Source organism: Parapedobacter soli (assembly GCF_025460835.1).
Taxonomy (GTDB): domain Bacteria; phylum Bacteroidota; class Bacteroidia; order Sphingobacteriales; family Sphingobacteriaceae; genus Parapedobacter; species Parapedobacter soli.
On the sequence record NZ_JAMXAY010000022.1, the window covers coordinates 1 to 57,671 of the forward strand.

A 57,671-nucleotide genomic window follows, 5' to 3' on the forward strand; every position below is an offset into this window, starting at 1 on the left:
GGTAAGCTAAAATTCGATTACCCACACTATCCGTCATAGAGCCAAGTAAATACTTATTCGAAGCAAATTTCAGGTACGACGGTTCGTCTAGGTTTGCTGAAGGAAATCAATGGGGCTTCTTCCCTTCATTGTCGGTAGGATGGCGATTGGATCAGGAAGATTTTCTAGCATCTCAAGATTGGGTCTCTGCGTTGAAATTACGGGGATCATATGGTGTATTGGGTAATCAAGATATTCCAAATTTCAGTTATGTCAATCTCATTCAAACGGGTCATGAATATTTGTTCGGCGGAAATGTAGGGTCAGGGGTTGCCGTTACATCATTCCGGGATCCGAATATTACATGGGAAACAACAAAAATCAGCAACCTTGGAATCGATGCTTCATTGCTTAACAACCGTTTTGACATCACAATAGATTTATACGACAAGCGAACGGATGATATCTTAAGACCGGTGAACTTGCCTGCACAAGTAGGTAACCTTGGCGGGCCGATAAAAAATATTGGATCGGTCAAGAATGTGGGGTTAGATTTGGGAATCACCCATCGTAATAGGGTTGGAAGCCTAGACTATGGAATCAATTTAGGATTGAATTACAATATAAATGAAGTAACGAATTTGAATGGTGAAATTATCTATGGTGGAAACAAATTTATCACATTAGAGGGTTATCCCATAGATTCATATTTTGTTTTGGAAAGCGACGGACTTTTCCAATCTGAAGCAGAAATCGAAGCCAATCCATTCCAGAACATTACAACTAAACCCGGTTACATTAAGTACGTAGACCAAAATAATGATAATGTCATTAATTCTGATGACCGGAAGGTCACCGGAAGTGTGTTGCCAGATTATACGTACAGCTTCGGATTTGATTTGTCGTATAGGCGTTTTAGTCTGAATGCGTTTTTTCAAGGAGTCAAAGGTGTGAATACCTATCCGGAAGCCATTATCGCGATGCCATTCTGGTTTGCAACATCGGTAACCGAGAGATGGGCGAATGAATCCTGGACACCGGAGCGACCTAATGCGCCGTTGCCTATCCTGACGTCTTATGAAGACTCCCAAAATGATAACTTCCTCACCTCCGATTTTTGGTTGCTGGATGCATCTTACCTGCGGTTGAAGAACATCCAATTGGGTTATACCGTTCCAGAACGTTTCCTAAGCAAAATCGGGGTTAGCCGATGCATGTTCTTCGTTAACGGGCAAAACGTGTTGACTTTCTCGAAGATGAATGACTTCGATCCAGAAAGGAATGTAAAACAGGCCAACTACTATGAATATCCATCGGTAAAAATGTATACTGCCGGAATCAATCTGACTTTTTAATACGACAACTATGAAATACTTACTCGCCTCTATATTGATTATACTCTCGATTGTGTCGTGCAATGACGCATTGTTGGTGGATCCAAGCGACCAGTATAGTGCTAATACATTTTGGACGGAACCCGAGCACTTTGAAGCGGGGCTTGCGGGAGTTTATAATTCCCTATACGGCATGTATAACCTTTTTAACGGAGAAACAGATATGATTACTCCCAATGCCAAAGCGTATAATGAAGCAAACGGGACGGATGCCATTGCTAACGGATCAGCTTTGGCGACAACCGGGCTTTTTTCTTCCCTTTGGAATAACGCTTATCAGGGAATTGGCAGATGTAATACGCTGCTTGACCGCCTTGAAAACAGTCCCATGCAACTGGAAGAATCGCAATTGATTGCAGGACAAGCGTTGTTTATCAGAAGCTTGCTTTATCACTATCTCGTAGATCATTTTGGCGGAGTGCCCCTTATTTTGGAGACACCGGATCCAGAACTTCATGGACGCCTGCCAAGGACAGAAAAAAATATAATTATAGACCGGATTATTTCAGACCTAGATCGCGCGGCAACAGTATTGCCAATTCGCTATGATCAAGCCGGGTTGGGAAAAGCGACTAAAGGAGCGGCGTTAGCACTGAAGTCGAGAGTTTTGCTCTTCGAAGAGCGTTGGAGCGAAGCCGCTCAGGCAGCCAAAGCAGTAATCGACTTGAATCGATATGAATTATTTGGTGATTATCGGGGAATCTGGTACCTTGAAAATGAAAACAATGTTGAGGTCATTTTCGATATCCAATACCAAGTGCCATTTTTTACACATGGCTTTGATCATGTCTCGAAATTACTGAACCGACCTGCGCCACTGAAAGACTTGGTAGATGCTTATTTGATGATTGACGGGACATCGATTGACGAATCCGAACTATATAATTCGGAAAAACCATATGAGAATCGGGATCCGAGGCTCCACCAATCCATAGTTGTCGCAGGGTATCCATATAATGGTCAAATAGCTACCAGTCAAGATGTGGTGACTACCGGATTCGGAAACAAGAAGCATACGGTGTACAAGGACGATGTTGCGATAGCCAACGTTGTTGCTAATAATTCGGAATTGAATATCATCATCATGCGCTATGCCGAGGTTCTCCTAAATTATGCTGAAGCGCTGAATGAATCTACGGGCCCGACTGATAACGTGTACTGGGCATTGAACGAAATCAGGAAAAGGCCTTCTGTCGGAATGCCTTTGGTGAAACAAGGGTTAACGAAGGATGAGATGAGGGAGGTAATACGCTTGGAGAGGCGGGTCGAATTGGCGCTTGAAGGGCGCTATTATTCAGATATAAGACGGTGGAAAATCGCTGAACAAACCAATAATAGTCCGATTTATAACGCAGCAGGTGGTGTGATCGAAAGAAGGACATTTAATAGTCAGCGGGACTATCTTTGGGCTATCCCACCTAGCCAAATTGATTTGAACCCCGAACTAGAACAAAATCCGAATTGGTAAATAAATTCATCAGAAATATGGGAAAATTAAGAAGAATCGCATTCATTGGATTGGTGGCGTTAGGAAGTGTTGTGACTGAAACGGTTTTGGCACAGACCAAACCCAATGTCATCGTTATTTTGGCCGACGACTTGGGAACCATCGATTTGAACTGCTACGGATCGGACGACTTGGCAACGCCGAATCTCGACCGTTTGGCAAGCATTGGTGTTCGGTTTACCCAATTCTATGCTGTTGCACCGGTATGCTCTCCCTCACGTGCTGGACTTTTAACAGGTAAATCTAATTTGGGAGCAGGATTGCCGGGAAACGTACCTATTCCGGAAAAGGATACAGGGATGGCCGGTGGACTGCCATCGACGGAGATAACCATGGCGGAGTTGTTGAAAAGCAGTGGCTACTATACCGCACTGGTTGGTAAGTGGCACCTAGGCCATGCACCTGACAAACTTCCCAATGCACAGGGGTTCGACTATTTTTTTGGTCACCAGCGCGGGTGTATAGATAACTATTCTCATTTCTTTTTTTGGAGTGGCCCGAACAAACATGATTTATTCCAGAATGAAAAGGAAGTATACCGACCGGGGGAATATTTCCCGGATTTAATGGTAGCGGAAATAAATGCGATTATAGACCAGGAGCGAAGCCAACCGTTCTTTATCTATTGGGCAGCCAATATACCGCACTATCCTTATCAAGGCACACAGAGGTGGTTAGATTATTACGAAAATGTTGCCTCACCTCGCAGGGAATATGCTGCGTTTGTATCGACATTGGATGAACGCATTGGACAGGTAATTAGAAAATTAGAAGAAACTGGACAGTTGGAGAATACGGTAATTGTCTTTCAATCAGATCATGGCCATTCTTACGAAGAGCGTGCATTTTGGGGAGGAGGGAATTCCGGTCCCTATCGTGGAGGCAAATTTAGTATGTTTGAGGGAGGAATCAGAGTGCCAGCCATTATTAGCTATCCGGGGATTGTTCCACAAGGAGTGAAGTACGATGCCGTCGCATCTGGAATGGATTGGTTTCCAACAATAGCCGCCATTACCGGTGCTAAGTACGAGCATCAGGGTGTTGAAGGAGTCAATTTACTTCCCTTCCTGCAGGAGAACCATCGGGATATACCGTCGCGTGAGCTTCACTGGCAAACAGGTTCCTACGATGACAGCGTCAGTAGCTGGGCTGTGCGGAAAGGCGATTGGAAGTTGTTAGGTAACCCTGTCGATTCAAATCCTCATCAAGATGCGGATCTCAAAGTAAATGAAAACCGACTGTTTTTGGTACATTTACCATCAGATGTAGGCGAAGAGGTGAATCTGGCCGGGGAATACCCGGAAAAAGTAGCAGAATTGTTAGTACTGCACAAGTCATGGCTCGATAGCGTACAGCGATAATGGAACCGAAATGTAAATAGCCCTGACAAACACGGCAATAATTATTTACATTGAGCTCATCAGTCATTGAAAAAATTATGAAAGCTATTATTAGTGTTTGGAGTTTCATAGGAATTGCCGTCGTCGGATTTGGAATGTCTTGTACACAACGGAAAAGCAATGAACATGTTCGCCCCAACATCGTTTACATCATGAGCGACGACCACGGCTACCAGGCGGTGGGTGCCTATGGATACGGAATGAACAAGACACCGAATATTGACCGGATTGCAGCCGAGGGAGTATTATTCACACGGGCAACGGTTACCAACTCGCTGTGCGCACCGAGCCGGGCGGTGCTACTTACTGGCAAGCATAGTTTTATAAATGGTAAGGTGGACAATGTAGCGAAATTCGATTGGGAGCAGGACAATTTTCCCAAGCTGCTGCGACAAGCCGGCTACCAGACGGCAATGGTTGGCAAGATCCACATGGACGGTCTGCCTCAGGGTTTCGACTATTCGGCGGTTGTGCCCGGACAGGGGCACTATTACAACCCGGATTTCATCGTGAACGGCGAGAAGGAGCGGATGCATGGATACGTGACGGACATCACCACGGACTTGGCATTGGAGTGGCTGGAAGGGCGTGATAAAGATAAACCTTTCTGCCTGCTGTTCCACCAGAAGGCACCGCACCGCGAATGGCTGGCTGCCGAGCGGCACTACAAGGAATACGCAAAGATGAGATTCCCTGAGCCCGAGACATTGTTTGACGATTATGAGGGGCGCGGTACGGCAGCTAAATCAGCGGAGATGAATATCCTCAAGGATATGAACTGGGCAGGCGATTCCAAGGTCAAGCCGGAGCTGATGGATGAACTCGGTATACCGAGTACCCTGGATTGGGACAAGGACGCCTACAATAACAATTTGGGACGGATGGACTCAGCGCAACGTGCAGCTTGGGATGCCGTGTACGACCCCATAAACGAAGATTTCAAAAAGCGTTATCCTTCGATGTCGCAGGAAGACCTGATGCGCTGGCGCTATCAGCGGTATATGCAGGATTACCTGGCCACCATCGCCGCGGTGGACGATGGTGTGGGGCGGGTGCTTGATTACCTGAAAGAGCACGGACTGGAGGAAAACACGATCGTGGTTTATACGTCGGACCAAGGTTTCTATATGGGTGAACATGGATGGTTTGACAAGCGGTTTATGTACGAGGAATCGCTGAAGACTCCGCTTATGATTCGCTATCCGAAAGAGATTAAGGCAGGCACGGAGAGCGATGCCTTGGTGCAGAACCTGGATTTCGCACCGACATTCCTGGACTATGCCGGCGTAGAGGTTCCCACCGATATGCAAGGCGAATCGTTCAGGCAATTGGTGTCAGGAAAAACGGACGATTGGCGGGATGCCATTTATTACACCTACTACGAATACCCATCCATCCACATGGTGAAACGGCACTACGGTATCCGAACGGACCGCTACAAGTTAATTCATTTCTATTACGATATTGACGAGTGGGAACTGTATGATCTGGAGAAGGATCCGAAGGAAATGCACAATGTGTATGGGGACCCATCGTACGCCGATATCCGGGAGGAACTGCATAAAAAGCTGGATGAGACCCGAAAAAAGTACAAGGACTCGGATGAAAATGACCAAAAGTACCTCGATAACTACCTGTCGGCAACTCCAGCGAATTAATATACTACATTCACTGCACCACCTTGTTCGCACAAGCCGAGCTTGCAAATGCCTCTGGCTTCGCTTTGAATACAAAACCCATGCTGAGGATATAACCCATGGCATCATGCAATGCCAGGTTTGATTTGAACATCGGATTGGTGTTGATGTCAGCATGCACTTCGAGGTCTACGTGGTACCGGTCCAAGAGATCGCAGAGTGCGTAAGCAATTTCAATGGAGCGCTGCACCTCGGCAAGCATGCGCTCCTTGATGCTCATTTTTTGGGTGGTGCGGTCTTGATGGATGTACATGAAACCGCCCTTGCCCTCGCGCACGAAAACAATAACGGTCGCGAATTCGGTGGTGCCGGCTTTCACCTGCGAGTCGGTGCCGATGCAGACTTTGAGTTTGTTGCCCAGGGCATATTCGCGGGCAATCGCGGTGGATACTTCGTCAATAATGGGTTGGCGGATGGGTTCGCCACTGAATTTTTTCCAAGTCATAAAATTGGTTTTTAATGAACGATACGGAAAAGAACGCTATAGTAAGCGAGTTAAAGGTAAAGATAAAAGGGCCTTAATACCAATAACTTAATGTGAAGTTTTTATTAACACTTGACCGGTTTTTAACATCAAAGACGGGTAATCTGATATGTTGCCAGGTGGGTTATTGTGCCTTACGATATTATTTGGTCTCCTACTGCCCGAAGGACTTACTTTTCGATTCTTGGCTATTTAAATGACAGCTGGACACGTCGAGAACTTACTAACTTGTGAAAAAGACATTAAAAACGCTTGATTTGATAGCCGATAGCCCGTCCGAAAGGCTCCTGGCTCATTGAAGCTGTAGTCTTATTTAGTTGGCGACAGCTAATCTTTCACCCCATAAGCCAAATCACCTGCATCGCCCAAGCCCGGCACAATGTACGCCTTGCTGGTGAGCTCGCTATCCACATCACCCACCCATAGCTGGGCCTGTGGCAAGAATGCCTGTACGTGCGCGATGCCTTCTTCGCTCGCGATGGCGGTAACAATGATGAGCGATTTGATATCGAAATCGTCAAGCAGCTCCTTGCACGTAAGTACCATGGTCCGGCCGGTAGCGAGCATCGGGTCCACAAGGATGACGGTGCGACCATTGAGGTCAACACTGCTCACGTATTCTTTGCGCACTTCGAATGCACCGCTTTTCTTGGTTTTTCGGTAGGCACCGATGAACGTGCTCTCGGCTTGGTCGAATATGTTCAGCATCCCTTGGTGCATGGCTACACCAGCCCGTAAGATGGTGGCCAACACCGGCTGCTCAGCAAGGAGCGTGGTTTCAGCAATGCCTAGCGGAGTTTCTATCTCGGCAGGGTCATAAGCGAACGTCTTGCTGATTTCGTAGGCAAAAATCTCTCCCAACCGTTCCAGGTTACGCCTGAAACGCATGCGATCTTGCTGTACTTCGATATTACGCAGTTCAGCGAGGAAATGGTTGGCGATACTGTTCCGTTGGGTTAAGACGTGGACCATGCTCAAACTTAGATAAAGTTAGTTGGATATCCAAACGATGCCGGCCTAACTTAACGGCTTTTTTTCAGTAATGCTGTTAGTTTTTCTGTTGATCGGCATAGCCGAACACCTTCTGCAGCAGCGGTGTGGTACGGGAACCGCCCAGGTTGTCGCGTATTTTAAGTTCTTCTTGAGCTACCTTAAGGAATAGCCCATCAATCGCTTTACCCGTAACGTACTTCGTCAAATCGGTTTCTATTTTCTCGTTCACCAGCGGAATCTGGTTGTAACGCGTTACCACAGCATTCCAATACTGGGCTACATTGTGCTTGCCGAGGGCGCCCTCTACGATGGGGCTGAACCGCGAGGCTAGTTCATCGGTAGTGGTACGTTTGAAAAACTGGGTGGCAGCGTCTTGCTGGCCGCTGAGTAGAATATTGGTCGCATCGCGGATGGTCAACTTCGAGAGTGCCGAAACGAAAACTGGTGCGGCCTCACTCACGGCACTCTCTGCGGCGCGGTTGAGGCTTTGGATAAGGTTGTCGCAAAGTGAGCCCAGCCCGATGCCGCGGAGCGCGCTCTCCACTTTCTGTGCTTCGGGCGGCATGAGTATCTTCACAGCCGCGTTGCCCAAAAAACCGTCGGTAACCGATAAGGATTTAATACTGCGATCCAGGCCTTGGCTCAAGGCCTGTTTGATGCCTGATGCTGCCTCGCTGGAACTCACGGATGATGAGCTCGAACTGCTGCTGGAAGAAGTGGCCGATCCCGAGGTGCCGCTACCAGGTAATTGGCTAAGCGTATCGCATTGGGTGAAAAACAGTAAACAGGACGCCAGGGAGAATAGTTTTAACGTGTTCATGGGGTAAAGTTGTGTCGTATCATTAATCTTATCAGTAGCGCACCGTGGCCATTACCGGAAAATGGTCGGATGGTGTCTTCCCTTCATAGCTGTCTGTGAGGATTCCGTAGCGGGTCACATCAAACGGCTTTGACAGGAAGATATGGTCAATGCGGCTGTCGCCTTTGCGCTTCACGTCGAAGCCGGTAAAAGTAGGGCTTGGTGCATACCGCACCGCCGCCAGTTCGTACGCGTCGGTTACTTCGCCACCTTCGTTGAGTACGCGATAGCTTTCGTTGTGTTGATCGACATTGAAATCGCCCATGATGATCATCGGTATACCGGCACCCAGTTCATGCGCTTTTTTGACAATCAATTTGGCACTTTCCTTACGGGCCTCTACGCCTCGGTGGTCGAAGTGCGCATTGAAAAGAAAAAACTCGAAACCTGTTTGCTTATCTTTGAAAAGACCCCAAGTGCAGATGCGTGGAAGGACGGCATCCCATCCTTTATTAGGTATCTCTGTGTTTTCGGCAAGCCAGAAGTCGCCTTTTTTCACCACTTCAAATCGGTCGGTACGGAAAAATATCGCAGAATGTTCGCCCCCGTCCTTGCCATCGTTACGGCCTACGCCGATATAGGCATAACCCGGTAGCATACCGGAAAGGTCTTCGAGCTGGTGCTTGAGGCCCTCTTGCGTACCGAAGATATCGAATCCGTGGAATTTGATAAGCTGTGCCAGATGCGGCGAGCGGTCTTTCCAGAGGTTACCGGTATCACTGGCCGCATCATACCGGATGTTGTAGGTAGCCACGTTGAACTCCCTGGTATGTTGCTCGGCATTGAAGCGGTCGATTACATCAAACAACAACGCGGGCTCATCGGTGGTGATAAATTCAACGTGCTGGTTCAGTAGATTGCGCATCTCGTCTTCGGTATTAACCGTCCACGCATTCACGGCAAGTCCTAAATCATGGGCTTCTTTTATCCAGGTCGGGTTTTGCTTGAATGCATTGAAATGGTAATCCGGGCCGGCAAGGCCATCTTGTTTGAGTTGCGCCGGAGGCAAGTCGCTGTTGAGGTAATACACCTTTGCATTCGGGTCAAGTTCAACGATACGCTTGCATGCATCGTAATCAAAAGCGATATACTCTACCATGTCCTCCGCGCCCAAGCGCTTAACGAGCGCAACGGATAGGTCGGCTGAGTGCAGCGTACGTTCCTTACCCAGTTTGGAAGTTTTGAGCTCGTAGATCAGTTTGGTCTTTTGCTGCTTCATCCCTTCGCGGAGATAAGCCTCCGCAGTAGGGATGGCTTCACCGTTAGGGAGTTTTTTAGCCAACAATTCCGCATAGGTGGCCGTACCGATATCGATTCCATAAAAATCGTTGTCGTGGTTTACTACCAGCACGTCATCTTTGGTGAGGTGGACATCAAACTCGGTGCCTGCACATCCCAATTCGATCGCGCGATGCAGCGATGCGATGGAGTTTTGCGGAAGACCCTCTACTTTCCATGCCCCGCGGTGGGCGATGACCTGGCTGACGGATTGAGCGGAAGTTACCTGCCACATGGTGCATACGATTAACATGATGAAAATACGGATCAAGGGCTTCATATTTTATTTTTTTACAAAATCGAACGGTACTAATCCACCGGATTAGACGGGTTAAAGGTAAACATTTTATCAAAGGGGTGAAATCGGGATAACGATAATTTAGAAATCTATTGTAACTTTATGATTTAATAAGTGTCCTAGTGGAAATGTACGGTAGCTATGCGCTTTCTAAGTTGCCCATCGAATGGATGTGCTGGATAGCGGCGTTGGGATTGCTTTACTTCTCCGATCCGCATGTGCACCACTTCTCGTTGTGCCCGCTGGATAATTTGGGCATAGCCTGGTGTCCCGGGTGTGGGGTGGGGCGCTCAATTGCCCTGCTGATGCACGGGAACATCGAAGCCTCGTTAGGCATGCATTGGCTCGGCATACCGGCTTTTCTGGTCATCGTTTACCGGATCTTCGTATTATCAAAAAGAGAATATTATCTATTGACAAAATATAACCAACATGAGCAACCGTAATATACTGATGACCATCCGGGGTATTTCTCCCGAAGAGTTGGTATACTTGGAGCATGCCACCAAGACATTTACCGAGGAGCAAACGAAACATTTCGTGTTTATTTATGATAGTAAAAGGAAAAATGCCCAAGATATCCTGCTATTTACATTGCTTGGCTTCCTCGGGTTTGCAGGTGTCCAGCGTTTCGTGCTCAATCAGGTGGCGATGGGGATCATCTATTTTCTGACGCTTGGTTTCTGCTGGATAGGGACCATCGTAGACCTCATCAATCACAAAAGCATGACCGATGAGTATAACCAGCAGGCGGCCCGGGATGCAGCGATGATGGTGATGGGAAGTTAAGGGTGGGCCCTGCGGCTGCCTTCGTAGATTTCGTATTCCAAAAGGCGGCAATCGAGCTTCCCGTTGTAAAATTCAACCCTACGCGATGTGTGGAGGCCGATTTTCTTGGCCAGATCCGGATTGCCTGTAAACACATAACCATGCTTGCCGGCACACCGTTGTTTGAGGAAATCGCCAATACGGGCATAAGTGGCTTCTAGCTTGGTATGGACGCCCATCCGCTCACCATACTCGGGGTTGAATACCACCACCCCCGGCCCCTCCGGGAAGGGGGTATCTGCAAAGTCGCATACCTGGAAATCGATTAGCTGATCCACCCCGGCGGTTTTTGCGTTAGCCCGTGCGATCTCTACCGCCTCTCTCGATAAGTCGGTAGCGATGATCGTAGCCGCAGCTTTTTTATTTACCTGTTCTTTCAGTCGCCGCCGTTCGGCAAAAAATACCTGCTCGTCATAGCCGAGGATGTGCATGAACGCGTAGTTCATCCGGAACAGGCCCGGCTTGCGGTTGGTGGCAATGAGTGCTGCCTCGATGGCCAGCGTACCCGAGCCACACATGGGGTTCACAAAGGGCGATTGGCCATCCCACTTCGTGGCATATACCACACCCGCGGCCAGCGCTTCCAGCATCGGTGCTTTGCCCGGATGCTTGCGGTAGCCGTGCTTGGCCAATGTTTCACCCGAAGTATCGAGGAATACCTCCGCCTGGTCGTCTTGCCAATAAAGATGCACCACGGCTTTATGTTGGTCGGGACCGCTGTCCGGCCGGAGCCCTTTCTTGGCTTTAATACGGTCGGCAATGGCGTCCTTCACCTTTAAGTTGGCAAATAATGGTGTGGTAATCGTCGGGTTGTTGACGTTGGACGTAACGGAAACATAGCCGTCAAAAGCAATGAGCTCTTCCCATGCAATACGCGATAACGCTTCGTAAAGCTCTTCCGGGTTACGCGCGCGGAAGGTTGCCAAGGAGTAAAGCACCTGGCTCGCACAATGCAGGTTGAGGTTCAGCCGGATGCAGTCGCTTACGGTAGCAAATAGCTCTACGCCGGTGGCAAAACCACGCTTGATGTCGAATCCCAGCTGCCGCACTTCCGCCTGCAGGTAGGACGAGAGTCGTCTGTTGCAGGTAATGATGATTTTACTCGGGGTGTTGAAAACTTCCATAAGATTTTGGCAAAGGTAGGTATTATCGTAAGCAAAAAATGCCTAATTTTACCATTTCATTAAAGATAAGTAATTGTAATAACCGGAATGGCGGAACTGGGCTGGTAGCGATTATCCGGCCGGATTTGCCAAAAAGAAAGAAGTAATGGAAATACGAGGAAAAGTACACGAGATTGGCGATGTGCAGCAAGTGACAGACACATTCAAGAAGCGGGATCTAATCGTACAGTATGCGGAAAATCCGCAATTTGTTGAATACATCCGGTTTGAAGCAACCCAGGATCGGACAGCGTTGTTCGACAGCTTGAATGTCGGCGATGAAGTAGAAGTGTCGTTTAATCTGCGTGGACGTCCGTGGACAAATAAAGACGGCGTAACCAGCTATTTCAATTCGCTGGTGGCGTGGCGCGTAGCTAAGGTAACCGCCGAGCCGGTGACGGCAGGACAACCAGGAGCCACGCAGCAGGCAGTTGCGCCACCAACCGTGGATATTTCTGCCGATGATGGGAAAGATGATGACTTGCCATTTTAGAAGAATAATATAGTTTGAGTTGATTGTAAATCAAAAAAGTGTCCCGCCATCGGCGGGACGCTTTTTTTGTGTTTGCATGTTTTTCATACATTCATTAGTGTGCAGCCACCTACGCTCAAAACTTAAACGTTACCCCCACCGCCAATACCGATACACCGTATCCCAATTCGGCATAGGCCCCCACGTTTTCCGTAAAAAGCCACCGTCCGCCCACAAACCCTGAGAGGCCGAGGCCACTGCCATAGCTGTTGGCCAGATCGGCGCCAGCCCCATCGGCGGTGTACTTGACGATGTTATATCCCAGCATCACCCCACCATAGACGTCCAGGTTGGACAGCTCCGTAAAACCGTTGTAGTGGTAAGCACCCCGGGCGCCGACAACGATGTAATTCCATTTCGCCGTGTAGCCGGCGTCGGTGTATTTGTACCCGGTATTGCCGACGTAACCACCCAGGCTGATTACACCAGGCCCCCCAATGTCCCAAAAGCCATGGTCTACCGAAACACCGATGGCAGGGCGAGCCTTCCCGAGCCCGCCCAGGGCAGTCCCCAGGCCGATGCCGACGTTGGCGGCAGTTGTCCCTTTCTGGAATGGTTGTGCGTTTACTGATACGGCTATAAAGGCAGCCAAGAGAATAAAAATTGCTTTTTTCATGCTTATCACTAGTTAAATTGTTGCGTATGTCACGATGTTTATAAAATAGTGGGAGCAAAGGTATAGCTGCCAACATTGCCACGTTACCCCCCAAAGGGGGTTTTTACTGCGTATAAATACGTTACTTTTGTTTGTAAGTTTACTGGCAGAATGATAGGCAACCACTTATTGATAACTTTATGATAGGCTATAAAGGCAGACAGGCATCCTTGTGGCAGCTGCTCGTTGTAGTGACCGCAATTGGCTTCCCACCGGCACTGTCGGCACAACCATCGGATTCATTGGACTCATTGGAACGGGTGTTGGCAAAGGAAGGGCTGACTGACGCCGAAAAAATCGATGCCTTTAAAGGCCTGGCCCAGGGGTATATCAATGACGACCCTGGGCGGTCCCGGTATTTCAGTGCAAAAGGGCTGGATTTAGCGGAGACGACTGGCGACCAAAAGTCTGAGGCAGCATTTTTGTATTACGTAGGGTCTTCTTATTATATGGATGCGGTATTAGACTCCGCAGTTTTCTTTTTCGACAAGGCGCTAACGTCAACACGGCAAGCCAATGATCGCTATGGCGAAGTATCCGTTCTCAAAATGTACGGACAGCTCTACCGAAGGCAAGGGCAGTATGACGAGGCATTGGAGAAGTATCTGGAAGCAGTGACGATAGGCGAACAGTTCGAAGATGACCGGAAATTGTGTGACGTTTATATGGGCATAGGCGGAACCTATCACCTGATGCAGAATAATGAACAGGCATTGGTCTATTACGAGAAGGCAGAAGAAATTGCCCTGAAAAATGGAGATATGCAAAACCTGGGTGATATCTATTTCTCTTTGAGTAGTGTCTATAAATACGAAGATGACGGCAAAGAGAAAGCAATCCATTATGCCCAGGAGTCACTTAGGATCCACCGGGAATCAGGGAGCCGCTTTAACGAGATCAACTCGTTGCAAACACTTGCCGGTGCGTATTTTCACTATGACGACTATACCAGCGCGCTGAAATACGCCGAAGAGGCACTTCGTCTCGCAAAAGGGATTGCCAATACGGATCTCATCGCCCACTCATACTCGGATATCTCCAGTATCCTCTATTGTAAGCAGCAATATGAAAAATCAGCCGAGGCGGCGTTGGCCGCGTTGGAAGTTGACTCAACGAACCATCACATAAGGCTAACGGTATATTCCAACCTGCCTGTCATATATGCCCGCTTGGGGAATTTCGATTTAATGGAGGATTATTTTGATCGGTACCGCGAAGCTGTAAATAGTTACAGCAATGAATCATTCCAGCAATCGCTCTCCGGGATGGAGGCAAAATATGAAACCGAGAAGAAAGAACTCAAAATAGCCGCCCTGGAAAAGCAACATCAACTATATGTCTGGCTGGGGGTGGCCGGAGCTATCATCCTTCTCATTGCCCTGGCTTTCGCGTTTATACGTTACCGGTTAGCTGTGAGCCGCCGTAAATTGGCCGAAGAAGAAACCCAACGGCTGGAGAAAGAGCGGCAGTTGGTGGCGGTACAGGCAACATTGGATGGCGAAGCCGCCGAACGGTCGCGACTAGCGAAAGACTTGCACGACGGGTTGGGAAGTATGCTGTCGCTCGTGAAATTCAATCTCCCACAGGTGAAGGGTGACGCGGTACTGGAAGCCATCGACGTGTCCCGGTTCCAGACGGCGTTGGGCATGCTCGATGATTCCATACAGGAGCTTCGCCGCGTAGCACACCACATGATGCCCGAGTCACTCCTACGGTTTGGCCTCAAAGCTTCACTGGCAGATTTCTGTGCAGCACTCCCAATAGCCGATTTCCATTACTTCGGCGATGAAAGCCGGCTGCCCGAAAAGCTGGAGATCATGATTTACCGCTGTATCCACGAACTCGTGAGCAACGCCCTTAAGCATGCCCAGGCCGAACACATCAACGTGCAGCTGGTGCAAGAAGTAGACCGCATATCATTTACCGTGCAAGACGATGGTATAGGGTTCGACCAGCAACAAGTACAGGAGGGCATGGGCCTCAAAAATGTACGGCAGCGCGTGGCAGCCTTCCAAGGGCAGGTGCACATCTATTCTTCCGGTCAGGGAACCGAAATCCATGTGGAACTGGACTTGGCTACTCCCAGCGCTTCTTAGGAACGCAGGTGATATCGGCCGTTTTACGCAGTAACAACGGTCGAGGATCGTAGCGGTTTTCGAGCATCAGCGAGTCGGCTGTATATCGCACGATTTTGAACCGTGGAAGGTATTGCCCCGAGCGGTAACAGCCTGATATTTTTTGCCGCCAATCCGGTTTGGTATATAGTCCATCAACAATTAAACTGTCGCCCCGCACCACATAAACCCCTTTGGCATATTCAATCCACTGGCCATCGTTATAACAGGAGTCGGCGATATTCCTCACCTTTGAGGTGACCCACATGGTGGCATAGATGGAATCGCATGTAAACTTCAGCTCGTGCCGCGTATATTGGAGCAAGGCATGTTGCATGGGGATGCTGTCTTGGATCCAAACCCCCTGCAGGTAATCCGCTCCTTGATGCTGGATGTCGGGATTAAAACGGCAACTGCTCGCAAGCAAAAAAAGTACGCCGGCCAGGAAGGCTAGGAGAGGCTGCTTCACTTATTTCAACCCCCCGATCATGTCCTCTGGCCGTACCCACTCGTCGAATTGTTCATTGGTGAGCAGCCCGAGCGCTAAGGCCGCTTCGCGTAGTGAAGTGTTTTCCTTATGCGCCTTCTTAGCGATTTTCGCTGCATTCTCATAGCCGATATGCGGGTTGAGTGCTGTTACCAGCATCAGCGAGTTCTCGAGGTGTTTTTTGATGCCGTCGTAGTTGGGCTCGATGCCTGCCGCACAATGATCGTTGAACGAAACGCAGGCATCCCCGATAAGCTGGGCAGATTGGAGGAAATTTGCTGCCATAACGGGTTTGAACACATTGAGCTCATATTGTCCGTTGGCCCCGCCAAAAGCGATGGTTACGTCGTTGCCGATGACTTGCGCGGCCACCATGGTGAGTGCTTCGCACTGGGTGGGGTTTACCTTACCCGGCATAATGGAAGAGCCCGGCTCGTTTTCCGGGATGGTGATCTCACCAATGCCGGACCGCGGGCCCGATGCGAGCATACGGATATCGTTGGCTATCTTGTGCAGTGATACGGCTAATTGTTTCAATGCCCCGTGGCTTTCCACGATAGCGTCGTGCGCGGCAAGGGCTTCGAATTTGTTGGGTGCTGTGCGGAAGGGCAGCCCTGTAAAATCAGCGATGTACCGGGCGACGTTTTCGGCATACCCTTTCGGCGTATTGATGCCGGTGCCCACGGCCGTTCCACCCAAGGCCAGTTCGGAGAGGTGGGCCAAGGTGTTGCGGAGTGCCTTGAGGCCATAATCGAGCTGCGCCACATACCCAGAGAATTCCTGCCCCAGCGTAAGGGGAGTGGCGTCCATCAGGTGGGTGCGCCCGATCTTGACCACATTGGCAAACGCTTCAGACTTGGCCTTCAGTGTGTCGCGCAGCTTCTCCACCCCCGGAATCGTCGTTTCCACCAATCGCTTATAAGCAGCGATATGCATGGCGGTCGGATAGGTGTCGTTAGATGATTGCGATTTGTTTACATCGTCGTTAGGGTGGATAAACGGCTTCCCTTCGCCCAGCTTGTGGCCCTGAAGTACATGGGCACGGTTGGACACGACTTCGTTGACGTTCATGTTGGATTGCGTGCCCGACCCGGTTTGCCAGATTACCAGTGGAAACTGATCTGCCAATTGGCCAGCCAGTATCTCGTCGCATACCTGAGCGATAAGATCCCGTTTTTCGGCCGGCAACACACCCGCATCCGCATTCGTGTAAGCAGCCGCTTTTTTAAGGTAAGCAAATGCTTCGATGATTTCTTTGGGCATGGAAGCCGAAGGGCCTATCTTGAAGTTGTTTCGGGAACGCTCTGTCTGCGCGCCCCAGTACTTGTCGGCAGGTACTTCCACCTCGCCCATCGTATCGTGTTCTATTCGGTATGACATGGAATCGTTATTTTTGATATACTGCAAAGTTAAGAAGATACAGGAGATGTGAAAATGAAAAGCATTGGCCAATAGTAGAGAATCAATTTCGCAGTATCCAAGATTGAAAGGTGCCACGGGAGATCAATTGAGAAATTACCAACTCATCGGAAAGGGGACCGGTGTCCATTGGCCGTATGTGGATGAAGATTTAAGCCTAAAGGGATTTCTTAAAAACAGCCTGAGAAACATTGTCTATAATAAACATAAAGTCGCTTAAATACTCCCACTTAGAAATGTCTCTTCCTTTGACTCAAAAATATCCCCATAATACCGAGAAGGAGTATGCCGGCTGCGGCCGCGAGCAACAGCGGGATGTGGTTTATAGGGGTACGCGCCAATCCTGAAATTCCCTGTGTCATCAGGAGCAATTCATTCAATATAACGCCGATTACTAAGACGGTGGTCGACCAGCGGGCCAGCCGGTTGATCCGTAGGCATCCGTGCATATAGCCGTATGCGATAACGAATAGGCTGATGACGGCTAGTAAAACAAGGTGTAAATAGCCGATAACGATGGGACGGAAGCTATAGCTCAATTGGCTCAACGACGGAATAACCGATAGTCCCTGGAGGATAAACTTGATTGTGGCAGCGATGGCAACACCGAGGAGCAACCACTTTGCCACGGCAACGAGTAAATGTTTCAACTGCAGCAGGTTCGCCGTGCAGCTACGCAGCCACAGCCCCCATGCTATACTCTGTGCAATCACCGCGGCTACCAAGCCGATGTAAAGCCAGATCGGCATGTCCCACCAAAGCACCGAAAGCAGGTAATTGACCAGGCATGTTATCGCGAATAACCAAAAGATGGTTTTGGAATGGTTGATAATGATGTCTTTCTGATGGAGCCAGTGGTATAGCAGTGCCATGCATGCGAAGAAGAACCAGCCATTGTACTGGAAATGCAGGTAGAAATATACGGCCGCGAGCTGCAACCGGGAGTCCATGTTGTTGGACGTCATGAGGTGGGCCAGGTAAAACGTACCTATAGACGACAATACGAGAAAGACCAGTGCCGCTCGCAGCCAGCGGCGGGCAAGCGGACTGCTGTTGCTTTTCGATAGGTCCCGCCAACACATGGCTGCAAAAATATAGGAAATGACCACCCCCGCCGATGATGCAATGATGGAATAAAGCCCATAACCTTGCAGGAAAAAACCAATGAGCATACCATAACTAGCCAGTAGATTGCCAATAATCGTAAGCTGGTATTTCCAAGGTAAACTGTCGTGTTGCTTCCGGTTGAAGACCATTGCCACGACCAATACCATCAATGCATGCGATACCCAGCCGGAGAATGCAAAGTGGGAGTGGGCATGGAGAAGGAATTTTTGGTTGATGGAAGGCAGGGGAAGCAAGACCTTCAGGCGCATCAATAGACCGAGGGCAGCAACCAATAGCAGATTGAACAAGGCCAAAACCACCCATTGGCGTACGGAAATATGTTTAAGAACCGTCACTATATCCCGTCTGCTGGAATGAATACTTTCCCTTTCACGATGCATAATTTGTCTTCCTGTTGCAGTTGCTTGATAGCACGGATGACCGTTTCGACCCGTAAGCCGGCCATGTTGGCCAACTGCTGCCGGGTAACCATCAGGCGGTTGCAGTCTTTGCATATCAGTTTGCCATGTTGGTTAAAATAGTCTATAAGTTCGACAAGAACAGTTTGGGGATTGTTTTTGGATAGTGCATTCAGTAAGAAAAATTTGAAACGGAGATGCGAAACCAATGATTTGCTGAATGCAAGGTGGATGTCGGGCCGCTCGGCAAGCAGTTCGTGAAACGATGCGGCGCTCAGCCGCAGAATGGTACAGGGCGAATCCGCTATGGCACTCGCCGCGTAGGGTTCGCCATCAAACAGCGGAAACTCGCCGAAGGCTTCACCATCTTCAACGATTTTATGGAGCACTTCTTTGCCGTTGTCCTCAAAATGAGACCACCTCACCCTGCCCGACACCAGTTGATAATAGAATGCAGCCGGTGCACCTTCGTTGAAGATGACCTCACCCGCTTCGGTATACCGATACGTTGCGCCTTTTTCTAACAGCAAATTGGTGTCGATCATGGTATGTTGAGATTAAAGTGGTACGGCCATCCCATTGACCACCGCTATAGGCAAAGATAACAATTACTATATAGACACCCGCATGACTGTGGTCAACTGTAGAAGTGACAACAATCATAAATCAATAAATTGCGTTTGTAAGGTGTTGATTTGTAGTGATGTCTTTCGTTCCTGCTGTTAGATAGTGTGATAAAGCAAACCTTTTTGTGACTGTACGCATAAAATCAACGCGCGGTACTGGGTAGTTTTGCTTCCAATGAAACGAACACGTATACGGCAAATGAGAAAACAATTTGTACCTTTATGGGTTACCATATTAATTAACCCTAAAAACAATTAAAATGAAAAAGTTACTGGTTCTACTGACACTGGGAATCGCACTTTACGCGTGCTCCCAAGGAGGAAAACAAAACAACGACAACAACACAGCTGTCCGATCGGCAGCTAATCCCGAAGACTACGATCCTACGCGAGGCGAGGGAAAATTCGACAATGTCGACGTAGGTGAACAATTGGATGTGGCCATGGCGCAGGAAGGGAAAGTGATTGCCGACCTGAAATGTGCAAGCTGCCATAAGTATACCGACGAGCGACTGGTTGGTCCGGGATGGGCTGGTGTTTCGGAAAAACACCGTCCCGAGTGGATTATGAATTTTATCACAAACCCCGATCCGATGATAGACAAGGATCCCGAATTGCAGGCCCAGCTGGAAATCTGTTTGGTACGCATGCCCAATCAGAACCTCTCGGATGAGGATGCACGGCAAATCCTTGAATTCATGAGGCAAAATGACGGGCTAAAATAGCGATTTTTAAACAATCACTAATACGAATATATTAATAATGAGCCTGTCGTAGTTAAATAGCGTGGGCTCTATGACGCCACAAAAACAATTTTATCATGAAACCAAAAAAATGTCTCTTATGGGTGGCAGCCGTCGCGGCGGTATCGCTATCTTTCAACGCTTGTCGGCCCAAAGGTGCCGGGAGCGCGGTATCAGGAAACGCAGCCCAGCGGACGTATGTGCCCCCAGGGCAGTACGATGAGTTTTACACATTCACATCCGGTGGGTTCAGCGGGCAGATGAGTGTGTATGGATTGCCCAGTGGTCGGTTATTCCGGGTAATACCCGTGTTTTCGGTCGACCCCGAAAAAGCATGGGGGTTCAGCGAAGAAACCAAGCCTATGCTGATGACATCACATGGCTTCGTGCCTTGGGATGACCTCCACCACATCGAATCGTCTTTTACAGACGGCATGCCCGATGGCAAGTGGATGTTTGCAAACTCCAACAACACACCGCGGTTGGCGAGGATCGATTTAACGACTTTCCGTACGGCCGAAATCATTGAAATACCCAATACCGGCGGGAACCACTGTTCGCCATTTACCACCGAAAACTCCGAGTATGTCATTGCGGCAACCCGCTTCAGCGTACCGCCCGACGGACCGGAGAGCGACGTGCCCATCGACTCCTATAAGGAGAATTTCAAAGGGCATATCAGCTTTGTAAGTGTGGATAAAGAAACCGGCGAATTCGATATTGCGTTCCAGCTAAAAACACCAGGACTCAACTTCGACTTGTCGAGCGCCGGAAAGGGCGTGTCAAACGGATGGCTGTTTATCAGCTGCTATAATTCAGAACAAGCCCATACGTTGCAGGAGGTTAATTCCTCACAAAACGATAAGGACTTCATCATGGCCATCAACTGGAAGAAAGCCGAAGAGTATTTCAAGGCCGGACGAGGCACGGTGCAAACCAACGTGCGTTATGCCCATAACAAATGGGATGAACATACCCACAGCGCTACCTCCGAAATAAAAACCGAGGTAACCGTATTGGATGTGGCTGATTTTGACGACTTGGCTTACCTGATCCCGTGTCCGAAATCACCCCACGGTGCTGACGTGAATCCAACCGGTGAGTATATCGTCGGTAGCGGGAAGCTGGCTGCACTGATCCCAGTGTTCAGTTTTGCAAAATTGCAGGATGCTATCGCCAACAAGGATTTTGAAGGTGAAAAGTATGGCGGCATACCTGTAGTGAAATATGAGTCTGCACTGCATGGCGAAGTTCAAAAACCAGGATTGGGCCCGTTGCACACCGAGTTTGATGCAAAAGGAAATGCCTACACGTCTTTCTTCGTTTCGTCAGAAGTAGTGAAATGGAATGTGGAGTCGCTCGAAGTACTTGATAGGCAGCCTACCTACTATTCCGTAGGTCACCTGATGGTGGCTGGCGGGAACTCCAAGAATCCGTATGGTAAGTATCTGGTGGCTTACAACAAAATAACGAAAGACCGCTTCTTACCTACTGGGCCGGAGCTCTGCCACAGCGCACAGTTGTTTGACATCAGTGGCGACAAAATGGAATTACTGCTTGACTTCCCAACGATCGGGGAGCCACACTATGCGCAGTCTATTCCGGCCGATATGCTGATGGATAAATCGCTGAAGATATATGATATCAATGCCAACCAGCACCCCCATAAGACGAATGGCGAAGCCGAAGCGCGCGTAGAGCGCGACGGGAATATTGTGCGGGTATACATGACCACCATCCGGTCTCACCTCACTCCAGACGTTATCGAAGGGATCCAGTTGGGCGACGAGGTTTATTTCCACGTTACCAACATCGAGCAAGATTGGGATATGCCTCACGGGTTTGCTATCAAAGGGGCAAACAACTCTGAACTGCTGATCATGCCCGGCGAAACGACAACGCTCAAGTGGGTACCAGACCGCGTAGGTATCTTCCCCTTCTATTGTACGGATTTCTGCTCCGCATTGCACCAAGAGATGTCTGGTTACGTGCGGGTATCACCTAAAGGAAGTAATGTGCCCATTACGGCCTATACCGGTACAAAATAAATAACGTGGGAAGTCAACATCCTATGAAGTCATTGCACAGAGCCATACTCGTTATCAGCGGGTTGGCTCTGCTTGCAGTCATCATATTGCCGATATGGCGTATTGAGTTGGACGCAGCCCAATACCCCGAAGGGCTCGAACTGTTGATCTATAGTTATAAACTCGACGGGCACGTCGATATAATCAACGGGTTGAACCATTATATCGGAATGAAAGTACTCCGTGCTGATGATTTCATTGAGTTCACAGTACTACCCTATTTGGTCGGTATCTATGGCCTTGCCTTTATCTTGGTCGGGCTTGTCGGAAGGCGCCGGTGGTTGTATGTGTTGTTTGGTGCGTTCCTGCTGTTCGGAATCGTAGCTATGGTCGATTTCTGGCGCTGGCTGTACGAATACGGGCACGATCTCGACCCGACAGCACCCATACAGGTGCCCGGCATGGCATACCAGCCGCCCCTGATCGGGTTTAAACAGCTCCTCAACTTCGGTGCATTTTCAATACCCGACATCGGAGGTTGGATATTTATTTCGTGTGGTGTGCTGCTGGCGTATTGCGTGTATGCCGAGTGGCGCCCCTTAAAAGCAAAACAGATATCATGAAGGTAATTCGGTTGTTAAGTATATTCACATTCGGAATCGTGCTGGCACTGGCCGCACAGGCCTGCGGTAGCGACGGCCCTACACCGATCAACTACGGCCACGAACAGTGCGCCCATTGTAGGATGACCGTCAGCGATGCGCGTTTTGGATGCCAACTGGCAACCAAGAAGGGACGTGCTTATAACTTCGACGATGTGCAGTGCATGGTCGCGTTTGTGAAGGCCGGTGGTGTTGCCGAAGAAGAAGTGGCAAAGTTCTATCTGCCGGACTACAGTAATTCGAATGAATTACTCCCCTCGGAAGGGCTTTTCCTGTTGAAAAGCGAATCGTTGAAAAGCCCGATGCGCGGTGATGTCGCCGCATTTGCCAGTAAAGAAGATTTAATGAAGGTGCAGGAGGTCCACGGTGGCGAGGAGCTAACGTGGGACGAGTTATGGAAGTAGGAGAGGTAGGGAAAGATGAGGAGGGGGATTTATATTGTTTTTAGTGTGTGTGTTTCCCTGATGGTGGGCGGCATGGCGCATGCCGCTACCATTCAGGTTGGCACATCATACCCAGTTAAATCCATCAAGCAGGCCTTGGAAAAAGCAGCGGACGGAGACACCATCCGAGTGCATGGTGGGACCTATCGCGAGGGTAATATTGCCATCCACAAGAGCGTAGCGCTGATGGGAGTGGACAACCCGGTAATAGATGGTGAAAAGGAACATGAACAGTTTTCCGTTTTTGTGCCCTATGTAACGATAAACGGATTTACCGTTATAGCATCGGGCAAATCGTCGATACGGGATATCGCGGCGATAAAGGTCTACGATACCCACCACGCGACAATTGAAAACAACATCCTCGACGATAACTTCTTCGGTATCTATATACAAAGCTCCAAGCAGTGCACGATACGGAACAATAAGCTCACCGCCTACGGCGAAACCGAGCAGCTTACCGGAAACGGCATACACAGCTGGAAAAGTGATAGCCTCTATATCGCGGGCAATACGATTGTTGGGCACCGCGATGGAGTGTACCTGGAGTTTGTAACACACACGGAGGTGCGCGACAACCAGGCGCTGGATAATCGCCGGTATGGGTTGCATTTTATGTTTTCGCACCAAAACGGCTATTATCACAATACATTTTCCAGAAACGGTGCCGGCGTAGCGGTGATGTATACCAAACAGGTGCGCATGGAAAACAATACCTTCAGCGAAAATTGGGGTGATGCGGCGTATGGGCTGTTGCTTAAAGACATTACCGATAGTCACATAGAGCATAATGTGTTTTCACGGAATACCACAGGGATACTGATGGAAGGGAGCAACCGCGTGCAAATACAGCGTAACCAATTTGAAGGGAATGGGTGGGCGCTGAAAATGCAATCCAGCTGTATGGACAACGAGCTCACGCAGAATAACTTTGTGCAAAACACATTTGATCTGGCTACTAACGGCTCGTTGAAACTCAATAGGTTTATACGCAATTATTGGGATAAATACGAAGGGTACGATCTCAACAAGGACCGGGAGGGAGATGTCCCATACCGGCCTGTTAGTCTGTTTTCGATGGTAGTAGAGAAGTATCCGATGGCCATGCTGCTGTTCCGTAGCTTCATGGTTACGCTGCTCGACCGTACCGAACGGGTGGTACCCAGCCTGATACCGGAAGATTTAAAAGATGATGCCCCGATGATGAAGCCTGTAGCATTATGATTACGATTCAACACATATCCAAAAGGTTTGGAAAACTGCAGGTGCTAAATGACGTTTCGCTCACCCTGGAGGGAGGGCAGTGCATCGCATTGATTGGCCCGAATGGCAGCGGAAAAACCACATTGATTAAAACCATACTGGGTATGGTGGTGCCGCAATCGGGTACGTTGCTCTTTAAAGGTAACCCCATTGGACGACAATGGGAGTACCGGCGCGATATCGGATATATGCCGCAGATCGGCAGATATCCGGAAAACATGACCATTGGCCAGGTGCTGGACATGATGCAGGATATCCGTAAAGTGCCGGAAGCCGCATTGGATAGGGAGCTTTTTGAAGTCTTCGAACTCCACACGATGTTAGACAAGCGTATGGGTACGCTGTCGGGTGGCACAAGGCAAAAGGTCAGCGCCTGCCTGGCGTTTATGTTCAGGCCCGAAGTACTTATCCTCGACGAGCCCACGGCGGGACTCGATCCGGTGGCCACCGAGTTGTTGAAAGATAAAATCCTGGCGGAGAGAAATAAAGAGAAGTTGATTGTTATCACATCGCACGTATTGAGCGACCTGGATGAGCTGGTCACTGAAGTGGTGTATATGCAGGAAGGCCGCCCGCTGTTCCACAAATCGCTCGATGCATTGAAGGAAGAAACAGGTACCGATAAACTTGGAAAGGCGATTGCAAAAGTGATGACCAACGAAGAACCAACGAAAGGGGTTTCCGTATGAATAAAATCATCAAATACGTCATCGCAGACTTGCTCCGCAGCAGGGCAATATTGGTGTACGCTGTCGTATTATTCGTTTTGGCCGGCAGTGTATTCAGCATAGAAGACAATGCCGATAAAGGCGTGGTGAGCTTGCTGAACATCATCTTGTTTGTGGTACCGCTGGTGAGTATTATTTTTTCTACGGTATACCTATATAATAGTGCGGAATTTATCGAATTGCTGGTGAGCCAGCCGCTGAAGAGGAAGACGATATGGCTTAGTATATTTACCGGATTGGCCGGTACCATGGCACTCGCCTTTCTAATCGGCGTAGGTATACCGATCGTGCTTTATTCATTCACCCCCTCGGGCATGATATTGTTGCTTTGCGGAACGATACTTTCTGTCGTTTTCGTATCGGTGGCGATGTGGGCCGCTGTGCGTATCCGCGATAAAGCAAAGGGGATAGGCCTATCCATATTGTTGTGGCTCTATTTCGCATTGCTTTTTGACGCATTAGTATTGTTTATCTTATTCCAGTTCTCGGACTATCCGATTGAAAACGGGATGATTGCCGTATCCATGCTGAACCCGATTGATATCAGCCGGATATTGATTTTATTGCAGGTAGATCTATCAGCAATGATGGGGTATACTGGTGCTATATTCCGGAATTTCTTCGGAACAGGGTGGGGCATGGCGATAACGGCCTTGGTGTTGTTGCTGTGGGTTGCTGTTCCGGCATGGTTCTCAACGAGGTTTTTCGAGCGGCGGGACCTTTGATGGTAAAGGCAAATCGACCTAGCTATTCAGGTAAGATGTGTGTAGTAGCGCAATGAAATGACAACATAGTGTCAAAAAATAAAGTTGTAAATAAATAAAGGACAAAAATGTCCGATATTAGCAAGTGTTTAACAATAAACGGTGTAATCATGATTAAAACAGCAGTACTGGATGTTACGCAGATCGAACCGCGGCTAAAACATCCCACGATTTTCGAGCATTTCGATGCGTTGGAGCAAGGCGAAAGCTTCATCATCCACAACGACCATGACCCGCGCCCCCTTTATTACCAATTGCTGGGCGAACGTGGCAATATTTTCACTTGGGATTACCTGCAATCGGGTCCCGACGTCTGGGAAGTGCAGATTACCAAACCCGCTAAGGAGCAGGCTGAAGAGACTGTCGGCGAGATTGCGGCAAAGGATGTGCGTAAGGCTGACGTTTTCAAGAAACTGGGTATCGATTTCTGCTGCGGCGGCAAGCTCACGTTGAAAGAGGCAATAGCCGAAGCGGGTCTGGACGAAGAAGAAGTCAAGGCCGCATTGGCGCGCTCGGAAGCAGCGGGCGGCGGGCAGGCTACACACGATTTCGACTCATGGGACTTAGGTTTCTTGGCAGACTATATCTATAACGTACACCACAAGTACACGCGCGAGAACGGCCCGATCATCGAGCAGCTTGCTGATAAGGTTGCATCGCGCCACGGCAATACCCACCCCGAATTGTTTGAACTGGCAAAAGGAGTGAAGGTTTTGATGGAAAACCTGTATAGCCACCTCCAAAAGGAAGAGCGGGTGTTGTTTCCGGCAATCAAAACATTGGAGAGCAGCGGTGAGCGCGCACAGATGACGGTAGGAATTGAAGGGCCGGTGCATATGATGGAAGCTGAACATGATGATACAGGCGATGAGCTCAGAGAGCTTAGGAGGCTGACCAAAGGGTATGAACTGCCGGCCGATGCTTGCAACTCATACACCTATCTCTTCGATAAAATCAAGGAGTTTGAGGATGACCTCTTCCAACATATCCATTTGGAAAATAATATCCTGTTCCCCAAGGCATTGAAGCTGGAGAAAGAACGCCTCAGCAATGCTGATGCGGTATAGGCCAGTCAAAGGCATAACAGCGATGGTTGCGGCGGGTGATGGCGCCGCAGGTCACGTTGGCATGGGGGTCAACGTGACCAACTTTTAATAATCCCCCAACAACGACAGATGGAAATAAAACTCAATGACCCGTTTGCCGCCGAATTACTCAAAACACAGACGGCGCTGATGCAGGTGATCGACCCCGAGCTCTGTGTCAATATCGTTGACCTCGGTTTCATCTATGGCGTCGATTTTACAGATGCGGCGAAAGTAAAGGTAACCATGACCCTCACCACACCCGGCTGCCCCATGGGCGGCGCTATCGTAAACGGGGTGGAAAACGCGCTGGGGGCCGCTTTCCCCGATCGCCAAACCGAAATTGAGGTTGTCTGGGAGCCTTCCTGGAATTACGATATGATCTCTGACGAGGGAAAAATACAGATGGGACTGGAATAAATAAGTGCAAGCTAACCGTAACTTGTGACAGCTATCAATTATGCAGCTGAGCGCAGTCACCCAATGCGGGTGTGGAACCCCTAATTTTGTAAACCAACACATACACAATGAACAGTACCAATCATACATTTCATATACCCGTAATGGGGCTGGGTTTTACGATCGATACACCGCTGAAAGTAGCACGGTTTGGCATTTCATCAGCACTATCACTGGCTGATGACCATTTACTGGAGCAGATGCGTGAGTTTTACGCGGCACAGACCGGCCGGCCATTCGATCCTATTCCGGCCAAATCAGAAGATCACCGGGCCAAGCGGATCACCGCCTATCTTAACCTGCTAAAGGATATCGTTGATGGGCAGATGGAGCGGCTGCGCGACGGCTCCTTTGAACAAGACAGCGACCTTACCCGTTATTTCGAATTACTCCCAGAAGGTGCTCCGATGAAAAACAGGTATGTCACCCTACGCGGAAGCAGTGGTAACGAGCGCATGGAGCTTGAAGCGGCCCTCCGCGCGGCCGTCACCGCTGGGGACATTGACGTAAATATCATGACGAAGGTCGACAAAACCAATTATGCGCCGGATGGCACCCCATTGCCCCCCGAATATTCGGATGCGTCAGCTGCACTCCGGGGCTTTGCGATGAGTGAACTCCAATCGTCCGTTATTTTGTCTGCGGGACTCAATCCGCGCCTATACAGCTATTTTGAGCAATTTGATGATTTTTACCCCGATGGGCAAGGAAAGCTAGCCAAGCGGATTATTTTAAAAGTAAGCGACTATCGGTCGGCCCTCATCCAAGGCAAACTATTGGCAAAGAAGGGGCTTTGGGTATCCGAATTCCGGATTGAGTCGGGCCTGAACTGCGGTGGGCACGCTTTCATTAGCGACGGGGTTTTGCTTGGCCCTATCATGGAAGCCTTCAAGTCGCAACGGGAGGTCCTTTACGCCGAAATGAAGCAGCTGTGTGACGCTGCGCTTGCTGCGAAAGGCCGGTACGGGTTTGTTGTGGCACCGTCCCAACGCATTACGGTGCAGGGCGGAATCGGTACCGTGGGGGAGGATCGGTTTCTGATAGATTATTACCAATTGGATGGGACAGGGTGGGGCAGCCCATTTCTACTGGTGCCCGAGGCAACCAACGTAGACGACGATACGCTCACCAAGTTGGCGAATGCCCAGCCGGATGATTTTTACCTAAGCGATGCATCGCCACTGGGCGTACCGTTCCATAATTTCCGGCTAAGCAGCTCCGAGGAGCAGCGCAAACAACGGGTTGTACGTAACCGGCCCGGCAGCCCCTGCCACAAGAAATTCCTGTCGTTCAATACGGAGTTTACCGATAAACCCATCTGCACAGCATCCAGGCAGTACCAAAACCTCAAACTTAAGGAGGCTCGGGCCAACTTCCCCGACGAACAAGTGTACCGGCAGGCGGCCGAAGCGATTGTCGAAAAAGATTGCCTGTGCGAAGGGCTTGCAGCCCCGGCGGTGCTTACCAATGGTATTCCACCTAAGCATAAGCTCAAAGCAGTGACAATATGCCCGGGCCCTAACTTGGTATACTTTTCCAAAATTGCATCGCTAAAAGAAATGGTGGGCCATATTTACGGAAGGGCCAACCTGCTGAACAGCCGGTTCCGCTCCAACCTGTTCGTCAACGAGCTGCGTCTTTATATCGATTACCTGAAGGGCGAAATCGAAAAACAGCAACAGCAGTTTACCGAAAAGCAAATCAACCATTACCGAAGGTTTAGGGACAATTTATTGCAAGGTATCGAGTACTACCGGTCCATTATCCCATCGATGCAGCAATACGCGCAAACAAACATGGATGATATGAAATCGGCGATGGAAGCCGCGGAGGAGGCACTGCTCCAATTAGCCGCGTTTGACGTTAAAATACCAGCATTGAAGCCAGCTTAACCCCTATGCCGCTATAAAACACGGTTAACCATCGATTTGTTGCGGTTTGGCAACGTTGATGCCCATTACGTATAATACGAGAGAGGCTGCGACGAGTAGGAAAAAAGGCGTTTCCCAGTTGCCCGCCAAGTCATACAGGGCGCCGAAGAGTGGTGGCCCCACCGCAGCGAGCGCATATCCGAAAGATTGCGCCATACCCGAAATCCGGGCGGCCTCATGCGTTGTCCTTGTGCGAAGCACGAACCACATCATCACCACGGCAAATGCCAGCCCCGTACCCAAGCCGAATAAAATAACGGCAGGAATGATAAACTGCGTGCGCCAGCCAATGATCAACGCCAGGCTCAATATCAATGTGCCCCCAATAAACCACACCAGCGGGGTGTGGTCTTTCATGCGGCCAGCGATAATGGGGCCTACAAAAACAACGGGAAGCTGGGTGAATTGCACGAATGATAATACCCAGCCCGAGGTTTCGGATGCCATCCCCCACTCCTGGAGAACCACTGGTAGCCAAGCTACCGCGCAGTAGAAAAGCAACGATTGGAGCCCCATGAAAATCGTGATGCACCATGCGAGCCTCGACCTAAGCATGGATTTGCCCGCCTTTTGGCGGACAGCAGACCGATTAGCGTGTGCTTCCTCCGGATGGCCCTTCAATTGCGGAATCCAGAAAAGAATGGCAATAACCGAAAAAACCACCCATACACCGATAGATCCCTTCCAGCCCTGGCCCGTCCACTGGCCGATGGCGATACTGAAGCCCGAAGCCAGCGATGCGGTGATGTTCATCGCCACACTATAAATACCCGTAACCAGTCCGATCTTTCGCGGGAAACGATGTTTGATGAATGGCGGAACAAGGACATTCCCGAACGCGATGCCACACCCCACCAGTGCGGCTCCCGTAAAGAGCAGCACGGCGTTTGACGACGCCCGCACAACCAGTCCTATCCCGATTGTCCATATAGCCGCCCATAGCAGCGTCTCGATGCGCCACTTGTCTGCCAATTTGGACGCCACCGGCGAAAGAAGGGCGAATGCCAGCAACGGGATGGTAGTGATGAGGCCGGCCAACGTATTGGAGAGACGCAGGGCGTCTTGGATCTGGGGGACCACAGGGCCTACGCTCGTAATAGGGGCGCGGAGATTGGTAGCTATCAATATAATGCCCGTAAGTAAAAAGAATTTACCCAATCGCGTAGTCTCTGCTGTTTTATCCATCCTGTCAAATAGGGGTCGCCCCTTCAATACGGCCGCGAAAGTAGGATTAATTTAGGTGATTTGGACCGCATTTCCGTATTTTGACAGTAGGATTATCAACCGGGCGCCCAGCCCCGAGATATCCACACTCATCGCATTTTGTGAATATCTTTTCCCGCCGTTTGTGCGTATGGTCATAAAGCCTACTTCCATAGTGGGGTACTTTTGTGTGTATGGAAAAATACGTTATCAAACGAAGTGGCGCCTATGAGCCGTTTATGCCCTACAAGATCAGCGATGCGATCGCCAAGGGGTTTGAAAGTGTATCGCAGCCGCTGGACCCGGAGGTTGGCGATGCGGTGATGGAATCGCTAAACCAAAAGGACACCTGGGCGGTGGAAGAGATCCAAGATTGTATCGAGAAGGCACTCTACGATAGGGGGCACTTCGAAGCCATGCGGTCGTTTATGCTATACCGCCATACGCGGAAACTGCAGCGGGAACATATCCACGGCTTTAATGAAGATACCACTTACGTGGATAGCACACAGACTATCGAGGAATACATCAGCCAAACCGATTGGCGTATCAATGCGAATGCGAATGTCTCCTATTCCAGTGCCGGGCTGATAAACAATACCGCAGGAAAGGTAATCGCCAATTACTGGCTGGATAAGGTGTACAGCAAGGAAGAAGGATATGCCCACCGTAACGGCGATATCCATATTCACGACTTGGATTGCCTTACCGGGTATTGTGCAGGATGGAGCCTGCGGGTATTGCTCGACGAAGGGTTCAACGGTGTACGTGGCCGCGTAGAAAGCAGACCCCCCAACCATTTCAGGGAAGCATTGGGGCAGATGGCCAATTTCCTGGGTATTTTGCAAAGCGAATGGGCTGGGGCACAGGCATTCAGTTCGTTCGATACCTACCTCGCACCTTATGTGTTCAAAGATCGGCTACCTTATGTCGAGGTGCTGAAGGCTATACGTAGTTTTGTATATAATGTGAACGTGCCGGCCCGATGGGGACAGTCGCCCTTTACCAACATTACTTTGGACTGGAATGTGCCGGATGACTTAAAGGATCAGATACCTACAAAGCGGACTGCACACCTCTTTGCAGGTATACAGGATGAAGCATTACTCCGCTTGGCCCGGCAGCGCGGGGCAGACACGTTGGAAGACCTCTGCTATAAGCACTTCCAGCCGGAAATGGATGTAATCAACAAAGCATACTATACCGTAATGACGGAAGGGGATGCCAATGGACAGCCATTTACGTTCCCCATTCCTACCGTCAACATCACCGAAGATTTCGACTGGGAAAGCGAGAACGCTACGCTATTGTTCGAAAATACAGCGAAGATCGGCTCTTCCTATTTCCAGAACTTTGTGGGAAGCCAGTATATGCTCGACGAGTCGGGTAACCGGGTGGAGAACCCCGAAGCGTATAAGCCCAACGCCGTGCGCAGCATGTGCTGCAGGCTGCAACTGGATCTCCGCGAGCTGCTTAAACGGGGTAACGGGCTGTTCGGCAGTGCGGAGATGACCGGCAGCATCGGCGTGGTCACCGTCAACATGGCCCGCCTCGGTTATCGCTATAAAGGAAACAAGGCGGGTCTCTTTAAGCAGCTCGACCATTGGCTTTACCTGGCAAAATCAACCTTGGAGAAAAAACGGAAGTTCATCCAGGAATTGTACGATAGGGGGCTGTACCCCTACACCAAGCGCTACCTGCCGCATTTCCGCAACCATTTCTCGACCATCGGCGTCAACGGGATGAATGAGATGATAAGGAATTTTTCCGAAGATAAGCTGGATATCGTGTCGGATGAAGGTATGGCCCTGGCCACGGAAATCCTGGAACACATCCGTAACCGTATGCGGGAGTTTCAGGAAGACACCGGAAACCTATATAACCTGGAGGCCACACCGGCCGAAGGGACGACATACCGCTTCGCCAAAGAGGACAAAAAGCGGTTCCCGGATATCCTGCAGGCGGGACAGGGCGAGAATATTTACTATACCAACAGCTCGCAGTTACCGGTAGACTATACCGAAGACCCGTTCGAAGCGTTGCTGTTGCAGGATAGTCTCCAGTGCAAGTACACGGGTGGTACGGTGTTGCACCTGTATATGAGCGAACAGATCAGTTCGCCCGATGCTTGCCGCAACTTTGTGCGGACGGTAATCAGCAATTTTAAATTGCCTTATATCACCGTTACACCGGTATTCAGTATCTGCCCCGTGCACGGCTACCTTAATGGAGAGCACGAATACTGCCCTAAATGCGACGATCTTATTTTAGCAACTCACCAACATACAATACAAGATGACTACACAACAGCAACATGACCTGGTTTTGCAGCAAAATCAGGGGGAACGAAGCAAATGCTTGGTTTACACGAGAGTAATGGGGTACCACCGTCCGGTAGAGAGTTTCAATATCGGAAAGAAGGGTGAACATCGGCAACGTACGCATTTTACCGAACGCCGTGCCAACACCCATCTATAGCATCACCCCTTTTACGTTATTGGATTATCCCGGTAAGACAGCCTGCATCCTTTGGTTTGCAGGCTGTAATATGCACTGCACGTATTGCTACAACCCCGATATTGTGCTGGGCAAAGGCCGGATGTCCATTGAAAAAGCACTGGAGTTCCTGCGGTCGCGCAAAGGGTTGTTGCAGGGCGTGGTACTGAGCGGAGGGGAATGCACGTTACACCCAACGATTTTCCCATTGCTTGAGGCAGCGAAAGCGTTTGGTTTTGAGGTAAAGATCGATACCAATGGCTCGCGGCCCCAAGTACTGGAGGCGCTGATTGCACAAGGGCTTATTGATTACGTAGCCCTCGATTTCAAGGCGTTGGAGCAACGTTACCACGCCATTACAAAATCGGGGCTATTCCCCCAATTCACAGCAAGCTTGTCGTTGCTCAACCGGTCGAACGTCCCGTTTGAGGTACGTACCACTGTGCACAGTGACCTGATCACGACAGCCGATTTACAGCAGATGGTCCACTTTCTGCAGCAGCACGATTACCGGGGCTCCTATTATATCCAGCATTATGTAAATGGTGTGCCCGTGCTCGGTGAGCTCGGCCGGTCGGTGAAACATGCGCGCCTGTCGGAGCTGTCGGTCGATGGCATCGAAGTGGTGGAGCGCGGTTGACGGCCAACGCGGGGCTTCAAAAAAGAGCCCCGATAACCGTTATGGCATCGGGGCTGTATAAATACTTGGTGTACCGCTACTTACTCAGATACATCGACTTCTTGGCATACATCTCCCTGAAAAACGGGTCGTCGAGGTCCTTGATGAAACGGATGGCCTCGCCGGTGGACTTCATTTCCGGTCCGAGCTGCTTGTCCACGTCAGGGAACTTGTCAAACGAGAAAATGGGTTCTTTGATGGCATAGCCTTTCAGTTTGCGCTCGATGGTAAAGTCTTTGAGTTTGTTGGCTCCCAGCATCACCTTGGTTGCAATATTGACGTAAGGCACATCATAAGCCTTGGCAATAAACGGCACCGTGCGCGATGCACGCGGGTTAGCCTCAATTACATATACTTTCTCATCTTTAATAGCAAACTGGATGTTAAGCAGGCCGCAGACATTCAGCGCTTTGGCGAGTTTGATGGTATATTCCTCCATCTTGCGCTTCACATTTTCAGATAAGCTGAATGGCGGCAATACCGCGCTCGAATCGCCGGAGTGTATCCCTGCCGGCTCAATGTGCTCCATCATGCCGATGATGTGCACATCCTCTCCATCGCAGATGGAATCAGACTCAGCCTCTTCTGCGCGGTCGAGGAAATGGTCGATCAGCACCCGGTTTCCGGGTAGGTTACGCAGCAGTTTCACTACAGCGGTTTCCAATTCATCGTCGTTGATCACAATACTCATGCGCTCACCACCCAATACGTAACTTGGGCGGACAAGTACGGGGTAACCTACTTTTTTGGCTACTTCAAGGGCCTCTTCCGCACTTTCGGCGACGCCATACTTGGGATATGGGATATCCAGCGATTTGAGCAGGTCGGAGAAGCGGCCACGGTCTTCCGCCAGGTCCATGTTTTGGAAAGAAGTACCGATGATTTTGATGCCGTTGGACTCGAGCAGCTCGGCCATCTTCAGTGCGGTTTGCCCACCTAGCTGCACAATAACCCCTTCCGGTTTTTCCAGTTCGATGATTTCACGGACATGCTCCCAGTAAACGGGCTCAAAATAAAGCTTATCGGCCATATTGAAGTCGGTCGATACCGTTTCGGGGTTACAGTTGACCATGATCGACTCGTACCCCGCTTGCTTGGCGGCCAATAGGCCATGCACACAAGAGTAATCGAACTCAATGCCTTGCCCGATGCGGTTGGGTCCCGAACCCAGCACGATGATTTTCTTTTTGTCGGATGCCACCGATTCGTTCTCTTCCTCGAAGGTTGAATAGTAATACGGTGTATGGGCAGGGAATTCAGCGGCACAAGTGTCTACCATCTTATATACCCGGCGGATACCCAGCTCCCGGCGGCGGTTGTATACATCATCTTCCGATACGTTGCCCAGCAACCAGGCAATCTGCGTATCCGAATAGCCTTTTTGTTTGAGGGTGATGAAGAAGTCTTTAGGGATATTGTTGAGTTGGTAACGGCGTAATTCGGTCTCCAGGGTTACCAGCTCCTGGATCTGGGTTAAGAACCATTTGTCAATATTCGTTGCTTTGCGGATAGACTCAAGCGGTACACCCAGCTCAAAGGCATCCTTGATGTGGAAGAGCCGGTCGCTGCTGGGGTGTTCGAGGCTGTGCATGATTTCCTCCAGGTTGCGCAACTGCTTTCCGTCGGCACCCAGGCCATGGCGGCCTGTTTCCAGGCTTTGGCAGGCTTTCTGCAATGCCTCGATGAACGTGCGGCCGATGGCCATCACCTCGCCCACCGACTTCATCTGTAAGCCGAGCTCGCGGTTGGCGCCTTTGAACTTGGCGAAATTCCAGCGGGGGACTTTTACGATCACGTAATCCAGTGTAGGCTCGAAATAAGCTGAAGTGGTTTTGGTAATCTGGTTTTGGATTTCGTCGAGGTTGTAGCCGATAGCAAGCTTTGATGCGATCTTGGCGATGGGATAGCCGGTTGCTTTGGAAGCTAGTGCCGACGAGCGTGACACCCGTGGGTTGATTTCGATGGCAATGATATCTTCGTTTTCGGGGTTTACCGAAAACTGTACGTTACAGCCGCCTGCGAAGTTGCCGATGGCACGCATCATCTTGATGGCCTGGTTGCGCATCTCCTGGTAGCAACGGTCGCTCAGCGTCATGCCCGGCGCTACCGTAATCGAGTCGCCCGTATGCACGCCCATCGGATCGAAGTTTTCGATGGTACAGATGATGATCACATTATCCGCATTGTCGCGCAGCAATTCGAGTTCGAACTCTTTCCAGCCCAATACGGCCTGCTCCACCAATACTTCATGTGTGGGCGATGCTTGGAGCCCACGGCTCAATGCGGCCTCAAACTCTTCTTTCTTGTGGACAAAGCCACCGCCGGTACCGCCTAACGTGTACGAAGGCCGGATGACCAACGGGAAACCGATTTGTTGTGCGGCTTCCTTGCCCTCGAGGAATGAGTTGGCAATTTGGGATTTGGCCACACCGATACCGATATCGACCATCAGCTTGCGGAACTCTTCCCGGTTCTCGGTTTTCTCAATAGCAGCCACGTCAACACCGATGACTTGGACGTTGTACTTCTCCCAAAGCCCGCGTTCTGACGCCTCGATACATAGGTTCAAGGCCGTTTGTCCGCCCATGGTGGGAAGTACGGCATCGATCTGCTGCTCCTGTAAAATCTGTTCGATACTCTCGCACGTAAGCGGCAGTAAGTACACATGGTCGGCAATTACGTTGTCGGTCATGATGGTGGCCGGATTGGAGTTGATGATGGATACTTCAATCCCCTCTTCTTTAAGCGAAAGGGCGGCCTGTGATCCGGAATAATCAAATTCGCAGGCTTGTCCGATAACGATAGGGCCTGAACCGATAATTAAAACCGAGTTAATGGAAGTGTTTCTGGGCATTATATGGTGAAAAATGTTAATTAATTTTCAACGCTACATTTGCTAAACAGTGGGAATGTCTGGGATGATGCGTGAGGATATTCCGACTGTTTTGTCGGAGTGCAAAGGTATGCTTTTTAAATGGAATAATGGTTAATAATTTCAATAACCATTATATTACTGCCGTGGGTACCGTGTCGGCCTACCTGTTTTTAGGTATTTTTTTCTTATGTAAAGAAATTATTTTCTCCTAACCGTGGAATAGCTTACTTTTGGACGTTTTTTAATATAAAGATAAGACCATGAAAATTAAATTGACGTTATTGGCCCTGTTTGCTGCATTTGCTTTCACGGCATCTGCACAGAGTGATTACAAGAACTCTATCGGTCTCCGGTTGGGTGGCGGCTACTATGATCTGATCGGTGCGGCCTTCAAGACTTTTATTTCTGAACCTGCCGCGTTGGAGTTTGACTTGGGTTTCAAGCCAAGCATTGGTTATGGAATTTACAGTGACGGGATTACTAACCTGTCATTATCCGGTGCCTATCAGCATCATTTTCCCATCGGTAATATCGAAGGGTTTAAATGGTTTGTAGGTGGTGGTGCTATCATTGCCAACACGTTTTCTGATTATGAAGATTGGGGTGGTGTTTCAATCGGTATTTTCCCTACCGGTGGGGTGGATTACAAACTGAAGAATGCGCCGTTTGCATTTTCTGCTGATTTGAGACCTACTGCACACTTCGTGAAGTCTTATGGTGGTATCAACGGGTTCTTATTCAATAGCGGCTTGACAGCCCGTTACGTATTTTAGATAAGAGCGGTTTTATCCGCGTCCGCGAGTGATTGCCATTGGTTGCTGAAGCCAATGGCAATTTTTTTTAGTGCCTATGCCGAGACCTGTATGGTACGAGCGGTGGTAGCCCATGCCCCTGAGACGGGCCGGGCATGGCTAAGCTTTGGCTAAGGCCATGCCCGCCGGGTGTTCGAGTGGCCGTCGGCTGCCCTTCGACAAGTTGCCGAAGGGCAGCCGAACCGTTCCCGAACAATTCCCGAAGCAGTCTCGAAGGATTGTCGAAGGATTGTCGAAGGATTGTCGAAGGCCACTCGAACAACTGTCGAACAACTGGCAGCGATTGGCAGTGATTTATGCCAAATGCTGCCAATTACTGCCAAAAGTTGAAGCGGGGCTTTTGTCCACCTACGTTTGTGACCAGAAAGCAAATGGTGATTTACATTGGTGGCGGTGTATTGGCCAGCGTTTAAATCAAAAAATAACCATACATTTAACACCAATTTTACATGCTATGAGTAAAATCAAAATGATATGTTCTACGTTGCCTATATATTCGGTTTCTTTGCGCTGGCCATGGTGGCAAACCTGTTTTTTTGTGCTGTTCGTGTTGCCGGAAACCAAGAATAAGTCGCTGGAACAACTGTAAAAGAGCTGAGTGGCCAATAAGATATGACGAAAGAAGAAATTATAGCAAGGATACAAACGGAACGGCTTATCGCCATTGTGCGGTTGGCTGAAGAAGCCGAAGTGTTGCCTACGGTGTCGAGGCTGGTGGCTTCCGGCGTACGCGTATTGGAAATAACGAGCAATACGCCTGGTTACGGCCAGGCCATCAAGCAGGCACGGACGGAATTTCCGGATGTGTTGATCGGCGCTGGGACGATACTGAATGATACCCTGGCAGACGAAGCCCTGTCGTTCGGTGCCCAGTTCCTGGTTACGCCTAACATGAATATTGACGTAATCACAACGGCGCATCGCAACGGTGTTCCCGTGGTGATGGGAGCGCTGACGCCCACGGAGGTAGCTGAAGGGATAAATTATGGCGCCGATTTCATCAAGCTATTCCCGGCATCGGTAATGGGGCCGGCCTACCTGAAGGCGCTCCTTGGCCCTTATAACGGTATACGGGTCATTGCCGTGGGTGGCGTAGACTTTTCCAATGCCGGCGACTGGTTCCGTGCCGGTGCGGTGGGTGTGGGCATGGGCGGGAGCCTCCTATCGGACGATCCAACAACCATTAGCCAGTCCATCACTAAATTGCACCATACTTTCGAATCATAAAACCGTATGACCATGCAAGATAAACTGATCATTGAGAAATTGGAGTTGTTCACCGTGCCACCGCGTTGGCTTTTCCTCAAGGTAACCACGAAGGAAGGGATCATCGGATGGGGGGAGCCCGTCGTGGAAGGACGTGCCGATACCGTAGCCGCCTGCGTTCGGGAGCTGGAGTCATACGTCGTGGGCCGGTCGGCCCACGACATCCAGGACCTGTGGCAAGTATTGTACCGAGGTGGCTTTTACCGTGGCGGCCCGATATTGATGAGTGCCATTTCGGGTATCGACCAAGCACTGTGGGATATCAAAGGTAAGTCGATAGGCCTGCCGGTATACCAGCTGCTGGGCGGCGCCGTGCGCCAGCAGATGAAAATGTATTGCTGGATCGGCGGCGACCATCCCGAGGTCGTGATCAGCCAGGCACGCGACCGGGTAAACGAAGGGTATACGGCTGTGAAGATGAATGCCACTGGCGCGATGGATTGGATAGCCGCCCAGCAGGATATCACCCAAGTGGTGGAGAACATCCGGCTGCTGCGCGAGGAGTTCGGCGACCAGCTCGACGTCGGATTGGACTTCCATGGCCGGGTGCACAAGGGGATGGTGCGTAGGCTAATCGACGAGGTGGCGCCCTATAAGCCCATGTTTATCGAAGAGCCGGTGTTGAGCGAACATTCGGAAGCGTTGGCACAGATTGCCGCTTATAGCAGTATCCCCATCGCCACGGGCGAGCGGATGTTTTCGAGGTGGGATTTCAAGCATCTGTTGCATGATGGCCACGTGGACATCGTGCAACCCGACCTCAGCCATGCGGGCGGCGTTTCGGAGGTGATGCGGATAGCGGCGATGGCAGAAGCGTATGACGTGGCGCTGGCGCCACATTGCCCGTTGGGCCCGATATCCCTTGCCGCGGCACTCAACATCGACTTTGCCTGCATCAACGCCTTTATCCAGGAAAGCAGCATCGGTATCCACTACAACCAGGGCTTCGACCTATTGGATTACGTAGCTAATCCGGAGGATTTTGCGGTCAAAGACGGGTATATCCAGTTGTTCCAGCGCCCCGGGCTTGGGGTGGAGATCGACGAGCAGGCAGTCCGTAAAGCCCAAAAGGTGGGCCACCAATGGAAAAATCCCATCTGGCGGTTGAAAGACGGTAGTTTGGCCGAGTGGTAGCCGTTACTGCGATTTCCGGACCGATAGGTGCAGGGGGAGTCGATCTACACCAAGGGCGGACCTGAACTCCTCCTCATCAGGTGAGTGCAGGATACCGAATTCTCCGATTATCTGTAATCTTACCGCGAATAAAAGCCAGCTAGTTAACTTTACAGATTATGATAAAAATAGGCGTGTCTTTGTTGATTGTATTTCTACTGGGAAGCCTGAATGCGAAAGTGGCTTCAGGTCAAAGCGCTGCAATACATACCGACTCACTGAATGAGATCGTGCGCGAGTATGTATCGCCCACCCGTATTTTGTGGCAATCGGGCGATATCCGCAATGAAGAGCAGTTGCTCCAGCCGGGGAATGGCCAAGCTGACCTGACCAACGCAAGCATCACCGTATTGAAAAATGAAGGACCGGCAAGAAGCAGCATCCTCCTCGATTTCGGGAAGGAGCTGCATGGCGGGTTGGAGATCGTGACCGGCATGTGGAACCCGGGGAATACGCCACGTAAGGTGCGTATCCGCTTCGGTGAATCGGCGAGTGAGGCGATGGCTGAACTCGGGGAGCGGGGGGCTACCAACGACCATGCCATCCGCGACATGGAAATTTTGGTGCCCTGGCTCGGCAAGATACAGGTAGGGGAGAGTGGCTTCCGTTTTGTCCGCATAGACCTGCTGGATGGTGACGCCGAGCTGCACCTGAAAGAAGTGCGAGCGATATCTAGCTATCGGGATATACCCTACCTGGGCTCATTTCATAGCAGCGATGAACGCCTGAACCGGATTTGGCAAACGGGTGCCTATACGGTACACCTCAACATGCAGGACTACCTTTGGGACGGGATTAAGCGCGACCGCTTGGTTTGGGTGGGCGACCTGCATCCCGAAGTGGCCACGGTAAATGCCGTATTCGGATACAACGAGGTGGTGCCGAAGAGCTTGGACCTGGCCCGGGACGTGACGCCGTTGCCGGGCTGGATGAGCGGAATCAGTACGTATTCGATGTGGTGGATCATCTTGCACCACGATTGGTATATGCATCACGGTGACCTGGCCTATCTCCGGGAGCAGCAGCCGTATCTGGCCGGCCTTGTCCGGCAGATTGCCGGTAAAGTGAGGCAAGATGGCAAGGAGGAGATGGATGGCCACCGGTTCCTGGATTGGCCGACCAGCGAAGACCCAGTGGCGATCCATGCCGGCCTGCAGGCCATGACCCAGTGGTCGTTGGCTATTGCGGTGGAGCTGAGCGAAATATTGGGCGATACGGAAACAAAACAAGTCGCGGCCGATGCCGTTGACCGTCTTTCCCGCTATACGCCGGACGCAGGTTCCACCAAGCAAGCCGCAGCGCTGATGGCGTTGGTGGGCATGATGCCCGCAGAACAGGCCGAAGAAGTGTTATTCGCGGGCGGTGCGGCAAACTTATCTACGTTTTATGGATATTACATGCTGCAGGCCATGGCGAAGGCCGGCAATTATGGCGGAGCGATGGAGGTAATCCGCGAATACTGGGGCGGTATGCTCGACTTGGGAGCGACAACGTTCTGGGAGCATTTCGATATCGGATGGATAAAGAATGCGGGCCGCATCGACGAGCTGGTTCCTGACGGCAAGATAGATGTGCACGGGGATTACGGTGACTACTGCTATGTGGGTTTTCGCCACAGTCTCTGCCATGGGTGGGCGTCGGGACCTACAGCATGGCTTACCGAACATGTGCTGGGCATCAAGGTGCTGGAGCCGGGGAGTAAACGTATTTCCGTCAAGCCCCACCTCGGCGACCTCGATTTTGTGGAAGGTACCTACCCCACGCCCTACGGCGTACTGCGTGTAAAGCACGAGAAACAGGCCGATGGGCAGGTGAAGTCGACCATTCATGCACCCAAAGGCGTTAAAATTATCCGATAATGAAAAGTCTAGTTGTTTTCGCTTGGCTGTTAGCAGTTTGTTTTTCGTACGTGGATGGCAAAGAACTGTATCCTGTTTACCTCCGTGCAGAGTATAAAGAAAGCCCCTTTATTGATGTAGCCAGTCCGCGGTTGAGCTGGGAGCTGGAGGCCAGCGGTGATGGTCAGTACCAGACGGCATACCAGGTGTTGGTCGCCTCGTCTGCCGAGTTATTGGACCAAGGCCGGGGCGACCTTTGGGATTCGGGGAAGGTGGATACGGACGCCACGAACCAGGTTGAATACCAAGGGAGCCCGATACCCGCCCGGACACGCGTATATTGGAAAGTAAGAAGTTGGGACAAGCATGACGAGCCGGGAGAGTGGAGCGAAGCCACGTGGTGGGAAACGGGGCTGTTGGATGCTGCCGATTGGAAAGCCGATTGGATTGGGTTTGACCTGACTGCCTACGGTAAGGGCGATACGTATCATTTGCCACCGGCGCCCTACCTAAGAAAAGAACAAAAAGTGACTCGCAATGTCGAGTCTGCCCGTTTATATGTTACGGCATTGGGCGTTTACGAGTTTTTCATCAATGGCGAGCGGGTAGGCGACGACTACTTCGCACCGGGATGGACCGACTACAACAAACGTGTATATTATAACGTCTATGACGTAACGGAATACCTTCATTCTGGTAGCAATGCGTTTGCGGCCACACTCTCTTACGGGTGGTATGCCGGCTACCTCGGATACGCGCTGCTGGTGGGCTCGCCGACGGTTCGGGGTTTCTATGGCGATGTGCCGCTTATCAAGGCGCAGGTAGAAATAACGTATTCCGACGGAAGCCGGGAGACGATCTTGACGGATAACTCCTGGCGTGCAAGCCAAGGGCCTTTGCGGGAAACCGACCTTCTGCAGGGAGAGACGTACGATGCACGGTTAGCGCTGGACGGTTGGGCGCAGGCGGGCTTCGATGATAGCGCATGGGAGGCAGCCCAGGTTCATGCCGATCGCTCGGATCGCGCCATACAATTGTATCCCGGCAGTCCGGTGGAAATTACACACGAATTGAAAGCGAAGTCGGTTACACCACGGGGAGATGGGAAATACATCGTTGACTTCGGGCAAAATTTTGCCGGCGTGGTACGGCTCCATGTAAAGGGCAATAAAGGGGATTCGGTGGTGCTCCGTTACGGTGAGATGCTGCATCCCGATGGGTCGTTGGTGACCGAGAACCTGCGCAGGGCACGGGCTACGGATACCTACGTACTCCGGGGAGACCCGGCAGGCGAACAATGGCAACCCCAGTTCACCTTCCATGGATTCCAGTACGTAGAGATTAGTGGGTTACGGGGGGAGCCTGGCAACGATGTGCTGACCGGGCTGGCCATGAGTTCGTCAACACCGGAGGTAGGTGTATTCGAGACCGATAACGCCATGCTGAACCAGCTCTATAGCAACATCGTGTGGACGCAGCGCTCCAATTACCTCGATATCCCCACGGACTGCCCGCAGCGTGATGAACGGCAAGGGTGGACTGCCGATGCCCAGGTGTACATCCATTCGGCCACGTTCAATACTGACATTGCTGCATTCCACACCAAGTGGCTGCGCGATCTGAACGATGCACAATGGCCGAATGGCGCCTATCCGATTTATGCACCTATGCCGGTGGGGCCGGACGGAAAGGGGGCGATACGGGCGACCGATACGTATTCTCCCGGATGGTCTGAGGCAGGTATCATCTGTGTTTACGAAATGTACCGGACCTATGGCGACACGCGCATCGTCGAGCAGTCGCTACCGTATATGGGAAAATTCATGGATTTTCTCCGCGGGAAGGCTGGAGGCGACCGGATATTCAAGGAAACCAGTTTCGATGAGGTAAGTCCGAAAGGAGGTTTCGGAGACTGGTTATCGATCGGCAAAAAGACCTCACCCGATTTACTCGCCACGCTGTACTATGCGTATTGCGCCCGGCTTATGGCCGAACTGGTCGAAGCCATAGGGGATGACGAAGGATCTCGGCGATACACTGCCGAAAGTGAGGCGATCATGACGGCGTTTTTTGAGCACTATAGCGACGAGCAGGGTAAATTCATGACTGATACCACTGCGTATGGCGACGGGAAAGGCTATGTAGACGGGCACTTGGGCTTCGATGGGAATACCCAAACGGCTTACGCGAACGCCATCTATATGCAGCTTTTGGATTCATCACAGCAACAGAATGCGGGGCAGCGATTGCGCAAATTGGTTGAAGCCAATGGCAACAAGCTCACGACCGGATTTCTAGGGTTCAGGCCGCTATTGCCGGCATTGTCGGCAACGGGGAGTTCGGATAAGGCTTACCAGTTGATTTTGAGTACGGAGTATCCTTCGCTCGGTTTTGAGGTAGCCAACGGTGCCACATCGATCTGGGAGCGTTGGGACAGCTATACGAAAGACAAGGGGTTTGTGCATAATGCGAGCATGAACTCGTTCAGCCACTATGCGTTCGGCGCGGTAAACGAGTGGATGTTCGGAAACATGGCCGGCATCCGATCGGATGGTGCAGGTTACCGGAAGATCACCATCAAGCCCGAGATTATCGATGCAGGGATCAACGAGCTTGATGCAGCATACCGCTCCATTAACGGTTGGATACGATCGTCTTGGCGCAAAACTGGGGATCGTGTTTACCAATCGGTAGAAATTCCGGTCAATACACAGGCAACGGTGTACGTCCCGGCGAATCGTGTGCAGGATGTGCTCGTAAATGGCAAGGCATTGAAAGATACGGAGCTGTATACGGGTGCCACGCAGTCGGAAGGTCATGTTGTTGTGCGCGTTGGCTCTGGTCGGTACCAGTTCGTTGTGATGAGGTAACGGTGTAGGTGTAGGTGTAGGTGTAGGTGTAGGTGTAGATTGTCCGGATGGACAGTGAATGACAGGGGTGGAATTTTAAGCCGCTGGCTTCGGTGGTAGGAATGGGAGCAATAGAGTTTAATGGGCCTGGAATTCGAGGAATTGGAGACGGCAAACGTATCACATGGTTGAGGTATCCTTTATCGTGCTGCTCATAATACAGCATTCCTAATAGCCACAACGGTATCTTATTGCCTATGTAGTAATAGGGTGTTTTTTCCCGTTCCGAGGCGCCCATGATGCCAATCAGTCCATTTGACCAATCGATAGTGTCATAAAGTGTGCGCTTGAACGTTAGGGATTGTCTTCCGACGATTCGGTTTGATTTGCCGATCAGCTCTTCCATACGCCTATTATTGTTTTTTAAATATAGCAATATCAGTTAAAAGCGCTTTATTCAAATAGCATTTTCGGTTGATATTGCTCTCTGAGAAGAGCATATCGGCGATTCTCGAGGATAAATTCATACGATATCGCACCGATCTTTCCACCATCTACAGGAATGCTCGTTCCGTTGATTTAAGCCGCGGAAGGCGATGCTAAGAATGCGGCCAACGCGGACTTTCTTGACGGAATCTTCTGCAGCGCCGGCAAAACTAGTGATTTCGGGGATGCTGAATTTATTGGGCAATAAAAGATTGGCTACTACAGCAGCCTTCTCTGCTTCAATGCCCTGTTTAAGCCCCTTTTGAATCATAAATCATGGCTCTATCTTTAATCGTTAACGGTAATTCCTTGGCAATCTCCTTCATCTGTTCTGCAGTAAAGGCCTAAAACTTGTAATTTATTAGAGTATATGAAGGCTATTCTTTTCGTCCATACTCGTGGCTTTCTGGTTAGTTAAATTATGGAAAATTGATTTTCAATTGTATATCGACTCCTTAATTCCAATTTCATCCAATAGAAAGTCTGCGCCATCGACTTTGTCGGCCACCCAGAGGACGTAACGGATATCAACGCCGATAGACCGGCTGTAGCTTTCGTTCCACGCAAAATCATTAATGGTGGCGTCGTAAGCACGGTCGAAATTGACACCGACCAGCTCGCCGCGGGCGTTCATGATGGGCGAACCCGAATTGCCGCCGGTGGTATCCATATCATACAGGATATTGACGGGGACATCACCCAGGTCGTCTTTGGCATACGGGCCGAAATCCTTGGCTTCCCAGCGCTCGCGGATGAGCGATGGATAGTCATAAACGGGATTCCCGCTAGCACCCTTTTCAAGAAGGCCGCGGATGGTGGTGAATGGTTTCATGTAGGTAGCATCGGCGGGGGAATAGCCGCGGATATATCCGTAGGTGAGCCGCAGCGTAGCGTTGGCATCGGGTACGAAATCGCGCTTCAGGAAATGTTCTTTTACGGTGACGTAATCGCCCATCAGCCGGTTGAGCAGCCCTTCGCGCCGATCCTGTTCCGGCTTGATCCGCGTATCGATTTCCGCTGCCAACGCGGCTTCGAATTGCAGGAGCTCATCATTATAGGCTAGAATAGCTGATGCGGATGCTAGTACCTCGTTGGTTACAAACGATTTATCGGTAAGCTGAGTGTTGCTAATCAGATTGCCGGCGAATGTTGCTACCTGTGGCGCTTCAGTGATACCCAAAGCCGCAATGGTTTGCAGTTCATTTTGCCCCTCGAATTGCCAGGCATCTTGCAACATTTTGCTAAAGATACCGGCGTCGACCGCTTCATTGAAACTGGCATAGATACGGTCAAGGTAGCCTTTGAAAGCCGTGATATTGCTGGCAAACAGCTGTTCGCGCTGCTCGGATGTTTGCTGTTGCTGTAGTAATTTTTTCAGATGGTTCAGGTTTCGTGCGACTTGGAGCAAGCTGGTACTGCTATATATTTGTGCCAGCCACATTTCCTGCTCGGCATCCGTGAAGATCTCCTGGTAGAGAGCATCGATATCTGTCATCAGCGTGCCATACTGCTTCTCCAATTCGGGTGTGTTCCGGATGAAGTTGGCCAGCGCGGCATCCTCTTCTTTTTTGGTCTGTAGCAGGTTGATGTTCCGCAGGCCTTTCAATTTGCCACGGTAGTTTTTCATCACGTTGGCGTTGCGTTTGATCCGTGTGGCCAACTGCAGTTCAACGGCTTTGTCCGCAGCACCCGCAGCTTCCATTTGCTGGATCTGGAAGTCATTGAGCTCCGACACATAGGGCAGGAGATACCGTTGTTGGTATTCGATATATTGGGCGGGCCGATGCCGGTAAGTTCGGCCGGGATAGCCTAAGATGAAGACAAAATCTTCTTCGTCTACGCCCTGCGGGTTGATTTTTAGGTGCTTCCGGGGTTTATATGGTACATTTTCCTTGGCGTAGGGCGCTGATGAACCGTCTGGGGCCACATAGGCCCGTAGGAATGAATAGTCGCCGGTATGCCGCGGCCACTCCCAGTTGTCGGTCTCGCCCCCGAATTCGCCGATGTTTTGGCTGGGTACATATACGAGCCGTACATCTTCGATGGTTTGGTACTTGAAGAGGACGTAACTCTTGCCGATAAACATCTCAGAGACTTCCGCCGTGATGGCCGGATCGGCAGCCACAGCTGCGTCGGCAATGGATTTGCTGGCCTCTTTGATGATACGGATGCGTTCTACCGGGTCATCGACCCCGGCGATAGCCCCCAATATCCGGGCAGAAACGTCTTCATACCCAATGGTGATGCGGATGGTCAGCCCCTGGGCTCGGATTTCCTTTTCGCGGGTATCGGCAACAAACCCATGGGTGAGGTAGTCTTGCTCCGGTGTACTGGCCAATTGCACCGCGCTATATGCACAATGGTGGTTGGTGATGATTAAGCCGCTTTCCGACACGAACGATCCGGTGCAGCCACCAACCCTCACCAGGGCATCTACCAGACTGACCTGGCCGGGATTATAAATGTCTTTCAGGTCGATTTCGAGACCAGCCTGCTGTAGCCCCGCACGGTCGAGATCGCTCAGGGGATACATCCCTTCGTCAGGAACGGTAGCGGAAAAATGTACACCTACCGCCAAGAATAGAAGAATAGCCAGTACTTTCTTTGAGATGATACGCAGTTGCCGTCGCATAATAAGGGGGTTATATGTGTGCGTTCCAAATCTAATGAGAATAGTGTTGATAAGCAACAGTCGATCGTTTCGGGCTGCGCATCGGCCGCCTGGCGGCGAGTTTTTTTGAAAAAAAGCCTACGCAACCGATTGATTAATCTCAAAATCATTATTTTTGCCGCCGTTAATGTTAAAAACTAAATAATACGCTATGTGTGGAATCGTTGGCTATACCGGCCGAAATCAAGCCTATCCCATTCTGATTGAAGGACTGAAAAAGCTGGAATACCGGGGTTACGACAGCGCCGGGGTGGCATTGCACACCGGTAACCACCTCGCCGTTTATAAGAAGCAGGGGATGGTTGCGGCATTGGAAGAATTTGCCAACGGAGCTCCTACGCGGTCTACTACAGGTATTGGCCACACACGCTGGGCTACGCATGGCGAACCTTCAGACCGGAATGCACACCCCCACCTGTCCAAATCGGGCAGGGTTGCGATGATCCACAACGGTATCATCGAAAACTATGCACAGCTCAAAGATGAACTGATAAAAAAGGGCTATACTTTCAGTAGCGATACCGACTCGGAAGTGCTGCTGAATTTCATCGAAGATATTAAGCTGAAAAATGAATGCTCGCTGGAGGAAGCCGTGCGGATTGCGCTGAAAAGGGTCTCGGGTGCGTATGTAATCTTACTCATAGAAACCGATCAGCCTGACACCATCATTGCTGCCCGTAAAGGGAGCCCATTGGTAATCGGTGTAGGCAAGGGTGAGCATTTTCTAGGCTCAGACGCCTCACCCATGCTGGCTTATACCAAGGAGGTGGTATATATAAACGACTATGAACTGGCTATAGTGAGGCCCGATGAACTGATATTGAAAAACCTGGGCAACGAGCGCATCACGCCCTTCGTGCAGGAGCTCGACCTGGAATTGGCGGCCATTGAGAAGGGTAATTTCGAGCACTTCATGCTGAAAGAAATCCACGAGCAATCCCAGACTATCCGCGACTCGCTGCGGGGTAGGCTGAACGCCGAGGCAGGGCACATTACCTTGAGCGGGCTGGATAAGATTGCAGACAAGGTACGCGACGCCCACCGTATCGTCATCGTGGCCTGCGGCACGAGCTGGCACGCCGGCCTCGTAGGCGAATACCTCATCGAGGAGCTGTGCCGGCTAAACGTAGAGGTGGAGTATGCCTCGGAATACCGGTACCGCAACCCCATCGTGTCACGCAATGACATCATTCTGGCCATTTCACAAAGCGGCGAAACGGCCGATACACTGGTAGCACTCGAAAATGCAAAGCGGCAGGGGGCTACCATATTCGGTATCGTCAATGTGGTGGGCTCATCCATTGCCCGCATTACCGACGCGGGTGCGTATACCCATGCGGGGCCGGAAATCGGCGTAGCCAGTACTAAGGCATTTACCGCCCAGTTGGCTGTATTGCAGCTGATCGCATTGAAATTGGCAGAGATCAGAGGTACGATTTCCAACGAACTGTTCCATACGTTGATGAAAGAGCTGGATGAGGTGCCGGCAAAGGTGGAATGGATTATCGAAAACCAGCTGCAGAACATCAAAGATATCGCCCTGCGGTACCAAGATGCGGAGAGCTTCCTGTTCTTAGGTAGGGGATACAACTTCCCCATAGCCCTGGAGGGGGCGCTGAAACTGAAGGAAATCTCCTATATCCATGCGGAAGGATATCCCGCGGCAGAAATGAAGCATGGCCCCATCGCACTGGTTGACGAGCGGCTCCCCGTGGTATTTGTGGCCACCAAGGACACGTACCACGAGAAGATCGTCAGCAACATCCAAGAGATACATGCACGGAAAGGCAATGTACTGGCGGTGGTATCCGAAGGCGATAACTCGGTAGCCGGTCTTGCCCAAGCCGTGATGGTGGTGCCGCCGGCGCACGAAGTCATCGCTCCGCTACTCTCGGTCATCCCGTTGCAGTTGCTTTCGTATTACATCGGAGTGGCACGTGGCCTGGATGTGGATAAGCCGCGTAACCTGGCGAAATCGGTTACGGTAGAGTAAGGCATCAGTGTTTCACCACCGACACAGCCTGCATGCCCCTCGGGCTACGCATGGGGGTGTAGGAAACCTTATCGCCCATACGGAGCTCGGTACCCGGCTGGCTGAGGTCGTTCACGTGCACGAATAACCGCTCTTTGGTTTGGTCGTTGATGATAAATCCATAACCTTTAGACGGATCGAAATAACTGATCACGCCACTAAGTGCAGCATCGGGGTCTACTGCAGGTGCTTTGGGGACGCCGATGACGATGTCTTCAACAGCTACTTTCCGTATATTTTTCGGATCGGGTGGGGTGTCTGTGAGGTTGCCGTTCTCGTCTACGTAGGCCATCATTTCCTCCAGGGTTTTCTGCTTGGTTACCACGTTGCGCCGTTCTTCCCTCCGGAGTTCTTTTTCTCTTCTTCGTTCAATTTTCTTCTTTCTTCGTTCTCTTTTACTAAATGTTTCTGCCATTAATTAGATGAATTTATATGTGATTATTCTTGTTTGCATATACCCACAAGGCCAGGCCCCGCAGGGAGCCTGCAGGTTGTACCTTAATATTCAAAAAAGGAAATTATCAGAAAGCGTAGCCGATGAGCGACACTAGTGTATTTTTGTAAACGTGTATTGCCATGAAATCGAACGAATATACGAAAAAATACCGAGAAAGTGAATTATTTCTTCCTTGCGACGATGGCCACGGCATTCATATCGTTCTGATGGCTACGGAAAGTGCGGCGCATTTGTAGGATGCGTTTGCGCAGTTCGCCATGGGTGGTTACATTATACATGATTTTTAAGGTGCGCAACAGGCCTTCGTCTTGCAGTACGCGCCCGAGCTGGAGTAATGCCATCGCATTGGAGTCTACCCTGATGATTTCGAACCCTTCGCCCTGAAGCAGGTCGCACCATTCGGCCGTGGTGAGTGGCCGCGCGTGTACCCGTATATTGGAGCTAAGGTCTTTGTAAACGCGTTGCTTGATATCTTCGGAGATGCTGTCCGGGCACAACCCCAATTCATGGATACCATAGTAGCCGCCCGGCTTCAGGATGCGTGCTGCCTCGCGGACGATTTCTCTCTTGTGTTCTAACGGCTGCATGGTGAGCATCGCTTCGCCGTATACTTTAGTAGCGTGATTGTCCGGTAGGGTGGTATGTGCGGCATCGGCTACGATCATGGTCATCTTGTCGTAGTTCACGTTTTTCCTTGCTAGTTCGGATGCTTGTTTGTTGTTGTCCACGCCGGTATAGCTTCTCGGTTTTTTCGCGCAGGCAATTGCCGCGGTGAAACCTAGTCCGGGAGCGAACTCCACCACGTCGTCCGAGGGATTGATGTCCATGTTTTTCATCAGGATTTGGGTTAGCTCACGGCCACCGGGCCGCAAAACTTTCTTGCCTACCTTTGCAAGTATCCAGTGTCCCTGTTTTTCATTGAGTTTTTCTTCGATGGCCATTTCGTTGCATTTTTTAGTACGGTGCTCGGTATCGATAGCACTTAGATTCCACCGTTGTGAGAAGACTTCTCGCGCGATTAGGCTAAGTTAAATATACCGTTGCAGCCGGCGAAGTCTGCTGATGAAATTTGACATGTAGTACACAATTGTGCCGGGCCTCAGGATAGGACATTAGCAGCCAATCCTTGAAAGTGAGACTTGTTATTTATATTTTTGTGCGTACCCGTTTGCGGGGACCGTATTGAAACCACCCGCGACGCACTAAATAATCTGTGAATGAAAGCTGTTGTGATAACATCGTATGGCGACATAAGCCAATTGAATGACGCCGATATACCGATGCCGCTGATCGGTGAACAGGATGTCCTTGTGGAAATCCGTGCTGCGTCGGTCAATGCGGTCGATTGGAAAATCAGGTCCGGCTATATGAAGGAAATACTGGCCTACGAGTTTCCACTGGTGCTGGGCTTGGATATTGCTGGTGTAGTGAAAAAGGTGGGGGCAGCGGTCAGCCGTTTCAAAGTAGGGGATGCCGTGCTTGCCAAATCAAACTTGGCCGATAATGGTGGGTATGCAGCATATACTGCGCTCCATGAGAACCTATTGGAAAAGATACCTAATGGTGTTTCCTTTGAGAAAGCGGCCGCACTTCCGTTGGCGGGGATGACTGCTTGGCAGGCGTTGACCACATTTGCCGGGCTGACAGCCGGCGAGCGGGTATTGATACAAGGGGGCGCCGGTGGTATCGGTAGCTTTGCTATACAGTTTGCGAAGGCTTTGGGGGCCAAAGTGATCGCTACCGCCAGCACGCGGCATGTGGCGTGGCTGAAGCGGTTGGGAGTGGACCATGCGATTGTTTACGACCAAGAGGATTTTGCCCAAGTGTTACGAGACATGCCGGTAGATGTGGTGCTTGACGCTGTAGGAGGAGAGGTATTGACACGAAGTTATGGCGTATTGAAAAGAGGTGGACGAATGGTGAGTATCCAGGAGCCGCCAAACCCAGCACTGGAGGAAATGTATGGGGTGAAAGCTAGCTTTTTCGTTACCTTGGAAGGAGGAAATCACTTGAATGAAATCGTGAAACTGATGGACGAGGGGAAGGTGGATCCGCTTATCCGAACGGTGTTGCCCCTTACGGCCAACGGTATACGTGAGGCCCACTCCTTGATTGAAGATGGCCATACGTATGGTAAAATTGTGTTGGCTTAGTCTTTCTCATTTCCGTCAATTTTTTTAAGATATTCGTCTCGGTAGTGACCCAACGAGAGGGATAGACGAACTTTTTTACCTGCTTATAGTCAGTGCATTATTTCTTATAGCCACCGCGGCGGCCGTGGTATCCCACCGTAAAAGGTCGCGGATGAAACGCGAAAGCCGTGAATTGGCAGCTAAGTTGGAAAAGCTGTCTAATGATACGATCGTAGCGTAGAGTAATTCATTTACGACCGACCGGTGTATGTGGAGTAATCAGTCGTGTTTCACCCAGATCAAACGGCTGAGGTCATATCCGGCTTTACGGGCTATCTCCAGAAACTCCTCTTTCACTTCCGGGGATAAGGAGGTGGTGCGTGACAAAATCCAGATGTAATCGGTATTTTTCCCCATCACAAGTGCGTATTTGTAGCCGCCTTTTATAGTGACAATATTATAGGGCGAATAAAAGGGGCCGAAGAAAGAGACTTTTAGCTTACCCTCGTTTGGTTTGCCCACCATTCTAGCTTTACCGTTTGCAACCTTGTGCCGCTTCTTTACATAATCGTATCCGGAGTTGGTTACATTCACCGTACCATCATCATTCAATGCATAATGTGCCCGCGTGTTTTTGAGGTTTTTTTCGAAGCGGAAGTCAAACCGAGCCACTTCGTACCAATCGCCAAGATAGCGTTTGAGATCGAAGTCCGTAACCACGTTAACACCTTTGGGCTTTGACTGCCAACAGCTGCTTAATGCGAAAGCTGCGGTGCCGACAATGAGACCACCAGCAGCCAATATATATCGTTTGTCCATATATGGAAAACAACCGCTAGCGCGATTTGTTCACCGCCATAGTTGCATAAGTTGTAAAAATAAGCATTTGGTTAAAGTGCTTGTCTTAAATTTACAAGCCTTTTTGGGGCGAATTTGAACCCTCCTATTTATAACGTACCCGATATTCCCGAGGACTGATTTCCATCTCGTGGGCAAATGCCTTGGAAAAGTGAAACGCATCGTAATAACCGAGTTTGAACGCAATCTCCTTGATTTTTAAATCGGTGAACTGCAGGAGAGAGCAGGCCCGCTGTATTTTTAGCTGGTTATAGTATTCGATCGGTGAAAAGGAGGTTCGCTCTTTGAATAGCACCCCGAAATAGGCAGGTGAGTAATTAACCGATCCGGCGATATCGGCCAGCGTTAGCTTATCTTCCAGGTGGCTTTTCATGTAGGCAATACTGGTGTTTACAATGTCTTGTTCACCGGTTATCGACAACCGATTGAATTGCGGGACATACAAAAACGACGCGAGGAAATGCCGAAGGCATACACTGCTGTACTCCAGGTTGTCTTGAAGGTAACCGTTACTGAGGTTTTGGAAAATTGATTCGAAAAGCCCCGTCCTGAAATCATGGTTGGTTTCCGGCCCGGCACCCGTGTTGAGTACCCTGCCCATAATGGACGCATAGCGTTCCACATGCCGCCCACAGAAATGTATCCAGTAGATGCTCCACGGAAATTGCTTATCCGCCGCATAAACATGCGGGGTGGATGCCGGAATAATCAATGCCTGCTTCTTAGAAAGGTTGAATTTGTCGCCGTCGATTTGGATCCATCCCAGCCCTTCCTCACAATAAATGATGATGTGCTCAGTGGCACCGGCTACGCGGTCGCGAAAATGGGATTTGGCATGGGGATAGTAGCCAATATGCGTAACGTATAGGTTTTCCGTCAGTGTGTTTTCCGCTTGGAAATCACGGACGCTGTAGGGAAGCACGATGGCTTTTTCGCCTTTGAATCCATCAGGTATTTTTTCCATATATTTTCGTGGTTTTTAACAAAGGGCCGATAATATTGGTCATCTTCAAACAAAAATAATTCCAATGCAAAGGTGGTAATTATTGTTAAATAATTGTAAAACAATGAGGTGTATGTTTAAGAATAGTGTTAGGAGTTGCTGGTTAGCCGTGGTTCTCATCCGCTTAATCAGGAGGTGTAAACGACGAGGTCGTATTTTTTTACATGTTTTTCAACGGATTCTACATTTTTCGCGGTTTGTGAACCCCTACTTTTGCTTATTCAGTGACCGATAATTATGATTAGTAAACGACTTGTATATACATTGATGGTCTCGCTGGTTGCGGCCATAGGAGGTTTCCTCTTCGGTTACGATTGGGTAGTTATCGGTGGGGCAAAGCCATTTTACGAGATATACTTTGGTATAGCTGATGCACCGCTGATGCAAGGATGGGTGATGGGCAGTGCGATCATTGGCTGTATTGTCGGTGTAGTGGTATCGGGGTCGTTTTCGGATAGGCTTGGCAGAAAGCCACTAATGCTGGCAGCTGCCGTTATTTTCCTGCTGTCGGCTATCGGAACGGGAATGGCCAATACGCTGTCGGCATTGATTACGTACCGGGTGCTCGGCGGAGTAGGAATCGGCATTGCCTCGGCGCTAGCGCCTCTATATATTGCTGAAATCGTTCCTGCCCGATCAAGGGGGGTGTATGTCTCCATCAATCAGCTAACCATCGTACTGGGTATCCTGATGGCGCAGGTGGTGAATTGGCTGATTGCTGAACCGGTTGGTGGGGGTGTTGATTTGGAACGCTCATGGAACGTGAACGAAGGATGGCGATGGATGTTTTGGGCATGCGGGGTGCCTGCGCTTCTGTATATGGTCTTGTTGATTTTCATTCCTGAAAGCCCGCGTTGGTTGACCCTGCACGGTAAGTATGGAAAGGCGCGAGCCATATTCAATCGGATCGGCGGTGAGGCGTATGCTGATGAGACCGTCGAAACAGCTAAGCAGACCTCGCAAACGGAGGAGGAGCACATCGCATGGCGATATTTCTTCACCCCACCAATACGGAAAATTCTGTTGATTGGTATCGTCATTGCTGCATTTCAGCAATGGTGTGGCATTAACGTAATTTTCAATTATGCACAGGAGGTTTTTGAGGCTGCCGGTTATGGGGTGTCAGATATCCTGTTCAATATCGTTATAACGGGTGCAACCAATGTGGTGTTTACCGTGGTGGGTATGTATGCCGTGGACCGGATTGGCCGGCGCACGTTGATGGTGGGTGGGGCATTGGGGTTAACCTGCATCTATGCATTGATGGGCTTCTGCTATTATATGGAAGTTTCGGGCATAGCGGTACTGCTATTGGTGGTCGCGGCGATTGCTTGCTACGCCATGACGCTGGCTCCCGTGACATGGGTGGTGCTCTCGGAGATCTTCCCCAACCGGATTCGCGGTAGGGCAATGGGCATCGCCACGTTTTCGCTGTGGGTAGCATGCTTTATCCTGACTTATAGTTTCCCCTTGTTGAATACCGCCCTTGGTGCATACGGGACGTTCTGGCTGTATGGCGTGGTTTGCCTGCTGGGCTTCCTCTTCGTTAAAACACAGCTGCCCGAAACCAAGGGACAAACGTTGGAAGAAATTGAACAGAAACTGACCGGGCGTCGCCCGCGGTAGGAGTTATAGCAACGATTAAATGACGACAGACGAATCCATCAATTACTTAACAGCATCTACGGTGCAGGGAAATGCGGTAAGCGCGTGGGAGGAGACTATTTATCTGCCGACCTACGAAGTGGGCGAGGCGGAGAAGTATCCGATGTTTCTGGAAAAGCGGGTTTACCAGGGGAGTTCCGGCGTGGTTTATCCCTATCCGGTAATCGAGAAAATCGCCGACGAAAAAGTGAGTAAACCCTATATCGCTTTATTTATAGAAAACCAATACATCAAAGTGATGGTACTGCCCGAACTGGGAGGGCGTATACAGATGGCATACGACAAAGCGAACAAACGCCACTTTGTGTACTATAACCAAGTAATAAAGCCTGCGTTGGTAGGGCTCACGGGGCCGTGGATTTCGGGGGGAATCGAATTCAACTGGCCACAGCACCACCGGCCCAGCACCTTCCTGCCTACGGATTATCGAATAGAGGAGCATGAAGATGGCAGCATGACGTTGTGGTGCAGCGAGGTTGAGCGGATGTTCCGAACCAAGGGCATGCAGGGTTTCACTTTATACCCGGATAAAGCATATATCGAGGTTAAAGCAGCGGTGTATAACCGGACTGCCTTTCCGCAAACGTTTCTATGGTGGGCAAATCCAGCTATCCCTGCGGGCGAGCACTACAAGTCGGTTTTCCCACCGGATGTACACGCGGTGTTTGACCACGGAAAGCGCGACGTATCTGCATTCCCGATAGCAACGGGTTTTTATTACAAACAGGATTATACGGCTGGGGTGGATATTTCGCGCTATAAGAACATACCAGTACCCACCTCCTACATGGCAATCAAGTCAGATTATGATTTTATCGGCGGCTACGACGATAACGAACGGGCAGGGCTATTGCATGTGGCGAACCACCATATTTCGCCGGGAAAGAAGCAATGGACCTGGGGATGCGGTGATTTCGGGAAAGCGTGGGACCGGAACCTTACCGACGAAGATGGCCCTTATATTGAGCTGATGACCGGCGTTTATACCGATAACCAGCCTGATTTCGCGTGGCTGCAACCGTACGAAGAGAAAACCTGGGTGCAATATTTCATGCCCTATACGGAAGTGGGCTATGTGAAAGAAGCAACCAAAGATGCCGCGATTAACCTTGAACTGGTCGGCGAGAAGGCAAAGCTTATCATCTACACAACGGCTTACCACGAACGCCTTCGGATCAGGTTGACGGCAATAGACGGGACACCGCTTTTTGACGACGTCGTTTCCTGCGGCCCGGCCACTCCTTTGGTACAAGAGATAGCTGTGGGGGGACGGCAGGCGAGTGAATTGAAACTCGTTGTCGCGGATGACGACGGTCATACATTGATTACCTACACCGAACAGCCGATGGTGGAACAGGCCACGCCCGCGGCGGCAACGGCGCCCAAAAGACCAGAAGATGTGGAATCGGTTGAACAGCTTTATCTCATCGGGCTCCATCTGGAACAATACCGGCATGCCACCTATAACCCGTTGGATTATTACTTCGAAGCACTAAAACGTGAACCGGGAGATGTACGATCCAATAATGCCGTGGGCTTGCTGTTGACGCGGCGCGGCAAATTTGCAGCGGCAGAGCGCTATTTCCGTACCGCCATCGCCACCCTTACACGCCGCAACCCCAATCCGCAGTTCGGAGAGCCTTATTATCACTTAGGGTGGTGCCTGGTACTCCAAGGGAAGGTAGATGAAGCGTATGGGGCCTATTACAAAGCCATCTGGAATGAGGCATGGCGTGCCCCAGGATACTATGCACTGACGCTTTTGGATGTGCGGAAAGGCGATTGGGCATCGGCGCTTGAACACGTTGAGCAAAGCTTGGTCAACAACTGGC

General features: G+C 50.3%; 52 protein-coding genes (1 of these 52 running past the window's edge). 33 read left to right on the forward strand and 19 right to left on the reverse strand.

Annotated elements, in window-relative coordinates:
- The first annotated feature begins 35 nt into the window (after positions 1–35).
- The 4 genes from NGM62_RS10840 (at position 36) to NGM62_RS10855 (ending at position 5,938) form a co-directional block, all read left to right on the forward strand.
- Positions 36–1,334 (forward strand): SusC/RagA family TonB-linked outer membrane protein, encoded by a 1,299-nt coding sequence (locus tag NGM62_RS10840; RefSeq protein ID WP_262247985.1) that lies wholly within the window; start codon positions 36–38, stop codon positions 1,332–1,334.
- A gap of 10 nt (positions 1,335–1,344) precedes the next feature.
- Positions 1,345–2,841, forward strand: a complete 1,497-nt coding sequence (locus tag NGM62_RS10845) for a RagB/SusD family nutrient uptake outer membrane protein (protein ID WP_262247913.1) — start codon at positions 1,345–1,347, stop codon at positions 2,839–2,841.
- A 71-nt stretch (positions 2,842–2,912) separates the two neighbouring features.
- A complete protein-coding gene (locus NGM62_RS10850; RefSeq protein ID WP_262247915.1) occupies positions 2,913–4,241 on the forward strand; it encodes a sulfatase-like hydrolase/transferase in 1,329 nt (442 codons plus the stop codon).
- 77 nt (positions 4,242–4,318) lie between these two features.
- Complete coding sequence (locus tag NGM62_RS10855; protein ID WP_262247916.1) at positions 4,319–5,938, forward strand: sulfatase family protein; 1,620 nt, start codon at positions 4,319–4,321, stop codon at positions 5,936–5,938.
- Positions 5,939–5,948: 10 nt separating this feature from the next.
- Here the strand turns inward: NGM62_RS10855 and NGM62_RS10860 are convergent, their stop codons facing one another.
- From NGM62_RS10860 to NGM62_RS10870, 3 genes are all read right to left on the reverse strand, one after another.
- The gene (locus tag NGM62_RS10860) at positions 5,949–6,422 is read right to left on the reverse strand and encodes a ribonuclease H-like YkuK family protein (RefSeq protein WP_262247917.1); all 474 of its coding nucleotides are present in this window, start codon (positions 6,420–6,422) and stop codon (positions 5,949–5,951) included.
- A gap of 366 nt (positions 6,423–6,788) precedes the next feature.
- Positions 6,789–7,433: a uracil phosphoribosyltransferase gene (upp, locus tag NGM62_RS10865; protein WP_262247918.1), complete on the reverse strand. Its 645-nt coding sequence runs from the start codon at positions 7,431–7,433 to the stop codon at positions 6,789–6,791.
- Positions 7,434–7,509: 76 nt separating this feature from the next.
- A complete protein-coding gene (locus NGM62_RS10870; protein ID WP_262247986.1) occupies positions 7,510–8,100 on the reverse strand; it encodes a DUF4197 domain-containing protein in 591 nt (196 codons plus the stop codon).
- Here NGM62_RS10870 and NGM62_RS10875 point away from each other — a divergent pair.
- Positions 8,018–8,281, forward strand: coding sequence for a hypothetical protein (locus tag NGM62_RS10875; RefSeq protein ID WP_262247992.1), 264 nt, complete (start codon positions 8,018–8,020; stop codon positions 8,279–8,281). The genes NGM62_RS10870 and NGM62_RS10875 overlap by 83 nt on opposite strands.
- Before the next feature lie 24 nt (positions 8,282–8,305).
- Here NGM62_RS10875 and NGM62_RS10880 read toward each other — a convergent pair whose 3' ends face one another.
- Entirely contained in the window at positions 8,306–9,871 is a 1,566-nt protein-coding gene (locus tag NGM62_RS10880) for a glycerophosphodiester phosphodiesterase family protein (RefSeq protein ID WP_262247920.1), read from the reverse strand.
- A 146-nt stretch (positions 9,872–10,017) separates the two neighbouring features.
- Here NGM62_RS10880 and NGM62_RS10885 point away from each other — a divergent pair, with 146 nt between their 5' ends.
- Together NGM62_RS10885 and NGM62_RS10890 are read left to right on the forward strand one after the other, a co-directional pair.
- A complete protein-coding gene (locus NGM62_RS10885) occupies positions 10,018–10,335 on the forward strand; it encodes a DUF2752 domain-containing protein (RefSeq protein ID WP_262247988.1) in 318 nt (105 codons plus the stop codon).
- Positions 10,322–10,678 carry a TM2 domain-containing protein gene (locus NGM62_RS10890; RefSeq protein ID WP_262247922.1) on the forward strand — a complete coding sequence of 119 codons (357 nt, stop codon included), beginning with the start codon at positions 10,322–10,324 and terminating at the stop codon, positions 10,676–10,678. Before NGM62_RS10885 ends, NGM62_RS10890 begins: the two co-directional genes overlap by 14 nt.
- On the opposite strand, the gene NGM62_RS10895 is transcribed toward NGM62_RS10890, so the two are convergent.
- Positions 10,675–11,841 carry a THUMP domain-containing class I SAM-dependent RNA methyltransferase gene (locus NGM62_RS10895; protein WP_262247924.1) on the reverse strand — a complete coding sequence of 389 codons (1,167 nt, stop codon included), beginning with the start codon at positions 11,839–11,841 and terminating at the stop codon, positions 10,675–10,677. The genes NGM62_RS10890 and NGM62_RS10895 overlap by 4 nt on opposite strands.
- A gap of 145 nt (positions 11,842–11,986) precedes the next feature.
- Here NGM62_RS10895 and NGM62_RS10900 point away from each other — a divergent pair, with 145 nt between their 5' ends.
- Positions 11,987–12,373 carry a DUF3127 domain-containing protein gene (locus NGM62_RS10900; protein WP_262247925.1) on the forward strand — a complete coding sequence of 129 codons (387 nt, stop codon included), beginning with the start codon at positions 11,987–11,989 and terminating at the stop codon, positions 12,371–12,373.
- 115 nt (positions 12,374–12,488) lie between these two features.
- On the opposite strand, the gene NGM62_RS10905 is transcribed toward NGM62_RS10900, so the two are convergent.
- A complete protein-coding gene (locus tag NGM62_RS10905; RefSeq protein WP_262247926.1) occupies positions 12,489–13,028 on the reverse strand; it encodes a hypothetical protein in 540 nt (179 codons plus the stop codon).
- Between the two features lie 179 nt (positions 13,029–13,207).
- On the opposite strand from NGM62_RS10905, the gene NGM62_RS10910 reads away from it, so the two are divergent.
- Entirely contained in the window at positions 13,208–15,163 is a 1,956-nt protein-coding gene (locus NGM62_RS10910) for a tetratricopeptide repeat-containing sensor histidine kinase (RefSeq protein ID WP_262247928.1), read from the forward strand.
- On the opposite strand, the gene NGM62_RS10915 is transcribed toward NGM62_RS10910, so the two are convergent.
- Positions 15,144–15,650, reverse strand: coding sequence for a fumarate hydratase (locus NGM62_RS10915; RefSeq protein ID WP_262247929.1), 507 nt, complete (start codon positions 15,648–15,650; stop codon positions 15,144–15,146). The genes NGM62_RS10910 and NGM62_RS10915 overlap by 20 nt on opposite strands.
- Positions 15,651–17,048, reverse strand: coding sequence for a class II fumarate hydratase (gene fumC, locus NGM62_RS10920; RefSeq protein WP_262247931.1), 1,398 nt, complete (start codon positions 17,046–17,048; stop codon positions 15,651–15,653).
- A gap of 64 nt (positions 17,049–17,112) precedes the next feature.
- Between fumC and NGM62_RS22200 the strand changes: the two genes are divergently transcribed.
- On the forward strand, positions 17,113–17,307 hold the full coding sequence (locus NGM62_RS22200; protein WP_390937069.1) for a DUF2442 domain-containing protein: 195 nt from the start codon (positions 17,113–17,115) through the stop codon (positions 17,305–17,307).
- Positions 17,308–17,317: 10 nt separating this feature from the next.
- Here the strand turns inward: NGM62_RS22200 and NGM62_RS10925 are convergent, their stop codons facing one another.
- Together NGM62_RS10925 and NGM62_RS10930 are read right to left on the reverse strand one after the other, a co-directional pair.
- Positions 17,318–18,550, reverse strand: coding sequence for a hypothetical protein (locus tag NGM62_RS10925; protein ID WP_262247933.1), 1,233 nt, complete (start codon positions 18,548–18,550; stop codon positions 17,318–17,320).
- A complete protein-coding gene (locus tag NGM62_RS10930; protein WP_262247934.1) occupies positions 18,550–19,158 on the reverse strand; it encodes a Crp/Fnr family transcriptional regulator in 609 nt (202 codons plus the stop codon). The genes NGM62_RS10925 and NGM62_RS10930 overlap by 1 nt, the downstream gene beginning before the upstream one ends.
- Positions 19,159–19,499: 341 nt before the next feature.
- Here NGM62_RS10930 and NGM62_RS10935 point away from each other — a divergent pair, with 341 nt between their 5' ends.
- From NGM62_RS10935 to NGM62_RS10980, 10 genes are all read left to right on the forward strand, one after another.
- Positions 19,500–19,964 (forward strand): c-type cytochrome, encoded by a 465-nt coding sequence (locus NGM62_RS10935; protein ID WP_262247935.1) that lies wholly within the window; start codon positions 19,500–19,502, stop codon positions 19,962–19,964.
- Between the two features lie 95 nt (positions 19,965–20,059).
- On the forward strand, positions 20,060–22,030 hold the full coding sequence (gene nosZ, locus NGM62_RS10940) for a Sec-dependent nitrous-oxide reductase (protein ID WP_262247936.1): 1,971 nt from the start codon (positions 20,060–20,062) through the stop codon (positions 22,028–22,030).
- A 23-nt stretch (positions 22,031–22,053) separates the two neighbouring features.
- On the forward strand, positions 22,054–22,632 hold the full coding sequence (locus NGM62_RS10945) for a hypothetical protein (RefSeq protein WP_262247937.1): 579 nt from the start codon (positions 22,054–22,056) through the stop codon (positions 22,630–22,632).
- A complete protein-coding gene (locus NGM62_RS10950) occupies positions 22,629–23,075 on the forward strand; it encodes a nitrous oxide reductase accessory protein NosL (protein ID WP_262247939.1) in 447 nt (148 codons plus the stop codon). Before NGM62_RS10945 ends, NGM62_RS10950 begins: the two co-directional genes overlap by 4 nt.
- 15 nt (positions 23,076–23,090) lie before the next feature.
- Entirely contained in the window at positions 23,091–24,338 is a 1,248-nt protein-coding gene (locus tag NGM62_RS10955; protein ID WP_262247941.1) for a nitrous oxide reductase family maturation protein NosD, read from the forward strand.
- A complete protein-coding gene (locus NGM62_RS10960) occupies positions 24,335–25,066 on the forward strand; it encodes an ABC transporter ATP-binding protein (protein WP_262247943.1) in 732 nt (243 codons plus the stop codon). Before NGM62_RS10955 ends, NGM62_RS10960 begins: the two co-directional genes overlap by 4 nt.
- Entirely contained in the window at positions 25,063–25,830 is a 768-nt protein-coding gene (locus tag NGM62_RS10965; RefSeq protein WP_262247945.1) for an ABC transporter permease, read from the forward strand. The genes NGM62_RS10960 and NGM62_RS10965 overlap by 4 nt, the downstream gene beginning before the upstream one ends.
- A gap of 149 nt (positions 25,831–25,979) precedes the next feature.
- Positions 25,980–26,936, forward strand: coding sequence for an iron-sulfur cluster repair di-iron protein (ric, locus tag NGM62_RS10970; RefSeq protein ID WP_262247946.1), 957 nt, complete (start codon positions 25,980–25,982; stop codon positions 26,934–26,936).
- Between the two features lie 108 nt (positions 26,937–27,044).
- Entirely contained in the window at positions 27,045–27,374 is a 330-nt protein-coding gene (locus NGM62_RS10975) for a metal-sulfur cluster assembly factor (RefSeq protein ID WP_262247947.1), read from the forward strand.
- A gap of 107 nt (positions 27,375–27,481) precedes the next feature.
- On the forward strand, positions 27,482–29,305 hold the full coding sequence (locus NGM62_RS10980) for a hypothetical protein (RefSeq protein WP_262247948.1): 1,824 nt from the start codon (positions 27,482–27,484) through the stop codon (positions 29,303–29,305).
- A gap of 24 nt (positions 29,306–29,329) precedes the next feature.
- On the opposite strand, the gene NGM62_RS10985 is transcribed toward NGM62_RS10980, so the two are convergent.
- Together NGM62_RS10985 and NGM62_RS10990 are read right to left on the reverse strand one after the other, a co-directional pair.
- Positions 29,330–30,529 carry a CynX/NimT family MFS transporter gene (locus NGM62_RS10985; protein WP_262247950.1) on the reverse strand — a complete coding sequence of 400 codons (1,200 nt, stop codon included), beginning with the start codon at positions 30,527–30,529 and terminating at the stop codon, positions 29,330–29,332.
- 51 nt (positions 30,530–30,580) lie between these two features.
- Positions 30,581–30,721: a hypothetical protein gene (locus NGM62_RS10990; protein WP_262247952.1), complete on the reverse strand. Its 141-nt coding sequence runs from the start codon at positions 30,719–30,721 to the stop codon at positions 30,581–30,583.
- 20 nt (positions 30,722–30,741) lie between these two features.
- Between NGM62_RS10990 and NGM62_RS10995 the strand changes: the two genes are divergently transcribed.
- From NGM62_RS10995 to NGM62_RS11005, 3 genes are read left to right on the forward strand one after another with little or no spacing between them, the layout of a single operon-like run.
- Entirely contained in the window at positions 30,742–32,865 is a 2,124-nt protein-coding gene (locus NGM62_RS10995) for a ribonucleoside triphosphate reductase (protein WP_262247953.1), read from the forward strand.
- A complete protein-coding gene (gene nrdD / locus NGM62_RS22115; RefSeq protein WP_315975862.1) occupies positions 32,843–33,025 on the forward strand; it encodes an anaerobic ribonucleoside-triphosphate reductase in 183 nt (60 codons plus the stop codon). The genes NGM62_RS10995 and nrdD overlap by 23 nt, the downstream gene beginning before the upstream one ends.
- Positions 32,970–33,683: an anaerobic ribonucleoside-triphosphate reductase activating protein gene (locus tag NGM62_RS11005; RefSeq protein ID WP_315975863.1), complete on the forward strand. Its 714-nt coding sequence runs from the start codon at positions 32,970–32,972 to the stop codon at positions 33,681–33,683. Before nrdD ends, NGM62_RS11005 begins: the two co-directional genes overlap by 56 nt.
- Before the next feature lie 76 nt (positions 33,684–33,759).
- On the opposite strand, the gene carB is transcribed toward NGM62_RS11005, so the two are convergent.
- Positions 33,760–36,576 (reverse strand): carbamoyl-phosphate synthase large subunit, encoded by a 2,817-nt coding sequence (gene carB / locus NGM62_RS11010; protein WP_262247956.1) that lies wholly within the window; start codon positions 36,574–36,576, stop codon positions 33,760–33,762.
- A gap of 281 nt (positions 36,577–36,857) precedes the next feature.
- On the opposite strand from carB, the gene NGM62_RS11015 reads away from it, so the two are divergent.
- From NGM62_RS11015 to NGM62_RS11040, 6 genes are all read left to right on the forward strand, one after another.
- Entirely contained in the window at positions 36,858–37,370 is a 513-nt protein-coding gene (locus tag NGM62_RS11015) for a hypothetical protein (protein WP_262247957.1), read from the forward strand.
- A 145-nt stretch (positions 37,371–37,515) separates the two neighbouring features.
- Positions 37,516–37,998 (forward strand): hypothetical protein, encoded by a 483-nt coding sequence (locus tag NGM62_RS11020; protein ID WP_262247958.1) that lies wholly within the window; start codon positions 37,516–37,518, stop codon positions 37,996–37,998.
- 23 nt (positions 37,999–38,021) lie between these two features.
- Positions 38,022–38,636, forward strand: a complete 615-nt coding sequence (locus NGM62_RS11025; RefSeq protein ID WP_262247960.1) for a bifunctional 4-hydroxy-2-oxoglutarate aldolase/2-dehydro-3-deoxy-phosphogluconate aldolase — start codon at positions 38,022–38,024, stop codon at positions 38,634–38,636.
- 12 nt (positions 38,637–38,648) lie between these two features.
- Positions 38,649–39,809, forward strand: coding sequence for a galactonate dehydratase (gene dgoD / locus NGM62_RS11030; RefSeq protein WP_262247962.1), 1,161 nt, complete (start codon positions 38,649–38,651; stop codon positions 39,807–39,809).
- 158 nt (positions 39,810–39,967) lie between these two features.
- Positions 39,968–41,707 carry an alpha-L-rhamnosidase-related protein gene (locus NGM62_RS11035; protein ID WP_262247963.1) on the forward strand — a complete coding sequence of 580 codons (1,740 nt, stop codon included), beginning with the start codon at positions 39,968–39,970 and terminating at the stop codon, positions 41,705–41,707.
- Positions 41,707–44,556 carry an alpha-L-rhamnosidase gene (locus NGM62_RS11040; protein WP_262247964.1) on the forward strand — a complete coding sequence of 950 codons (2,850 nt, stop codon included), beginning with the start codon at positions 41,707–41,709 and terminating at the stop codon, positions 44,554–44,556. Before NGM62_RS11035 ends, NGM62_RS11040 begins: the two co-directional genes overlap by 1 nt.
- Positions 44,557–45,058: 502 nt before the next feature.
- Here the strand turns inward: NGM62_RS11040 and NGM62_RS11045 are convergent.
- Positions 45,059–45,292: a hypothetical protein gene (locus NGM62_RS11045; protein WP_262247965.1), complete on the reverse strand. Its 234-nt coding sequence runs from the start codon at positions 45,290–45,292 to the stop codon at positions 45,059–45,061.
- 165 nt (positions 45,293–45,457) lie between these two features.
- On the reverse strand, positions 45,458–47,632 hold the full coding sequence (locus NGM62_RS11050) for a S46 family peptidase (protein ID WP_390937095.1): 2,175 nt from the start codon (positions 47,630–47,632) through the stop codon (positions 45,458–45,460).
- A 211-nt stretch (positions 47,633–47,843) separates the two neighbouring features.
- On the opposite strand from NGM62_RS11050, the gene glmS reads away from it, so the two are divergent.
- Complete coding sequence (gene glmS, locus NGM62_RS11055) at positions 47,844–49,685, forward strand: glutamine--fructose-6-phosphate transaminase (isomerizing) (protein ID WP_262247967.1); 1,842 nt, start codon at positions 47,844–47,846, stop codon at positions 49,683–49,685.
- Positions 49,686–49,689: 4 nt separating this feature from the next.
- Here glmS and NGM62_RS11060 read toward each other — a convergent pair whose 3' ends face one another.
- Entirely contained in the window at positions 49,690–50,139 is a 450-nt protein-coding gene (locus NGM62_RS11060) for a cold shock domain-containing protein (RefSeq protein ID WP_262247968.1), read from the reverse strand.
- Between the two features lie 203 nt (positions 50,140–50,342).
- Positions 50,343–51,122 (reverse strand): class I SAM-dependent methyltransferase, encoded by a 780-nt coding sequence (locus NGM62_RS11065; protein WP_262247969.1) that lies wholly within the window; start codon positions 51,120–51,122, stop codon positions 50,343–50,345.
- A 276-nt stretch (positions 51,123–51,398) separates the two neighbouring features.
- Here NGM62_RS11065 and NGM62_RS11070 point away from each other — a divergent pair, with 276 nt between their 5' ends.
- Positions 51,399–52,334 carry an NADP-dependent oxidoreductase gene (locus tag NGM62_RS11070; RefSeq protein WP_262247970.1) on the forward strand — a complete coding sequence of 312 codons (936 nt, stop codon included), beginning with the start codon at positions 51,399–51,401 and terminating at the stop codon, positions 52,332–52,334.
- Positions 52,335–52,592: 258 nt separating this feature from the next.
- On the opposite strand, the gene NGM62_RS11075 is transcribed toward NGM62_RS11070, so the two are convergent.
- Positions 52,593–53,132: a lipocalin family protein gene (locus NGM62_RS11075; protein ID WP_262247971.1), complete on the reverse strand. Its 540-nt coding sequence runs from the start codon at positions 53,130–53,132 to the stop codon at positions 52,593–52,595.
- Between the two features lie 124 nt (positions 53,133–53,256).
- Positions 53,257–54,135 (reverse strand): AraC family transcriptional regulator, encoded by an 879-nt coding sequence (locus tag NGM62_RS11080; RefSeq protein ID WP_262247972.1) that lies wholly within the window; start codon positions 54,133–54,135, stop codon positions 53,257–53,259.
- 276 nt (positions 54,136–54,411) lie between these two features.
- Between NGM62_RS11080 and NGM62_RS11085 the strand changes: the two genes are divergently transcribed.
- Positions 54,412–55,800, forward strand: coding sequence for a sugar porter family MFS transporter (locus NGM62_RS11085; protein ID WP_262247974.1), 1,389 nt, complete (start codon positions 54,412–54,414; stop codon positions 55,798–55,800).
- Between the two features lie 19 nt (positions 55,801–55,819).
- Positions 55,820–57,671: the 5' portion of a tetratricopeptide repeat protein gene (locus tag NGM62_RS11090; protein WP_262247975.1), read on the forward strand. It continues 1,475 nt past the right edge of the window; only the first 1,852 of its 3,327 coding nucleotides appear in the window; it begins with the start codon at positions 55,820–55,822; its stop codon lies off the right edge, out of view.

Bases quoted from the DNA above. Each gene is read 5' to 3' on its own strand.
- NGM62_RS10845 (WP_262247913.1), top strand. From the start codon at position 1,345: ATGAAATACTTACTCGCCTCTATATTGATTATACTCTCGATTGTGTCG.
- NGM62_RS10855 (WP_262247916.1), top strand. From the start codon at position 4,319: ATGAAAGCTATTATTAGTGTTTGGAGTTTCATAGGAATTGCCGTCGTC.
- NGM62_RS10860 (WP_262247917.1), bottom strand. From the start codon at position 6,422: ATGACTTGGAAAAAATTCAGTGGCGAACCCATCCGCCAACCCATTATT.
- upp (WP_262247918.1), bottom strand. From the start codon at position 7,433: ATGGTCCACGTCTTAACCCAACGGAACAGTATCGCCAACCATTTCCTC.
- NGM62_RS10875 (WP_262247992.1), top strand. From the start codon at position 8,018: ATGAGTATCTTCACAGCCGCGTTGCCCAAAAAACCGTCGGTAACCGAT.
- NGM62_RS10880 (WP_262247920.1), bottom strand. From the start codon at position 9,871: ATGAAGCCCTTGATCCGTATTTTCATCATGTTAATCGTATGCACCATG.
- NGM62_RS10885 (WP_262247988.1), top strand. From the start codon at position 10,018: ATGTACGGTAGCTATGCGCTTTCTAAGTTGCCCATCGAATGGATGTGC.
- NGM62_RS10890 (WP_262247922.1), top strand. From the start codon at position 10,322: ATGAGCAACCGTAATATACTGATGACCATCCGGGGTATTTCTCCCGAA.
- NGM62_RS10895 (WP_262247924.1), bottom strand. From the start codon at position 11,841: ATGGAAGTTTTCAACACCCCGAGTAAAATCATCATTACCTGCAACAGA.
- NGM62_RS10900 (WP_262247925.1), top strand. From the start codon at position 11,987: ATGGAAATACGAGGAAAAGTACACGAGATTGGCGATGTGCAGCAAGTG.
- NGM62_RS10905 (WP_262247926.1), bottom strand. From the start codon at position 13,028: ATGAAAAAAGCAATTTTTATTCTCTTGGCTGCCTTTATAGCCGTATCA.
- NGM62_RS10910 (WP_262247928.1), top strand. From the start codon at position 13,208: ATGATAGGCTATAAAGGCAGACAGGCATCCTTGTGGCAGCTGCTCGTT.
- fumC (WP_262247931.1), bottom strand. From the start codon at position 17,048: ATGTCATACCGAATAGAACACGATACGATGGGCGAGGTGGAAGTACCT.
- NGM62_RS10930 (WP_262247934.1), bottom strand. From the start codon at position 19,158: ATGATCGACACCAATTTGCTGTTAGAAAAAGGCGCAACGTATCGGTAT.
- NGM62_RS10935 (WP_262247935.1), top strand. From the start codon at position 19,500: ATGAAAAAGTTACTGGTTCTACTGACACTGGGAATCGCACTTTACGCG.
- nosZ (WP_262247936.1), top strand. From the start codon at position 20,060: ATGAAACCAAAAAAATGTCTCTTATGGGTGGCAGCCGTCGCGGCGGTA.
- NGM62_RS10945 (WP_262247937.1), top strand. From the start codon at position 22,054: ATGAAGTCATTGCACAGAGCCATACTCGTTATCAGCGGGTTGGCTCTG.
- NGM62_RS10950 (WP_262247939.1), top strand. From the start codon at position 22,629: ATGAAGGTAATTCGGTTGTTAAGTATATTCACATTCGGAATCGTGCTG.
- NGM62_RS10955 (WP_262247941.1), top strand. From the start codon at position 23,091: ATGAGGAGGGGGATTTATATTGTTTTTAGTGTGTGTGTTTCCCTGATG.
- NGM62_RS10960 (WP_262247943.1), top strand. From the start codon at position 24,335: ATGATTACGATTCAACACATATCCAAAAGGTTTGGAAAACTGCAGGTG.
- NGM62_RS10965 (WP_262247945.1), top strand. From the start codon at position 25,063: ATGAATAAAATCATCAAATACGTCATCGCAGACTTGCTCCGCAGCAGG.
- ric (WP_262247946.1), top strand. From the start codon at position 25,980: ATGATTAAAACAGCAGTACTGGATGTTACGCAGATCGAACCGCGGCTA.
- NGM62_RS10975 (WP_262247947.1), top strand. From the start codon at position 27,045: ATGGAAATAAAACTCAATGACCCGTTTGCCGCCGAATTACTCAAAACA.
- NGM62_RS10980 (WP_262247948.1), top strand. From the start codon at position 27,482: ATGAACAGTACCAATCATACATTTCATATACCCGTAATGGGGCTGGGT.
- NGM62_RS10985 (WP_262247950.1), bottom strand. From the start codon at position 30,529: ATGGATAAAACAGCAGAGACTACGCGATTGGGTAAATTCTTTTTACTT.
- NGM62_RS10990 (WP_262247952.1), bottom strand. From the start codon at position 30,721: ATGGAAGTAGGCTTTATGACCATACGCACAAACGGCGGGAAAAGATAT.
- NGM62_RS10995 (WP_262247953.1), top strand. From the start codon at position 30,742: ATGGAAAAATACGTTATCAAACGAAGTGGCGCCTATGAGCCGTTTATG.
- nrdD (WP_315975862.1), top strand. From the start codon at position 32,843: ATGACTACACAACAGCAACATGACCTGGTTTTGCAGCAAAATCAGGGG.
- carB (WP_262247956.1), bottom strand. From the start codon at position 36,576: ATGCCCAGAAACACTTCCATTAACTCGGTTTTAATTATCGGTTCAGGC.
- NGM62_RS11015 (WP_262247957.1), top strand. From the start codon at position 36,858: ATGAAAATTAAATTGACGTTATTGGCCCTGTTTGCTGCATTTGCTTTC.
- NGM62_RS11025 (WP_262247960.1), top strand. From the start codon at position 38,022: ATGACGAAAGAAGAAATTATAGCAAGGATACAAACGGAACGGCTTATC.
- dgoD (WP_262247962.1), top strand. From the start codon at position 38,649: ATGCAAGATAAACTGATCATTGAGAAATTGGAGTTGTTCACCGTGCCA.
- NGM62_RS11035 (WP_262247963.1), top strand. From the start codon at position 39,968: ATGATAAAAATAGGCGTGTCTTTGTTGATTGTATTTCTACTGGGAAGC.
- NGM62_RS11040 (WP_262247964.1), top strand. From the start codon at position 41,707: ATGAAAAGTCTAGTTGTTTTCGCTTGGCTGTTAGCAGTTTGTTTTTCG.
- NGM62_RS11045 (WP_262247965.1), bottom strand. From the start codon at position 45,292: ATGATTCAAAAGGGGCTTAAACAGGGCATTGAAGCAGAGAAGGCTGCT.
- glmS (WP_262247967.1), top strand. From the start codon at position 47,844: ATGTGTGGAATCGTTGGCTATACCGGCCGAAATCAAGCCTATCCCATT.
- NGM62_RS11060 (WP_262247968.1), bottom strand. From the start codon at position 50,139: ATGGCAGAAACATTTAGTAAAAGAGAACGAAGAAAGAAGAAAATTGAA.
- NGM62_RS11065 (WP_262247969.1), bottom strand. From the start codon at position 51,122: ATGGCCATCGAAGAAAAACTCAATGAAAAACAGGGACACTGGATACTT.
- NGM62_RS11070 (WP_262247970.1), top strand. From the start codon at position 51,399: ATGAAAGCTGTTGTGATAACATCGTATGGCGACATAAGCCAATTGAAT.
- NGM62_RS11075 (WP_262247971.1), bottom strand. From the start codon at position 53,132: ATGGACAAACGATATATATTGGCTGCTGGTGGTCTCATTGTCGGCACC.
- NGM62_RS11080 (WP_262247972.1), bottom strand. From the start codon at position 54,135: ATGGAAAAAATACCTGATGGATTCAAAGGCGAAAAAGCCATCGTGCTT.
- NGM62_RS11085 (WP_262247974.1), top strand. From the start codon at position 54,412: ATGATTAGTAAACGACTTGTATATACATTGATGGTCTCGCTGGTTGCG.